The organism is Pseudonocardia sp. (assembly GCF_050250275.1).
In the GTDB taxonomy this organism is placed as follows: Bacteria; Actinomycetota; Actinomycetes; order Mycobacteriales; family Pseudonocardiaceae; genus Pseudonocardia.
On sequence record NZ_JBFWOY010000002.1, the window covers coordinates 1 to 57671 of the forward strand.

Consider the following 57671-nt stretch of genomic DNA (forward strand, 5'->3'; position numbering starts at 1 on the left):
GGTTCGGGACGGTGCGGTCGCTGCGCTCGGCGGTGCGGGTGGGTGCGCCGGGTGAGGATCGTGTCCCGACTCGCGCGGCCCCGGCGATGGGTGAGCACACCGATGCGGTGCTGCGCGGCCTCGGTTATGACGACGACCGGATCGCGGCGCTGCGCGCGGCCGGTGTGCTGGGGAAGGACTGAGATGGATTTCGGGCTCAACGATGAGCAGCGGCTGTTCCGGCAGACGTTGCGTGAGTTCGTGGACCGGGAGATCGTGCCGGTCGCGCGGGAGTGGGAACGCGAGGGCCGCTACCCGACGGAGATCGTCGCCGGGATGCGCGATCTGGGGCTGTTCGGGTTGGTCATCCCGGAGGAGTACGGCGGCCTGGGTGCGGACAACGTGAGCTTCGCGTTGACGTTCGAGGAGATCTCGCGGGGCTGGATGGGCGTCGCCGGCATTTTGGGCAGTCATTCGGTGTCGAGTTGGATGCTGGCCCATCACGGCACGGAGGAGCAGAAACGCCGCTACCTGCCGGAGCTGGCGACGGGGGAGCGGCGCACGGGGATCGCGCTGACCGAGCCCGGTGCGGGTACGGACCTGCAGGGCATCACGACCGTCGCCAAGAGAGACGGTGGCGGTGATGACGCGGACTACATCGTCAACGGCACCAAGATGTGGATCACGAACGCGCGTCATGCCGATCCGTTGCCGGTGCTGGTGAAGACCGACCCGGCGGCGTCGCCCGCGCACCGGGGGATGTCGATCCTGCTGGTGGAGGCCTCGTCGGAGGGTTTCGAGGTGACCGCGGACATCGGCAAGCTCGGTTACAAGGGCACCGAGTCGTGCGAGGTCGTGCTCACCGACGTGCGGGTCCCGGCGTCGCAGTTGCTGGGTGGGGTCGAGGGCCGCGGGCTGCAGCAGGCGCTGTCCGCGCTGGAGACCGGGCGGATCAACATCGCGGCCCGCAGTGTCGGGGTCGCGCAGCGGGCTTATGACGAGGCGTTGTCGTATGCGCGGGAGCGGACCGCGTTCGGCGGGCCGATCGGGGACTTCCAGGCGATCCAGCTGCGGCTGGCGGAGATGGCGGTGGCGCTGCAGTCGGCGCGGTTGATGACGTACTGGGCCGCGTCGCGGATGGATGAGGGTGTTCGGATGGACACCGAGTCGGGGATGGCGAAGATCGTGGCGTCGGAGGCGGCGCTGTCGTGCGCGATGGACGCGATGCGTATCCACGGCGGGTACGGCTACTCCACCGAGTTCGAGGTGGAGCGGCTCTACCGGGATGCCCCGTTGATGTCGATCGGTGAGGGCACCAACGACGTGCTGCGCACCGTCGTGGCGAAGTCGTTGCTGGCGGGCAAGGCAGTGATCTCATGAGCGGCGACCAGATGAGCGGTGACCACGTCATGCCGCGGATCGCCGTCGTCTTCTACTCCGCGACGGGCAACATCGCCGCGATGGCCGAGGCACTCGCCGCGGGCGCGACCGAGGAGGGCGCGCAGGTGCGGGTGCGGCCCGTCGTCGAACTGGCGCCCGCCGAGGCGATCGACCGCAACCCGCGCTGGCGGGCCTGGGTCGAGAACAACCCCTACGACGAGACCGCCACCCTCGCCGACCTCGAGTGGGCCGACGGCATCGCACTGGGCAGCCCCACCCGCTTCGGCGGGCCCGCGGGCCAGCTCAAGGAGTTCCTCGACACCACCGGCGGCCTGTGGATGCAGGGCAAACTCGTCGACAAGGTGGGGGCGGCGTTCACCAGCGCCTCGACCCGGCACGGCGGGCTGGAGTCGACGATCCTCGCGATGAACAACGTCTTCTACCACTGGGGATCGATCATCGTCGCGCTCGGCTACACCGACCCGCACCTGATGGAGTCGGGCAACCCCTACGGCGGCTCGTTCGTGTCCCGGAGGTCGGCCCCGCCCGACGACGACGCACTGCGCGCCTGCCGGCTCCAGGGCGCGCGCCTGGCCCGGATCACCCGGCAGCTCGTGCGGGAGGCACCGTGACGGCGAGCGACATCACCCCCCACACCGCATCCGAGCTCCTCACCGGCTACCGCGAGGGCGCGTTCTCCCCACCGGAGATCATCGCCCGCACGTTCGCACGCATCGCCGCCGTGAACCCGGTCATCAACGCCCACTGGCACACCGCCCCGGACACCGCCGCCGCCGCCGACGCTGCACGCTCGGCGGAGCGTTGGCGCGCCGGGACACCTCGTCCACTCGAGGGTGTTCCGATCGGGATCAAGGACGTCATCGACGTCGCCGGCCTGCCCTGCACGGGCGGCTCCCGCGTCTACCGCCACCGCCACGCGCGCACCGACGCCACGGTCGTGGCCCGGCTCCGCGCCGCGGGCGCGATCGTCGTCACCAAGGACGCCACGACCGAGTTCGGCATCGGCGGACCGCTCAACCCCGCCTTCGGGCCCACCCGCAACCCCTGGAACCCCGGGCACTGGACCGGTGGGTCCTCGTGCGGAGCCGCCGCAGGTCTCGCCGCCGGCACCATCCCCCTCGCCGTCGGGACCGATGCCGGCGGCTCGGTGCGGATGCCGGCCGCCTGGAGCGGCGTCGTCGGCCTGAAACCGACGATGGGCCGGGTCGGTCGCCACGGCGTGATGCCGTGTTCCTGGCACGCCGAGGTCGTCGGGCCGATGGCGCGCACCGTCGCGGACGCGTCCCGCCTCCTGGCCGTCATCTCCGGGTACGACCCGTCCGATCCGCGTACGGTCCCGATCGGATACGAGCCGACGACCCAGGTGGACGTCCGCTCGCTCCGTATCGGTGTTGCTCCGGACTGGTGGCGCCCGCTCGTCGACACCGCGACCGAGCGCGCGGTAGGGGAGGCGGTCGAGGCCTTCCGCGACGGCGGGGCGCAGATCGTTCCCGTGAGCGGCCTACCGCCCGCACGTGAGCTGCACGACCTCTCCTACGCGATCGTCTTCGCCGAAGCTGCCTGGATCCACGCGAGTCATGCCGATCACCACGACCGGATGGACCCCGTGGCAGTCCAGCGGTTGGACGCAGGCCGAGGGGTGACGGCTGCCGAGTACTTCGCGCTGCTCCAGCGACGCGCCGACGCCCAGCGCCGCACCTACGCCGCGCTGGAGGACGTGGACGTGCTGCTCACACCCACCACCGTCACCACCGCCCCGCGGCTGGACCAGCTGAACCTGACCGTGGACGACGAGACCGTGCCACTCCACCGCGGATACGCATTGCTGACCGCGCACGCCAACCTCACCGGGTTCCCGGCCCTCGCCGTGCCTGCAGGCCGCACGCCCACCGGTCTGCCGCTGTCAGTCCAGTTCACGGCGCGCCCGTGGAACGAGAACGCCTGCTGCCGAGCCGGGCGCGCATTCGAACTGCTCTCCGGACAGCCGCCGCTCATCCCCGACCCGACGCCGGTCCGGCACGGTCCGACCACGAACCACGACCGCGGGAACGACGCGTCGATCGCCGGCACCGCGTATCTCTCGGGCGACCTCGACCCAGGGGGCGTGGACCCGTTCCTCGGGCAACTGGCATCCGCTGAAAAGTGAATGTGGCGCGTCGAGAACCGTTCCCGGACCAGCTGTGAGGAGCTGTGATGCCGCACGTCGCGATCGATGACTTCACGATGTACTACGAGGTCATAGGCGAAGGTGAGCCCGTCGTGTGCCTCACCGGCTGGGGGACGGGCGCGGGCCACGGTTTCGCCGGTTACCCCAGCGAGTTGCTGGAGGAGTTCCAGCTCATCGTCTACGACCACCGGGGCATCGGGCGGTCTGTGGGCGGGCTGGGCCGAGAGCCCGGTACCCGGCTCTATGCCGACGATGTCTCGGCTCTCCTGACTGCTCTGGACGTTCCACGGGCGCACCTCTACGGGAGGGGCGGACTCGGTGGATGCATCGCCCAGCAGATCGCGATCCGTCATCCCGAGATCGTGACCAGTGCGATCCTCGGGCAGTCCTGGGCGAGTGCGGACCCGCTGCTGAAGAGCCAGTTCGACGCGCTCTACCAGCTACGCCTGAACTCGTTCGAGTCCTTCCAGAGTGCTTGTGCAGCCATGTGTCACCTGCCGGACTACTTTGCTGCGCATCACGAAGAGCTTCTCGGGCCGCAGGGAGCCTGGAGCGACATCCGCTACGCGACGGATGCCCACCTGGCATTGATCGACGCCTGCAGCGCTCACGACACCACCGCGGACCTTTCGGAAATATCGTGTCCGGTCCTGATCATTCAATCCGGCCCGCACGACTGGATCACAGGCCCGCGACTCGGCGCGGAAGTCAGCCGCCGCATCCCCGCGCACGAGATGCTCTATCTCCCGGACGCCCCACACGCAATAGCGACGCACCCGGAGTCGGCAGCGAAGATGAGGTCCGCAGTAACCGGATTCCTGCGGAGCGCGAAAACGGAGAAATGATGCCCCTCATGTGATCCGGAGGGCGCAGCTCGAAGGCCGGTGCGCACACGACTTCAGTCGAACCCTGAGGCACGGCTACGAACATCGAAGGTCGGGCTCTCCCGGGTGGCGGTCGGCCGGGAGCCGTTCCTGCTCGGCAGCCCCTCGGCCATCTGCCGGTCGAGGTCGCGGGCCACCAGGCGGGCTGTCTCGGGGCCGCGGCGTGGGGGAAGGGCGCGTCGAGTTGGGCTTCGGCTCGTGCAGTCTTCGCGTGGGCGGACTGCATGGCGTTCTCGACGTCCCGTGCGGACCGGTGGCCTGCCCTCGCTCAGCAGGTTGACCAACCCCTCGGGGCAGTACAGCTAGCTCAGCTGGGAGGTCGCCCAGACGTGCCCGGCGTCCCAGCCGCGGTTCGCCGCCGCCGGGTCGGTCGCGGCCACCCAGCCGGCGGCCAACGTCACCACCAGGGCGCCGACGGCGACGGCCGACGTCGCCCGGCGGTGATCGGAGGGACGCCGATCCTGCCCGTCCGAGTGATCGTCGGTGCGCCGCCTCCGCAAGTCCATGCGCCCAGAGTGTCCAGTCCGCCCGGCCGCGTCGCCCCTGACGAGCAGAACTCACTCGAAAGTGTCGGTCCGGGTGCTCACCGCGAGGGGCCGAACCGTTCCACCCGCACCCGGGTCGCCGGAACCGACAGCTCGGCGAGCAGGTCGGTCACCGCGTCACAGAACGGCGGCGACCCGCAGACGAAGACCGTGCGACCCTGCCCGTCACCGTCGAGCAGCGCGGCGAGGTCGGCGGCCCGCAGCCGCCCCGGCGCACGCCCGGAACCCGGCGGCGCCTCCCGCGTCCAGACGACCGTCGTCCCCGGACCGGGCAGCTCGTCGGCGAAGTACAGGTCCTCCGGCCGGCGCGCCGACACCAGCAACCGCACCAGCTCCGGACGCCCCAGCGCGCGCGCCCGGCGCACCATCGCCATCAGCGGCACCGTGCCCGAGCCACCCGCCACACCGACGACCGGCTCGTCACCCGACCACACGAACCACCGCCCGATCGGCCCCCGGACCTCCAGCGTGTCGCCCACGACGACCTCGTCGCACAGGAACTGCGAGACCTCCCCGCCGGGAAGCCGCTCGACGGTGAGCTCCACGAACCGCGACCCGCCCGGCGTCGACGACGGCGCGGACGCGATCGAGTAGGAGCGCTGCGCGGTGTAACCGTCGGGCGCGGTGAGCCGCAGCAACAGGTGCTGGCCCGCGAGGAACGCGAGCTCCCCGCCCAGGTCCAGCCGCAACGTCCGCGCCCGCGGCGTCTCCCAATGGTCCCCGACGACGGTCGCGACCTGCCAGCGTCCGGGCCTGCCGGTCGTCACGGGCACGGACGCCCCCGGCGCCGACATCAGTCGTCCCCCTGATAGCGCTGTTCACGCCACGGATCCCCGCGGTCGTGGTAGCCGTTGCGTTCCCAGAAGCCCTGCTCGTCCTCGGCCATGAGCCGCAGCCCCGACACCCACTTCGCGCTCTTCCAGAAGTACAGGTGCGGCACCAGCAGCCGCGCCGGGCCGCCGTGCTCGGGCGTCAGCTCCCGGCCCTGGGCCTCCCACACGACCCACGCCTTGCCGTAGCGGACGTCGGCCAGCGGCAGGTTCGTCGTGTACCCGGTGTGCGACACCGCCATCACGAACGCCGCCGCGGGATCCGGGACCGCTGCTTCCAGGAGCAGGTCCAGCGACACCCCGGTGAACGTCATGTCCAGCTTCGACCAGCTCGTCACACAGTGGATGTCGCCCTCGTACCGCGACGTCGGCAACGCCCGGATCTCGTCCCTCGTCCATGTCGTCTCGTTCCCGACGAGGCCCTCGACGGTGAACGTCCACCGGTCGGTCCGCAGCCGTGGCGTGGGCTCCGCGTTGAGGACGGGCCAGTCGTCGTGGGCGTCGTACTGCCCCGGTGGCAGCCGCGGGTCGCGGGCCGCATGACCGCGTCCGGTGAAACCTCTGGTCACATGCATGGTCACCTCGGCGGAGATCGGGAGACGGCGTCGACCCGCGATCCTGCACCCCCGATCATGTGCTGCCCAGAGCCACCGGTGTGACATACGGTGCGGAGGTGACCGACGACGTCCCAGCTCCCGCTCTCGACCCCCGGTTCCGGACCGTGCTCGACACGCTCGAGGCCAACGGCGCGCTGCCGCTGATCCGCGGCTCGGCCGTCGAGACCCGCGAGCACTACCGGGCGCTCTCGCTCGCCCGCCGCGGCGCCGACTACGTGCCGTTCCCCGTCGCCGATGTCGCCGACGACGAGATCGACGGCCCCGCCGGACCGATCCGCATCCGCGTGTACCGGCCCCTCGACGACCGCGGCGGCGTCGTCACCTACCTGCACGGCGGCGGCTGGGTCGTCGGCGACCTCGACACGCACGACCCGGTGTGCCGCAAGGTCGCCGGCGTGACCGGGTCCGTCGTCGTCGCGGTCGACTACCGGCTCGCGCCCGAACACCCCCATCCCGTCCCGCTCGGTGACGCCATGGCGGGCCTGCGCTGGACCCGCACCGCGTTCCCCGACCGGCCGCTCGCCGTCGCCGGCGACAGCGCCGGGGCGAGCCTCGCCGCCGGAGCTGCGCTCGTGGCCCGCGACGAGGGGATCCCGCTCGCCGCCCAGCTGCTCTGGTACCCCTCCACCGACCCCACGCAGAGCTCCCCGTCGGTACGCGAGAACGGCGAGGGCTACTTCCTCACCGCGTCGGACATGCGCTGGTTCTACGAGCAGTACCTGCCGGGCGGCTCCACCGACCCGCTCGTCGACCTGCAGCACGCCGACGTCTCGGGCGTCGCACCCGCGGTCGTGGCCACCGCCCAGTTCGACCCGCTGCGCGACGAGGGTGACGCCTACGCCGAGCGGCTGCGCGCCGCCGGGGTCACCGTCACCCACGTCCCCGGACCCGGCCTGATCCACGGCTACGCGGCGTTCATCGGGCTCGTCCCCGCCGCCGACACGGCCGGCGCCACCGCCCTCGGCGCCCTCGCCGACCTGCTGACGACGGCGCGGACGGGCTGAGCGCCGGTCAGCCGGGGGGCAGCGCGTCGCGCCAGGCGATCCAGTCGCGCAGCAGGCCCAGGTCGTAGCGGGGGCCGCCGACACCGATCGTGAACAGCGACACCCCCGCGGCGAGCATGGCGTCGGCGACCTCCTCCGGCGCCGACTGCACCCCCGCCGACCGGGCGATCGCCCCCGGGTCGCGCCCCACGTCCGCGCAGTGCTCGTCGAGTACCCGGCTCTTGTGCGCGATCGTCTCGGCGTCGCCGAAGCCGTGCCAGATGTCGGCGTGCTCGGCGGTGTAGCGCAACGTCTTCCGCTCCCCGCCGCCGCCGACGAGGATCGGGATCGTCCGCGTCGGCGGCGGGTTCAACCGTTCCCAGCGGGCCTGGATACGGGGCAGCGCGTCGGCCAGGGTCGCCAGCCGCGACCCGGGGGTGCCGAAGTCGTAGCCGTACTCGTCGTAGTCGCGGCGGAACCAGCCCGCCCCGATGCCCAGGATCAGCCGCCCCCCGCTGATGTGGTCGACGGTGCGGGCCATGTCGGCCAGCAACTCCGGGTTGCGGTACCCGGCGCACGACACCAACGCCCCGATCTCGACCCGCTCCGTCGCCTCCGCCCAGGCCCCCAGCATCGTCCAGCACTCGAAGTGCTTGCCGTCGGCGTCGCCGCGCAGCGGGAAGAAGTGATCCCAGTTGAAGACGACGTCGACACCCGCCTCCTCGGCCTCCGCGACGGCGTCGCGGATCCGGGCGTAGTCGGCGTGCTGGGGCTGGAGCTGGACCCCGATGCGCACCGGCGGGCGTGCGGCGCCGGCCGCGGCGCCCGCCACGTCCGGACCGGTCCGCGGCGTGGCCCGGGCCGCGCCACCTGCCCCGGCCACCGCCGCACCGGGGTGGAACCGCCGCGTCAGGAACCGGTCGAGCGCATTCGCCCCGAACGCCAGCCCGAGGAACAGCACCGCGATGACCAGGCAGTTGATCGCGACCCGGCCGTAGCCCAGCTCGCCCACGTCGACGAACGGGTACGGGTACCACGGCGGGTTCGGGCCCCAGTCCGTCACGGCCCCCCGCACCAGCGTGAAGGCCAGCCACAGGATCGGGTAGGCCGTGGACAGCAGGACCGTCGTCGTGTCGACCTGGCCGCGCGGCCCGAACACCAGCCAGCCCAGCACCGCCATGACCGGGACGACGACGTGCAGCAGCAGGTTCGTCAGCCACGCCGCCCCGGACAGGTCGAACAGCGGGGCGAGCACCAGGTTGTAGACGATGCCCGTCACCGCGATGCCGAGCACCGCGTCGAGGTGCAGCACGCGCAGCAGCCGCGGGTAGGGGCCCTGGCGCAGCGCGATCGCCGCGAACGTGATGCCGACGAGCAGGTTCGACAGGATCGTGAAGAACGCCAGCATGTTCGCCAGCCGCTCACCGGGCGTGTCGAACAGCGAGTACGGGTTGCCCCGGGCCGAGACGACCCCCTGCACGACGATCGCGACCAGCACCACGATCGCCGTCGCGGCGAACCACATGCGTCCGACGGCCGAGGTGCGGATCATGCCGGGCAAACTACTTGGCCTGCGCCGTCACGCACAGTTCCCGGCCCGGTGCGCCGGGTCCGGTGTGGGGCGGATCGCTGCGCCCGCCCCGTGCCGGGGGCCGGGGGGAATCGTCATGTCGGCGGAACGCCGGTGTCACGCCCCGGCAACACCGGTCACGTCCGATGGCGGGTGGAGGTGGAGCGTGCCGGACGAACCGGACGACGAGCCCGACGACGCCGGACCGGTCGTCGGACGCACCGGCGCGCGCTTCGGCGGGGCACCACGGCGGCGCAGGGAGGCCCGGTCCGCGCCGCGCGTCGTCGACCACGAGCCCACGACCGACGCCATCCCCGTCGCCGCCCCGGCACCCGCGCCGGACCTCCCCGCCGACCCGTCGATGCCGTCCGTGCGGCCCTATGTGCTGACCGGCGGCCGGACCCGGGCACGGGTCGACCTCGGGCTGGAGACGCTCGTCAGCACCCGGTCCGGCGCCGGCCGGGCGGTGCCCTCGCCCGCGCACCGGGCCGTCCTCGACCGCTGTGTCGTCGCCTGCTCCGTGGCCGAGGTCGCCGCCGCCCTCGGTGCCCCGCTCGGGGTGGCCCGCGTCCTGATCGGCGACATCGTCGTGTCCGGGGCGTTGCAGGTCCACGGCACCACGACCGCGGGGGCCCCGGACGAGGAGCTGTTCACCCGCGTCCTGGACGGCCTGCGCCGCCTCTGACGCGCCCGCACCGCTCACGTCCGGGCTGCGCCGTGAACGTCCGGGCTGCGCCGGGGGCTCGTCGGGCCGCGGCCGCCCGCCGTCGAGCGTGTCGTCAGCGCTGCCGGGTCGCGCTCTCGACACGGTGGGCGCGGTGCCCGCCACCGGATGTGTCGTCAGCGCGTTCAGGTCGCGCTCCTGACACGCCCGGGGTCAGCGCTCCGCCCGTCCCGGGGTGCGGACACCCGCTGCGTGTGGCACAACCAGCGGATGGACGACGATCTCCTCCCGCCGCCGCTGCCGGAGGTCCCGCCGCAGTACCGGACCGATGCCCGTGTCGCACTGCAGGCCGCCGCCCGCCGGTTCGCGATGCACCGCGTGCTCCCCGTCGCGAACGAGCTCGACCCGCGCAAGGGCGAGATCCCGCGGTCGCTGCTCGCCGAGATGGGGGAGCTGGGCTTCTTCGGCATCACGGTCGGCACCGAGTACGGCGGCCTCGGCCTGGGCGCCTACGAGTACTTCATGGTGGCCGAGGAGCTGGCTCGGGCGTGGATGAGCGTCGGCAGCATCATCGCCCGTGCCCAGGGCGCGGGGACCGGTGTCGGCGACGCCCAGCGCCGGGCGGAGCTGTTGGCGCGCAGCGCACGGGGGGAGTGGATCGGGGCGATCGCGCTGTCGGAGCCCGACGCCGGGTCCGACCTCGCGGCCGTCTCGACCCGCGCCGACCGCGACGGTGACGACTTCGTCCTGACCGGGCGCAAGCGCTGGATCGGCAACGCGAAGGCGGCGGACTTCATCCAGGTGCTCGTGCGCACCGCCGACCCGCAGCCGGGGGAGAAGCGGTCGGCCGGGCTCGCGACGCTGCTGGTGGAGAAGGAGCCGGGCACGTTCCCGGCGGGGCTGACGGGGTCGCCGATCGACAAGATCGGCTACCACGGGTTCGTCACCTGGGACCTGGAGTTCGACGGGCTGCGCGTCCCGGCGGCGAACGAGATCACCGCGGGCGGGTTCGCCGAGACGCAGAGGTGGCTGACGATCGCGCGCGTGCACACCGCCGCCCGGGCCGTGGGGCTGGCGCGCGCGGCGGTCGAGGACTGCATCGGGTACCTGCAGCAGCGCCGGCAGTTCGAGCGTCCGATCGGCGACTTCCAGGCCGTGCGGTTCACCCTCGCCCGGATGGCGGCGCGGGTGGAGCAGGCGCGGGCGTTCTACCAGCACGTGGCGCATCTGATCGATCTCGGCGAGCCGTGCGGGCGGGAGGCCGCGATGGTGAAGCTGCTGGCCACGGAGATGGCCGCGGAGGTCACCGGTGACGGTATCCAGCTGCACGGCGGCAACGGATACACCACCGAGCACCAGGTGGAGCGGCACTGGCGCGACGCCCGGCTGACGACGATCTTCGAGGGCACCAGCGAGATCCAGGCGAAGATGATCGCGGACCGGCTGTTGCCGCGCAGCGAGATCGGCTGACCCCACGCCGTGAACGAATGATTGACACGACGCGCGGCGGTGGCACTGGTGCTACCACATAACGCAAGGTACCTTGCGTTATGTGGTAGCACCTGCTCCGCCGTTGCTGCCGGTGTTCCGCAGCCGGCTCCAGGGCGACCTCCTCGCGGTCCTGCTCGTCGTGCCCGGCACCGAGCTGACCCTCACCGCGCTCGCCGCCCGCACCGGAGGATCGCTCGCCGCCGTCCAGCGTGAGGCGAGCCGCCTCGAGGAGGCGGGCATCCTGCGGTCGCGCCGCGTCGGCAACGCGCGCCTCGTCTCCGCCGATCCCGCGTCGCCCGCGACCGCGCCGCTCACCGAGCTCGTGACGCTGAGCTTCGGCCCGGTCCAGGTGCTGGCCGAGGAGTTCGCCGACCTCGACGACGTCGACCTCCTGGAGGTCTTCGGGTCGTGGGCGGCCCGGTACCGCGGGGAGCGCGGCGCACCGCCGGCCGACGTCGACGTGCTCGTCGTCGGCACCCCCGACCGCGACGCCGTGCACGACGCCGCGACGCGGGCCGAGGAGCGCATCGGCCTGCCGGTCAACGCGACCGTCGTCGCGCCCCGGCGCTGGGAGACCGGCGGCGACGGCTTCGTGACACGCGTGCGCGGGTCGGCGCGCGTGCCGGTCCCGCGCCGGTAGGTTCGCCCGGTGGACCGGCAGGGGCAGCGTGAGCTCGACGCGCTCCTGGCCGCCGGCCGCCTCGAACGCGTCCCCGCCGATCCCGACGCGGCCGCGAGAGCGGTCGCGTCGGCCCGCCGGCACCTGGAGTCGGCGCACGCCCTGGTCGACGACGACCCCGAGCTCGCCTACACCGCGCTCTACGACGCCATGCGCAAGGCCTGCGCGGCGCTGCTCGCGGCGCACGGCCTGCGGGCGACCAGCAGGGGCGGGCACCTGGCGGTGCAGCGGGCTGTCGTCGCCATGTATGCGCGGGCCGAGGCGTTGCGGCCCTTCGACAGGGTGCGGCGGCGCCGCAACGAGGTCGAGTACCTCGGGGGAGAGGTCCACCCCGACGACGTGGACGCCGACCTCCCGGCTGCCATCCGCGTCGTGGAGTTCGTGGCCGTGCGGCTGCGCCGCCCGGGCTGACGCCGCCGGGAACGAGCTCCGCCGGAACGAGCTCCGCCGGAACGAGCTCCGCCGGAACGAGCTCCGCCGGAACGAGCTCCGCCGGAACGAGCTCCGCTGGGGCCACCTCCGCCGGGGACCACCTCCGATTGCGCACTCCGACGACGAACGACATCCGTTGGCAACGAATCATTGACACGACCGCCGCACGATCCGCCGCGGGGACCGGCGCGGGGATGGCCTGCGGCCCGGTGACCCCGGCGCCGTCGTGCGTGGCGCGCGCGCGGCCGGCCGACGCGCGCGCCACGCTCGCGCGCCGGCCTCCTGGTGAACGTGCTGTGAGCGCGCCCGGGACGCGCTGATGACACGCTCGATGACGGTCACCAGGACTCCCGGGCACGCGGCGGGGGCCGCGGACTACTCGCCGGGGGAGAGGGCGGGCGGGTCCTTGGGCCGGCCGCCGCGGCGCATGTCGCCGGTCGTCGTGCGGCGGCCCGGGTCGATCAGGCGTTTCCACTTCGCGTGCGCGGCCTGCCGGCTCGACAGCTGGGCCTCGACGGCGTGGGCGACCTGGGCCCAGGTCATGCCGTCGGAGCGCAGGCCGCGGATGAGGTCGCGTTCGTAGTAGTCGGCGAGCCGGCGCATCTCCTGGACCAGCGCGTACCAGACGGCGATGCCGCTGTGCGGCAACGTGTCGTTCGCGGCGAGTTCCTTGAGCCGGTCGAGCTGCTCGACCAGGGACGGTTCACCGGAGTCGGGAAAGGGGCCGGCCTTGGCCAGCCAGCGCTGCGCTTCGTCGTACTTCACGCTGTAAACCATAGATTGACGCACCGCGACGACAAAGGAGCCACGCCGCACCGGCTGGGACCGTCGCCGACGGTCCCAGCCGACACGAACCGCTACGAGGGGAGGGCCCAGTCCGTCGCGTCGGAGACGCCGGTGACCCAGACGACGGCCTCGCCGGCCTCGTCGGACGCCGCGAGGTCGACCTCGGCTGTGATGGCCCAGTCGCGGTCGCCCGCGGGGTCGTCGAGGACCTGACGGACGCGCCAGCGCTCGGGCTCGACCTCGATCGACACCAGCTGGGGGCCGCGGGCGTCGGGACCGGTGCCGATGTCGTCGTGCAGGTCCCAGTACGGGTCGAACGCCTCCTGCCAGGCCGCGGCGTCCCAGCCGGCGTCCTTGTCGAGCTCGCCGAGCAGGTCCCAGCGCCGCAGGGCGGCCAGCTCGACGCGGCGGAACAGGGCGTTGCGCACCAGCACCCGGAACGCACGGACGTTGCGGGTGACGCCGGCCGGGCCCTGGTCGAGGGAGGGGGGAGTGGGTTCGTCGCCGGCCCCGGCGCCCGCGGCGAGGGCCTCCCACTCGTCGAGGAGGCTGGAGTCGACCTGGCGGACCAGCTCGCCGAGCCACTCGACGAGGTCGGTGAGCTCCTCGGTCTTGGCATCGTCGGGCACGGTCTGGCGCAGCGCGCGGTAGGCGTCGGCGAGGTAGCGCAGGACGAGACCCTCGGAGCGGGCGAGCTGGTAGTACCCGACGTACTCGACGAACGTCATCGACCGCTCGGACATGTCCCGCACGACGGACTTGGGGGAGAGCCGGGCGTCGGCGACCCAGGGGTGTCCGCGGCGGTAGGTCTCCAGCGCGGCGTCGAGGCTCTCCGCGAGCGGCTTGGGGTAGGTGACGTCCTCGAGCAGGGTCATGCGCTCCTCGTACTCGATGCCGTCGGCCTTCATCTTCTGCACGGCGTCACCGCGCGCCTTGTTCTCCTGCGCGTGCAGCACCTGGCGCGGGTCGTCGAGGGTGGCCTCGATGGTGGAGAGCACGTCGAGGGCGTAGGTCGGGCACTCCCGGTCGAGGAGCTCGACGGCGGCGAGGGCGAACGGGGACAACGGCTGGTTGAGCGCGAAGTCGAGCTGCAGGTCGCCGACGACGCGGACGCGGCGGCCCTCGGCGTCGGGCTCGGGGAGCTCCTCGACGACCCCGGAGTCGCGCAGCGCCCGGTAGATCGCGATGGCGCGCAGGATGTGGCGGCGCTGCCGGTCGCGGGGCTCGTGGTTGTCCTCCAGCAGGTGCCGCATCGCGGCGAAGGCGTCGCCGGGGCGGGAGATGACGTTGAGCAGCATCGAGTGGGTGACGACGAAGTGGCTCGTCAGCGCCTCGGGCTGGGCGGTCTGGAGGCGTTCGAACGACGTCGCGCTCCAGCCGACGAACCCCTCCGGCGGCTGTTTGCGGACGATCCGCTTGCGCTTCTTCAGGTCGTCGCCCGCGCGGGCGAGCAGCCGGGCGTTCTCCACCTCGTGGTCGGGCGCCTCGGCGACGACGGTGCCGACGGTGTCGTAGCCCGCCCGGCCCGCGCGCCCGGCGATCTGGTGGAACTCGCGCGCCTTGAGCCCCCGCACGCGCACGCCGTCGTACTTGGTGAGGGCGGTGAACAGCACCGTCCGGATGGGGACGTTGATGCCGACGCCGAGGGTGTCGGTGCCGCAGATGACCTTGAGCAGGCCGGCCTGGGCGAGGGTCTCGACGAGGCGGCGGTAGCGCGGCAGCATCCCGGCGTGGTGGACGCCGATGCCGTGGCGGACCAACCGGGACAGGGTCTTGCCGAACCCGGCGGTGAACCGGAACGCGCCGATCAGGTCGGCGATGGCGGCCTTGTCCTCCTTGGTGGAGACGTTGACGCTCATCAGCGACTGCGCCCGTTCGACGGCGGCCTGCTGGGTGAAGTGCACGACGTAGACGGGCGCCTCGTGCGTCGCGAGGAGCTCGTCGATCGTCTCGTGCAGCGGCGTGAGGACGTAGCGGTAGTGCAGCGGCACGGGCCGTTCCGCCGAGGTGATCACCGCGGTCTGGCGGCCGGTGCGGCGGGTGAGGTCGTCGCGGAAGAACGAGACGTCGCCGAGGGTGGCGCTCATCAGCAGGAACTGTGCCTGCGGCAGCTCGATCAGCGGGACCTGCCACGCCCAGCCGCGCGCCGGGTCGGCGTAGAAGTGGAACTCGTCCATGATCACCGAGCCGACGTCGGCGCCCCGGCCGCCGCGCAGCGCGATGTTGGCGAGGATCTCGGCGGTGCAGCAGATGATCGGCGCGGTCTCGTTGACCGCGGCGTCGCCGGTGAGCATGCCGACCTTGTCGGCGCCGAACACCGCGCACAGCGCGAAGAACTTCTCGCTGACCAGCGCCTTGATCGGCGCGGTGTAGAACGTCCGCTCGCCGCGGGCCAGCGCGACCGCGTGCGCGGCGATGGCGACGAGCGACTTCCCGGAGCCGGTGGGCGTGGACAGGATGACGTTCGCGCCGGTCGCGAGCTCCAGCAGCGCCTCCTCCTGCGCCGGGTAGAGCGACAGGCCCTGCTCCTCGAACGCCCACTCGGCGAAGGTCTCGACGAGGGCGTCGGGGTCGTCGGGGGAGGGCAGCCGGTCGGCGAGGGTGCTGGTCATGGTGGGTCGATCGTGCCCCGCCCACGGAGCGGGTGCGGCGCCGGGGTGTTCGGTGACCGGTGATGTGCGCCGAGCGGGTGAACGGCGTCGTCGACAGCCGGGGGCGGGAGCGGTCGTCGCAGGTCACGGCGATCCCGAGGGCGCGCAGGGGTGCGGGGCCGACCGTTCGGCGCTCCCGGGACGCCAGTTGATCTCCGTTCGTCCCGCCGTGGCGCCCGTACGGCCGACGGGCGGCGTCCGGGACAGGGCCCGCGAACTACGCTGAGCCACGTGATGGGCCGGGCGGACACGGGCGGGATGCCCGATCTGGTGCCGCCCATGCAGGCGGCCACCGGGGACCTGCCGACCGGCCCGGGTTGGGCCGTCGAGTTCGCGTGGGACGGGTTGCGCGCCGTCGCCTACGCGCGCCCCGGCCGCGTCCGGTTGCTCACCGCCCGGGACCGGTCGGTCACCTCGGCGTTCCCGGAGCTGCACGTGCTGGCGGGCAAGGCCCCACGGCGCGGGGTGATCCTCGACGGGACGGTCGTCGCACTCGACGACGCGGGGGTGCCGAGCAGGCGGCTGCTGATGCGCCGCACCGCCACCCAGCGGCCGAGCGCGACGCTGGTGGCCGACGTGCCGGTGGGCTTCTTCGTCAGCGACCTGCTGTGGCTCGACGGGGAGGCGACGACGGCGCTGCCCTACCGGCGGCGCCGCGAGCTGGTCGACGACCTCGGGCTGGCCGAGCAGCCGGTCGTGCTGTCGCCGTCGTGGCCCGCGAACGACGCCGGGCACGTGCTGGCCACGGCGCGGCGCTACGGGCTCGACGGCGTGTACGCCAAGCGGCTCGACTCCGCGTACCAGCCGGGGCGGCGGTCGCGGAACTGGTTGCGGGTGCCGTTGCGGCAGTCGCGCCAGGTCGTCGTCGGCGGGTGGACGCCCGCCTCGCCCGAGCGCCCCGACACCGTCGCCGCGTTGCTGCTGGGTGTGCCCGGCCCGGCCGGGCTGCGCTACGTCGGTCGCGTCGGTATCGGCGCGGGTGCCCCGCGCGCGGCGGTGACCGCGCTGCTGCCCGACCTCGGCACCGGCGAACCGGCCTTCGCGGGCGAGGTGCCCGCGGGCGTGGCCCGCGACGCCCGGTGGGCGGTGCCGCGGCTGGTCGGGCAGGTCGAGTTCACCGAGTGGACCGCCGGCGGCCGGCTCCGGCTGCCGGTGTGGCGGGGTCTCGTCGCGCCGGAGGACGTCGAGGACGGCCTGTGGGACGACGTGTTCGCCGACGACGGTCACTCGGACGACGGCCACTGGGACGACCGCCGCTGGGACGACGGGGTGGCGGTCGAGGGGCACCCGGTCGACCTCGACGGCCCCGGGGAGCCCCCGGCACCGGCCGCGGCCCCGCCTGCGCCTGCGCCCGCCGCGGAACCGCCGGCCGCCGCTGCCCCCCAGGTGCAGGCGCGCAGGTTGGAGCAGCACTTCGTCTACAACTCGCTGAACACGATCGCCTCGCTGGTGCGCACCGATCCGGGCCGGGCCCGGGAGCTGCTGCTCGGGTTCGCCGACCTGACCCGGGCGGCCGACCGCCCCACCGACGACACGATCACCCTGCGCGACGAGCTGGACTCGGTGCGGGCCTACCTGCAGCTCGAACAGGCCCGGTTCGGCAAACGGCTCACCGCCGCGGTGTCGTCGGCACCCGGGATCGACGACGTCGCGGTCACCCCGCTGGAGGTGCTCGCCCAGGTCAGGGCGGTGGTGCAGGAGGTCGTCGAGCCGCGGCCCGAGGGTGGGGCGGTCACCGTGGCGGCGGCCGCGGACGGCGAGCACTGCGTCGACACGATCACCGAGACCGCCACGGGCCGGACCTGGGCGGTCCGCCCGGCCGCAGCCACCCTCCGGTGACGGCCGGCGTTCACCGGGCCGTCGCGCGACCGTGATGATCGGGAGATACGGTTCCGGCCATGCTGGGTCTCCCGGACGCGACGCGCGCCTGCCTGTTCGATCTGGACGGGGTCCTCACCGACACCGCGAGCGTCCACGCCGCAGCGTGGAAGCAGATGTTCGACGACTTCCTGCGTGCTCGGGCGGAACGCACGGGCGAGCCGTTCCGGGCGTTCGACCTGTCGAGTGACTACGGGCCGTACGTGGACGGCCGGCCCCGGATGGAGGGCACGGCGGCGTTCCTGCGCTCCCGCGGTATCGAGCTGCCCCTGGGCGGCCCGGACGACGGCCCCTCCGCCGACACGGTCTGGGGCCTGTCGACGCGCAAGAACGACATGGTCCAGGAGAAGATCAGGACCAACGGCGTCGACGTCTACCCGGGCTCGCTCCGCTACCTGGAGGCGGTGCGCGCGGCCGGGCTGACCACCGCGGTGGTGTCGTCGTCGGCCAACGCCGAGCAGGTCCTGCAGGTCGCCGACCTGGCACGCTACGTCGACCACCGGGTCGACGGCGTCGTCGCCAAGCAGCGGTCGCTGCCCGGCAAGCCCGCGCCCGACACGTTCCTCGCCGCCGCGGCCGACCTCGGGGTCGGCGTCGGTGAGGCCGTCGTGTTCGAGGACGCGCTGGCCGGGGTGGAGGCGGGTCGCGCGGGCGGGTTCGTCGCCGTCGTCGGGGTGAACCGGCTCGACCAGGCCGCGGCGTTGCGCGAGCACGGCGCGACGGTCGTCGTCGACGACCTCGCGGAGCTTCTCGACGGGGCGTCCCGGTGACCGCCGCGGAGACCGGGCGGCCGTTCACCGTCGAGCCGTGGTGCGTGCGCGAGCCGGCGCTGCACCTGGAGGCGATGGGCCAGACCGAGTCGGTGTTCGCGCTGTCCAACGGCCACATCGGCATGCGCGGCAACCTCGACGAGGGCGAACCGCACGCCATCCCCGGCACGTACCTGAACTCGCTCTACGAGCGGCGGCCGCTGCCGTACGCGGAGGGCGGCTACGGCTACCCCGAGTCGGGCCAGACGATCATCAACGTCACCAACGGCAAGCTCATCCGGCTGCTGGTCGACGACGAGCCGTTCGACCTGCGCTACGGCACCCTCAACCGGCACGAGCGGGTGCTCGACCTGCAGGCGGGGACGCTCACCCGCGAGGTCGAGTGGGCCTCGCCCGCCGACCGCACGATCCGCGTGCGCAGCACCCGGCTGGTGTCGCTGACGCAGCGGGCCATCGCGGCGATCTGCTACGAGGTCGAGGCCGTCGACGCGCCGACGACGCTCGTCGTGCAGTCCGAGCTCGTGGCCAACGAGCAGCTCCCGCAGCGCGCCAACGGCGACCCCCGCGTCGACGCGGCGCTGGCCGAGCCGCTGGTGTCCGAGCAGCACCGCAGCGAGAGCGCCGGCGCGACACTGGTGCACCAGACCCGGCAGTCCGGGCTGCGCCTCGCCGCGGCGATGGACCACGAGGTGTACGGGCCGGAGTCGACGAAGACGTCGTCGGAGGCCACCGAGGACATCGGCCGCACCACGGTGATCGCCCGGCTCAAGCCGGGGGAGACGCTGCGGATCGTCAAGTACCTGTCCTACGGCTGGTCGTCGCGGCGGTCGTTGCCCGCGGTGCACGACCAGGTGCGCGCGGCGCTGGCCGCGGCCCGGTTCACCGGCTGGGACGGCCTGCTCGCCGAGCAGCGGGCCTACCTCGACGACTTCTGGGTCACCGCCGACGTCGAGATCGACGGCGACGCCGAGCTGCAGCAGGCGGTGCGGCTCGCGGTGTTCCACGTGCTGCAGGCCGGCGCCCGCGCCGAGCGGCGCGCCATCGGCGCGAAGGGCCTCACCGGCGACGGCTACGACGGCCACACGTTCTGGGACACCGAGACGTTCGCGCTGCCCGTGCTGTCGCACCTGGCGCCCGACGCGGCCGCCGACGCGCTGCGCTGGCGGCGCTCCATCCTGCCGCAGGCCATGGAGCGGGCCGAGCAGCTCGGGCTCGCCGGCGCGGCGTTCCCGTGGCGGACCATCCGCGGCCACGAGTGCTCCGGCTACTGGCCCGCCGGCACGGCCGCGTTCCACATCAACGCCGACATCGCCGACGCGGTGCGCCGCCACGTCGCCGCGACCGGTGACCTGGAGTTCGAGCGCGAGGTCGGCCTGGAGCTCCTGGTGCAGACGGCGCGGCTGTGGCGGTCGCTGGGCCACCACGACTCCGCCGGCCAGTTCCGCATCGACGGGGTGACCGGCCCCGACGAGTACACCGCGATCGTCGACAACAACGTGTACACGAACCTGATGGCGCAGCTGAACCTGCGCTACGCCGCCGACGTGGCCGCGCGCAACCCGCGTGCCGCGTCGCGGCTGGGCGTCAACGCCGAGGAGATGGCCAGCTGGCGCGACGCCGCCGCGTCCATGCGCATCCCCTTCGACGAGACCCTCGGCGTGCACCCCCAGTCCGAGGGGTTCACCGACCACCAGATGTGGGACTTCGAGAGCACCCCGGCGAAGAAGTACCCGCTGCTGCTGAACTATCCGTACTTCGACCTGTACCGCAAGCAGGTGATCAAGCAGGCCGACCTGGTGCTGGCCATGCAGCTGCAGCCCGACGCGTTCACGAGCGAGCAGATGGCCCGCAACTTCGCCTACTACGAGGCGATCACGGTGCGGGACTCGTCGCTGTCGGCGGCCACGCAGGCGGTCGTGGCGGCGTGGACGGGCCACCTCGACCTGGCCTACGACTACTTCGCCGAGGCCGCGCTCGTCGACCTCGGGGACCTCGCCGGCAACACCGACCACGGCATGCACATCGCGTCGATGGCCGGGACGTGGAACGCCGTCGCCTCCGGGTTCGGCGGCATGCGCACCGACCGCGACGGCATCTCGTTCGCGCCGCGCCTGCCGTCGTCGTTGCCGCGCATCTCGTTCGGGGTGCTGTGGCACGGCCGGTCGCTGCGGATCACGATCACCGCCGACGAGGTCGAGTACCGGCTGGTCAGCGGCCCGCCGATGCGGCTGCGACACCACGGTGAGCCGCTCGCCCTGGCCGATGCCCCGGTGGTGCGGGACATGCCGCCGGTGCCGGCGGTCGAGCCCGTCGAGCAGCCCCACGGCCGCGGCCCACGCCGCCGCCACCCCGGCTGAGCCCCCGGGCGGCGGCGCCGGCGGCCACGACCTGCCGCGGCCTCAGCCGCCGCCCAGCCGGCGGCGCAGCCCCGCCAGGGTGCGGGCCAGCAGCCGGGAGACGTGCATCTGTGAGATGCCGACCTCGTCGGCGATCTGGGTCTGCGTCATGCCCGCGAAGAACCGCAGCACGACGATCGTGCGTTCGCGGGAGGGGAGCTCGTCGAGCAGCGGGGCCAGGGTCTGGCGGTAGTCGACCTTCTCCAGCTCGGCGTCCGCGACGCCCAGGGTGTCACCGATCTGCGACTCCGACCCGGCCACGAGCTCGTCGAGCGAGGTGGACCGGTACACCTGGCGGGCCTCCAGCCCGGAGATCACGTCGTCGACCGGCAGGCCGAGGTGCTCGGCGATCTCGGTCGGGCGCGGCGCCCGGCCGAGGTTCTGCGACAGCAGGCCCACGGCGCCGTTGATGGTGCTCTGCAGCTCCTTGAGCCGCCGCGGCACCCGCATCGACCATGTCCGGTCGCGGAAGTGGCGGCGCACCTCCCCGGTGATCGTCGGTACGGCGTAGGAGAGGAAGTCGACGCCGCGCCCCGGGTCGAAGCGGTCGACGGCGTTGATGAGCCCGACGGTGCCGGCCTGTTCGAGGTCGTCGACGGGTTCGCCGCGGCCCGCGAACCGGCGCGCGATGTGCACGACGACGGGCAGGTGCCCGGTGACGAGCCGTTCCCGCAGCTCGGCATGGCGGGGGTCACCGTCGTCGAGGTCGGCGAGCTCGTCGAACAGGGGCGCGAGGTGGGCGTAGGCGTCGCGCGTACCGTCGTCCCCGGGTCCGTCGGGGTCCGGGGGGTCGGGGGGCGCCGGGTCAGCCACAGGGCCCCGGTCGGGGGCCACGGCGCGCCGGCAGGAAGCTGCGCACGCGCTGACCTACCCTCGGCGCCCGCCACGGTAAACCCGTGCGCTGGTACGTTGGACAGTCGCCCGGCCGGGTCGAGTCATGTCGGCGGGCGATCCGTCACGTCGCCCGCGAAGGTAGTCGCACTGGTGTCCAACAGCGTGTCCCACGACAGCGATCCCACCCCCGCGAACGATCCGGGGGTCCTCGACACCGATCCCGACTCGGCTGCTGCGGACCGTCCGGGTGTCCCGGACACCGATCCCGCCGCGGCGCTGGAGCACGAACGCGGTTACGTCGAGATGCTCTACCAGCGCCTCGACGCCCGCCGCGTGGAGACCGCGCGCCGGCTGCACGACGTGTTGCACGGCGAGACGGTCGGTACCCCGCAGGCGTTGACCGAGCGGGACGCGGCCGCCGCGATGTACACCGACCGGCTGGCCGCGCTGCGCGCCGCCGAACACGGGCTGGCGTTCGGCCGCCTCGACGCCGACTCCGGGGAGGTCCGCTACGTCGGGCGCCTCGGGCTGCTCGACGAGGACAACGAGTACGAGCCGCTGCTGATGGACTGGCGGGCCCCTGCGGCGCAGCCGTTCTACACGGCGACCGCGGCGTCGCCGGAGGGTATGCGGCGCCGCCGGCACCTGCGGACGCGGCGGCGCACGGTCGTCGCGATCGACGACGAGGTGCTGGACCTGGCCGATGCCGCGGCCCGCGGCAACCAGTCCGGGCTGACCAGCGAAGCGGCCCTGATGGCCGCGGTGACGCAGGCGCGGACCGGGCGGATGGGCGACATCGTCGCGACGATCCAGGCCGAGCAGGACCGCATCATCCGGTCCAAGCCGTCCGGGGTGCTGGTGGTGCAGGGTGGGCCCGGCACGGGTAAGACGGCGGTGGCGCTGCACCGTGCCGCGTACCTGCTCTACACCCACCGCGACCGGCTGGCCCGCCGCGGCGTGCTCGTCGTCGGCCCCAACCCGACGTTCCTGCGCTACATCGGGCAGGTCCTGCCGTCGCTGGGGGAGACGAGCGTCGTGCTGGCGACGGTCGCGCGGCTGTTCCCCGGGCTGCACGCGCGCCGGGTCGAGGGCCCCGAGGTCGCGGAGCTGAAGGGGGGCGTGGAGATGGCGGCGGTCGTGGCCGCCGCGGTGCGCGACCGTCAGCAGGTCCCGCGCAGGCCGATCCACCTCGTCGTGGAGCAGCAGCAGGTGCGCCTCGACCGCGACGTCGCCAACCAGGCGCGGACCCGGGCGCGGCGTTCCCGCAAGCCGCACAACGAGGCGAAGCGGATCTTCCGCACCGAGGCGATCCGGCTGCTGGCCCAGCAGGTGATGCAGAACCTGGGCGGGCGCGGCCTGCTGGGCCGGGCCGACCTGGAGGACATCCGCGAGGAGCTGGGGGAGAGCCCGCAGCTGCTGCGTGAGCTCGACGCGCTGTGGCCGACCCTGTCGGCCGAGCAGCTGCTCACCGATCTGTTCGCCGACCGGCGCCGGCTCAACTCGGTGGCGCGCAGGCTGTCGCAGGCCGACCGGGACCTGCTCCACCGGCCGGCCCCGGCCGCCGACGTGGAGCCCGACGACCGCTGGACCCCGGCCGACGTGCCGCTGCTCGACGAGGCCGCGGAGCTCCTCGGCGACGACGGGGCGGCCGCCGCCGCGGCCGCGGCGGCGGCGCTGCGGGAGGAGGTCGAGTACGCCCAGGGGGTGCTCGACGTCCTCGACCTGGAGGAGGAGCTGGATCCGGAGCTGTTGCGCGCCACCGACATCGTCGACGCCGACCGGCTCGCCGAGCGGCAGCAGGTGCGTCGCTACGACACGACGGCCGACCGGGCGGAGGCCGACCGTGAGTGGACCTACGGGCACGTGATCATCGACGAGGCGCAGGAGCTGTCGGCGATGGCGTGGCGGCTGGTGATGCGCCGGGTGCCGAGCCGGTCGATGACGATCGTCGGTGACATCGCCCAGACCGGTGACCGGTCGGGGGCGCGGTCGTGGGACGAGGTGCTGGGCCCGTTCGTCGCGAAGCGGTGGCGGTTGGAGCAGCTCACCGTCAACTACCGCACCCCCGCCGAGATCGCCGACATCGCCGACGACGTGCTCGCCGAGATCGAGCCGTCGCTGGCGCCGCCGCGGTCGGTGCGCAGCACCGGGGTGCCGCCGCGCGCGGTGCGGATCGCAGGGGGCTCGCTGGACGGGACCGACGGGGTGCTCGCCGGGCTCGTCGCCGAGGAGCGGGACGCGGTGGGGGAGGGACGCGTCGTGGTGCTCGCGCCGGTGGCGCGGGTGGCGGCGCTGCGGGCCGCGCTGACCCCCGGGGCGGACGCGGTGGACGACCCGGAGGCGGCCGACCTCGACGCGCCCGTGGTGGTCCTGACGATCAACGCCTCGAAGGGTCTGGAGTTCGACTCGGTGCTGCTCGTGGAGCCGGGTGAGGTCCTGGCGGAGTCCCCCCGGGGCGCGAACGACCTCTATGTGGCGCTGACCCGCGCCACGCAGCGGCTCACGGTCGCGCATGCGGGCGAGCTGCCCCGGATGCTCAAGCGCTTGCGGCAGCGCTGACCGCGCCGGGCGACGCCGACGTCAGACGGGGTCGGCGGCGAGCGTGTCCAGGATCTGCTCGCCGTAGCGGGCGAGCTTGGCCTCCCCGACCCCGTTGACCCGGCCCAGCTCGGCGAGCGTGGCCGGGGCGCCGGTGGCGATCTCGCGCAGCGTGGCGTCGTGGAAGATCACGTAGGCGGGGACACCCTGTTCCTTCGCCGCCGCGCCGCGCCACGCCCGCAGCCGCTCGAACAGCCCGGCGGCCTCGGCCGGGAGCGCGACCGTCGCCGCGGCCGACCTGCTGCGCGACGCCTTCGCCGGCCGTTCGGGGTCGCGGCGCAGGTGCACCTCGCGGTCGCCGCGCAGCACCTCGCCGCTGGCCTCGGTGAGCGACAGCGTCTGGTAGCTGCCGCCGACGGCGAGCAGCTCGCGGGCGAGGAGCTGGCGGATCACGGTGCGCCACTCGACGTCGCGCAGATCGGTGCCGACGCCGAACACCGACAGCTCGTCGTGCCGGTGCTGGGTGATCTTCGGGGTCTGCTTCCCGACGAGGATGTCGACGATCTGCCCGGCGCCGAAGCTCTGGTTGCGTTCCTTCTTGAGCCGCCACACGGTCGAGAGGACCTTCTGGGCGGCGACGGTGCCGTCCCAGGTCTGCGGCGGGGTCAGGCAGGTGTCGCAGTTGCCGCACGGTTGCCCGGCCTGGCCGAAGTAGGCCAGGAGGTTGACCCGGCGGCACTCGACGGTCTCGCACAGCGCGAGCATCGCGTCGAGGTGCTGGGCGAGCCGGCGGCGGTGCGCGAGGTCGCCCTCGGAGTCGTCGATCATCTTGCGCTGCTGGACGACGTCGCCCAGCCCGTAGGCCAGCCATGCCGTCGAGGGCAGGCCGTCGCGGCCCGCTCGGCCGGTCTCCTGGTAGTAGCCCTCGACGGACTTGGGCAGGTCGAGGTGGGCGACGAAGCGCACGTCGGGCTTGTCGATGCCCATGCCGAACGCGATGGTGGCGACCATGACGATGCCGTCCTCGCGCAGGAAGCGGGACTGGTTGGCGGCACGGACCGGCGCCTCCAGCCCCGCGTGGTAGGGCAGCGCGGTGATGCCCTGCGCGGTGAGGAACTCGGCGACCTGCTCGACCTTGCGCCGCGACAGGCAGTAGACGATCCCGGCGTCGCCGGGGTGCTCGGCGCGCAGCAGGTCGACCAGCTGGCGGCGTTCCTCGGCCTTGGGCACGATGCGGTACTGGATGTTGGGCCGGTCGAAGCTGGCGACGAAGTGCTTGGCGGCGGTGAGGTCGAGCCGCTCGGCGATCTCGTCATGCGTGGCGCGGGTCGCGGTGGCGGTGAGCGCGATGCGGGGGACGTCGGGCCAGCGCTGGTGCAGCTCGGAGAGCATCAGGTAGTCGGGGCGGAAGTCGTGTCCCCACTGGGACACACAGTGCGCCTCGTCGATGGCGAACAGGGCGACGGTGCCGCGTTCGAGCAGGTCGACCGTCGATCCCACCCGCAGTCGTTCCGGGGCCAGGTAGAGCAGGTCGAGCTCGCCCGCGAGGAAGGCCCGTTCGGTGTCGCGGCGCTCCCCGGGGCCCTGGGTGGAGTTGAGGAACCCGGCGCGCACGCCCAGCGCGCGCAGCGCGTCGACCTGGTCCTGCATGAGCGCGATCAACGGCGAGATCACGACGCCGGTGCCGTCCCGGACGAGCGCGGGAATCTGGTAGCACAGCGACTTGCCGCCGCCGGTCGGCATGAGCACCAGTGCGTCGCCGCCGCCGGACACGTGCTCGACGATCTCGCGCTGGTCGCCGCGGAAGTCGTCGTAGCCGAAGACCTGGTGCAGCACCTGGGCGGGGTCGCGGGGAGCCATGCCGCGATCCTAGGAGTCCCCGGCGCGGCCGGGCCCGGCCCGCCTGCAACCGGTCGCGCCCGTGATCACGGACTTCCGGTGTCGTCCCGGTCACCGTTGGCTGCGCCGGTACGGTCCCGGCGGTGTATCAACGACACGGCAATCGTTGACGGTGAGAGGACGGGTTCGTGGGCCTGAAGATCGGCTACAAGGCGTCGGCGGAACAGTTCGGGCCGCGGGACCTGGTCGAGTACGCCGTCCGGGCGGAGGAGGTCGGCCTCGACAGTGTCTGGACCTCCGATCACTTCCTGCCGTGGCGGCACAACGGCGGGCACGCCCCGTTCGCGCTGACCTGGATGGCGGCGGTGGGGGAGCGGACGCAGCGCGTGCAGATCGGCACCAGCGTGCTCACCCCGACGTTCCGCTACAACCCGGCCGTGATCGCGCAGGCGTTCGCGTCGATGGCGCTGATGTTCGACGGCCGTGTCGCGCTCGGCGTCGGCACGGGGGAGGCGCTCAACGAGATCGCCGTGTCCGGGCGTGAGTGGCCGGAGTTCAAGGAGCGCTTCGCCCGGCTCCGTGAGGCCGTCCGGCTGATCCGTGCACTGTGGACGGAGGACTCGGTCTCGGTGGAGGGCGACTACTACACGCTGGTCGACGCGCAGATCTACGACCGCCCCGAGACCCCCGTGCCCGTCTACATCGCGGCGGGCGGGCCCGTCGTCGCCAAGTACGCGGGCCGCGCGGGCGACGGGTTCATCTGCACCTCCGGCAAGGGCATGGACCTCTACACCGAGAAGCTGATCCCGGCCGTGCAGGAGGGAGCGGCCGCCGCGGAACGCGACGCCGACGGCATCGACCGCATGATCGAGATCAAGATGTCCTACGACCGCGACGCCGACCATGCGCTGGAGAACTGCCGGTTCTGGGCGCCGCTGTCGCTCACCCCCGAGCAGAAGCACAGCGTCGACTCCGCCTCGGAGATGGAACGCCTCGCCGACGAACTGCCCATCGAGCAGGTCGCGAAGCGCTGGATCGTCGCCTCGACCCCCGACGAGGCGCTGGAGCAGATCCGGCCCTACGTCGACGCCGGGCTCGACCACCTGGTGTTCCACGGTCCCGGCCGCGACCAGGAACGGTTCCTGTCGCAGTTCGCGCAGGACATCCTGCCGCGGCTGCGCGAGCTGGGCTGACGGCCCCGGACCCGCAGGCCCACGCGCGTTCGGCGCCGCCCGGCGTGACGTTCACCCTGCCGGGCGACGCCGACGTTTGGCGATGTCACATCCTGGCCACCCCGGACGAACAACACTGCGTGGATCGGGCTACGGACACGACGCTGTCTGCCGTACGCGGTGCCGACGTGACGGGGCCCCCGGGTCCCGGGGAGGTACGCGAACCGGTGGGGGGCACGGTGGACGGGCAGGAACGGGACGTCCCGCGGTGGACCCTCGCCGATCCCGACTCCCCGGCGACCGGGCTGACCCTCGAGGTACCCGCCGACGCCACGCGGCTCGCGCCGATGCGGCGTGCCGTCGTCGCCTGGGCCCGCGCCCTGGACCTGTCCGAGGAGACCGTGGCCGACCTGCAGCTCGCCGTGGGCGAGGCCGCGGCCAACAGTGTCGAGCACGCCTACCCCGCCGGCGCGGCGGGCCTCGTCGAGCTCGCCCTGCAGCTGCGGCGGCGTCGTGGCCGCCGCCTCGTCATGGTGCGGGTGCGCGACCACGGCCGCTGGCGCAGCCCACCGGCCGATCCCGGCTACCGCGGCCGCGGCCTCGCGATGATCCGTGCGGTGGCACACGACGTCGCGATCGACCCGGGACCGCGCGGCACCGAGGTCACCTTCTCGGTGCCCGCCTGAGGGCACGCCCGCCCGGCACCGCTGGGCGATCCGGGTGATACGTCACCGGGCGGGTGTTCGGTTGGCGCCCGGTGGGGTAGACCCCGAAGCGATGCCGCACGATCCGCTTCCCCCACCGCCGTCCGGCCGGTCGCCCCGCGACCCGGTCGAGGACGCCGACGACGGTCCCACCCCGCAGCAGCGTGCCCGTACCGTGCGCATCTGGGTCTCGACGGCCGTGCTGGTCGTCCTCGTCGTCGGCGCCGGGCTGGTGTTCGCGCGCGGGTTCGCCTTCTTCGGTGTCGTGCTCGTCGTCCTCGCGGTGTTCGCCGCGGTCGACCTGGCGTGGGTGCTGCGCCGCACCATCCGTTCACGCTGACGCGCGGGCCCGACCCTCTGGCACCTCGCCGCCACGACGGTGGCCCGGGAGCACCGCCCGACGACGGCGCAGCGCACACGACGAACGCCCCCGGCCGGGTGCGGCCGAGGGCGTTCGGGCAGACGTGGGGCGTGGGGTCAGCGACCCGACGGGATGGAGCCACCCGCGACGAGCCGGCGCGAGCCCGGGGTGCGCACGGCCCGCAGGCCCGGCAGGGCAACGGCGGACCGCGGTGCCGTCGGCCGGAAGCCACGCAGCACCGGCCACGCCGGCGACGGCGGGAACAGCACGTCGAGACCCGACCCGACGGGACCGCCGAGGCTGGAGCGCAGCAGCTCCTGGTAGTCGTCGTACTCGGCGACCGCGGCGGCCAGGTCGCCCTGGGCGAGGTAGGCCTCGATGAGGGCGCGGCGGGCGTTCTCGCGGCTCGGCGCGGCCTCGACGGCGGTGCGCGCCAGCGCGACGGCCTGCTCGTGGTCACCCGCGGCGCTGCGGCGCACGCTCAGGTCCTCCAGCGCGTTGAGCCGCAGCTGGCGGAAACGCTCGCGCTCGACCGCGATCCACGGCGCCGTCCACGACGGCAGCACGTCGGCCCGCAGGAGCGTGGTGTCGGCGACCTCGTGGGCGGCGACCTCGGGGATGAGCCGGACCAGGGCCATCGCCTCGTCGAGGTCGACCGCCACCAGCGAGTCGAGGACCACGGTGCCCGCGAGGGTGTCGACGACGAGGAGCCCGGGTACGTCGACGTCGGCGAGCGCCTCGTCGAGCAGCCGCAGCGCCGCGTCCGACTCGACGCCCGCCCACAGGTCGGCGGCCAGCGTGGCCAGCGGCTGCGGACGGCGGTGCACCGCGAGGTACGCGACGAGGCGGCGGGAATCGACACCCAGCGCGACTGCCACCCCGTCGTGAGTCAGGGTGAACGATCCCAGCACAGAGACCTGGAGTCCGGGTCCTGGCGTGGAAGATCGGCGCTGATCGTCAGACATGTCTGTCCCCGTGAAGAATGTCGAGTTTTTGTCAACCCATGGCAGGCCCAGCGGGCGCCCGGCGCGGAACCGAGTGTTCTCCCACGCAGCGGACTTGCCAAGGGGCTTCTGGCAGTCGTTTCGTCACAGTTCCGGATGGTCACCGCCGGCCGGCACCGGGACGCATAACGATGTTAGCTCACGGTGCGGCGTGCATCCGCACGTGGGTGCCCGAATGATCCCGCCACACGTGCAGCACGTCACAGAGCTGCCGCGCGATCCACACGCCGCGGCCCCGGGGATCGGCCGGGTGCGGGGCGCGCAGGCCGGGCAGCGGCTCGGTGAGCGCCTCACCGGTGTCGTCGATCTCGGCGACGAGCCCGTCACCGGCGATCCACAGCGCGATCCGCGCCTCACCCGACCCGTGTTCCACCGCGTTGGTGGCGATCTCGTTGACCGCGAGCACCACGTCCTCGGACCGCGCCGTGTCGAACGCCGTCGCCGCCGCCAGGTCGGCCACCGCGGCCCGGACCTCGTGCAGCTGCCACGCCGAGAACACCATGTCGAGATCGGGCGCGCCGAGCAGCACCGGCGGCGCCGCGGGCATCCCCGCCAGCACGTCGCGCGGCGGCCGGTGGTCGGCGTTCACGTGCAGCCGTCCGCGCTCGAACAGCAACGGATGGTTCGCGATCGCACCGTCGAGGATCTCCGAGTGCAACGGCATGTCGGGATAGAAGCAGAACAGGCTGACCGGCAGGTCGGACAGGGCGACGTTGACCGCCGCGTCGAGCTCGGTCCAGTAGCGGCCGTCGATGCCGTCGAGCGCGCTGTCGTGCTCGGACACGGCGAGGACCGCGCCGGCCTGCGAGGTCAGCTCCCGCAGCTCACGGGCCAGCCGGGCCGCGGTGGTCTGCCCGGAGCTGCGTGCCGGGATGCCCGTGCCGAGCGTGACGACGCGGGCCGTGCCCGCCGCGTCACGCAGCCGGGCCTCGGTCTCGGGGCGCACCGAGAGCGCGACGGCCTCGCCGCGCCCGGCCGCGTCGGCCACGACGGGCGCCACCTGCTCGACCAGGTCGGCCGACGACGAGTACACCGCGCACGCGTGCTGGAGCCGGACCGGCGCCGCGGTCCGGGTGGTCTCGACCCTCACCGGGCCTCCCGCAGGTCCGTGAAGCCGTCGCCGTGCCCGGTCGTGCGGTTCGCGCCACCGGCCGGGCCGGCGCCGCCCGCCCCCGTGTCGCGCCCGGTCCCGGGAACCGGCCCCGGTCCCGCCCACGTCCCGTCGGTGGCGATCTGGAACTCGTGCACCGTGAGCTGCGCCGCGAACGGTGCGCCGCAACGGTCGAGCACCCGCAGCACACCCGGCCGGACGTCGACGAGCACCAGGCGGTGCGTGTCGGGGAAACCCTCGGCCGCGTGCACGAGGCTCACGGCGGTCGCGACGTCGATGAAACGCAGCGACGCGAGGTTCAGCTCGATGTCGGTGGGCGCGGAGTGTGAGCGCAGCGCGTCGTCGAGGGTGGTCTCGAGCAGCCGGGCGATGGCGGGCCGGTTGCTGTGGTCCACCTCGCCGGCCAGTCGCGCGCTGGTGGGCCCGGTGCGGACGACGCGCAGCAGCCCGTCGTCGTAGGCCGTCGGCACGCTGAGCTCCTTCCGGTGGGCGTCGCGCATCCGCTCGATCTGGTCGTCGGAGTAGCGGCGCCGGTCGTAGAGGCACAACGCGGTGATCCCGCGGTCGCGGACCAGCCCGTCGAGCTCGCGGTCGTACTCGGCGAAGGTGGCCGGCCACTGCCGGTCGACGCCGTAGTTCATCTGACCGGTCATCCGGAAGCCGGCGTAACCGGCGGCCGCGGAGTCGTCGATGTGCTCGAGCACCATCGCCCGCGCCTCGTGCAGCGCGGTGTGGAAGATCGCGCGCGTCGCCTCGGCGGGCACGATCGCGAGCTGCCCGGTGCGCAGCGGGCGCTCGAACGCGACGTGGTCGTCGGCCAGCCGGCTCAGGACGCCCTCGACGGTGCCGTCGTCGAAGTAGAGGACCCGCTCGTGGCGGTCGAGCCCGTCGGCCACGAAGTCGGCCGAGACCTCCCAGAGCTGTTCCTCGCTGAGCGGGACCGCGCACACATGATCGCCGGGCGACACGTCTCGCGTCGATCTCGTCATCTGCACCCAACCGGAAGCCCTCGGTGACCGTCGTCCACTGTATGGCGGACTACCCGCTGGTCACCGCCGTCGAACGGACTACGGCGCGCCGAATCGGCACATCGGGGCGTCGAACGGGCCGTGTCCGGCGGGTCGGCGGTCACCACCCGGTCGGGTGGACCCGTCGGGCATCCGCCGGACGCACGAGCCGCAGCGGCGAACGGTGCAACGACATACCGCCGTTCAGCGCACGACGGGCGGCACCATCGCCTCGACGAGGTGCGGGCCGGGTTCGGCGGCCGCGGCGCGCAGGGCCCCGGCCAGCTCCTCGGCGGTACGGGCCCGCCGGGCGGGCACGCCCATGCCCTCGGCGATGCGGACGAAGTCGAGGGTCGGGTCGTCGAGGTCGAGCAGCCGGCGCGCGGCCGCGCCGGACCCGTCCCCGGCGAACTCGGCACCCACCTGGGCGAGCTCGGCGCGCAGCACCGCGTAGGCGGCGTTGTTGTAGACGACCGTCGTGACGTCCAGGCCCTCGCGGGCGTGGGTCCACAGCGCGGAGATCGTGTACATCGACGCGCCGTCGGCGGCCAGGCACCACACGGGCCGGTCCGGGCAGGCGACCGCCGCTCCGGCCGCGGCCGGCATCCCGTAGCCGATCGCGCCGCCGGGCAGCGTCAGCCAGTCGTGCCGGGGCCCGCCGGCGGTCGCCTGGCCGAGCCCGACCCCGGACGTGTTCGCCTCGTCGACGACGACCGCGCCCTCGGGCAGCAGCGCCCCGATCACCGCCGATGCCGACGCCCCGGTCAGCTCACCGGTCGGCAGCCCGGGGCGCCCCGACGGCCCGGCCGGGGCCACGGTGCCGGGCGCGACCAGGTCGGCCAGCGCCTGCAGCGCCGTCGCGGCCGGGCCGTACTTCTCCGCGACGGTGACGACGTCGCAGCCGTCGGGCAGCAGGTCGCCCGACCGGCCGGGGTAGCCGAAGAACGCGACCGGGCTGCGGGCGCCCGCGAGGACGACGTGCGCGGCGCCGTCGAGCTGGCGCCGCGCGGCCGCCGCGACATAGCTGAGGCGGGGCACCGCGGGCAGCCCGCCGCCGCGTTCGGACCGCGACGGGAACGTCTCGGCGAGCAGGGTGGCGCCGGTGGCGGCGGCGATCCGGGCGGCGGCGCGGGCGCCGTCGGCCAGCGCGCCGTCGCTGCCGACCAGCAGCACGCACGGCCGCCCGCTGGTCAGCGCCGCGGCCGCCGCCTCGAGCGCGTCGGCGTCGAGTGCGCCCCGCCCGACGGCCGGGAGGGCCTCGACGGTGGCCGGTGCCGCCCCGTCGTCCCACGACGCGTCCGCGGGCAGGATCAGCGTGGCGATCCCGGCGGGCGGACCCAGCGCGGCGGCGACGGCGGCCGCGGTGTCGGGTCCCACGTCGACGGCGGTCGCGCTGCGCCGCACCCAGCGGGACACCGTCCATGCGACGGCGTCGATGTCGGAGTCCAGCGGGGCGTCGTGGACCTTGTGCGCGGTCGAGTGGTCGCCGACGACGGTGACGAGCGGGGTGCCCGCACGGCGGGCGTTGTGCAGGTTGGCCAGCCCGTTGCCCAGCCCCGGTCCCAGGTGCAGCAGTACCGACGCGGGGCGGCCGGTCATCCGCCCGTAGCCGTCGGCGGCACCGGTGGCGACACCTTCGAACAGCGTCAGCACCGGGCGCATCGCCGGCACCCCGTCCAGTGCGGCGACGAAGTGCATCTCCGAGGTGCCGGGGTTGGCGAAGCAGACGTCCACACCGGCGCCGACGAGTGTGTGCAGCAACGCGTGCGCGCCCCTCACCGGAGCATCCCCGGCACGGGGCGGGCGTGGGTGTGGGTGTGGGTGTGGCGCAGCGTCGACGCGTCCATCCCGACATCGTGCCGCTCCGGTCGGACGGCCCGCAGCCCGCCCGGGCGGGCGCGACGTAGGCTCCCGGCGTGGCCGACCCCTCCTCCGCGGACCGGGTGCTCACCGTCCCCAACGCGCTGAGCGTGCTGCGCCTGCTCGGAGTCCCGCTGTTCCTGTGGCTGCTGCTCGGTCCCCGCGCCGACGGCTGGGCCATCGTGGTGCTCGCCGTCGGTGGCCTCACCGACTGGCTCGACGGGAAGCTCGCCCGGCTGCTGAACCAGTACTCGCGCCTCGGGGCCCTGCTCGACCCGGCGGTCGACCGGCTCTACATCCTCGCCGCCCTCGTCGCGCTCGGGGTCCGCGAGGTCGTGCCGTGGTGGGCGGTGATCGTGCTGGTGGCGCGCGACCTCGTGCTGGGGGTGTGCCTGCCGGTCCTGCGCCGCCGCGGGTACGGCCCGTTCGTCGTCACCTACCTGGGCAAGGCCGCGACGTTCCAGCTCCTCTACGCCTTCCCGCTGCTGCTGCTCGGCCAGGGGGACAACTGGTTCGCGGACCTGGCCCGGCCGTTCGGCTACGCGTTCGCGGGCTGGGGGGTGGCGCTGTACCTGTGGACGGGGCTGCTGTACCTGGGCCAGTTCGTGGCGGCGCTGCGCGCACCCGTGCAGGCCCCGGCGGCGCAGGCCGGGGACGTGCCCGGCGGCGTGCGGAACCCGGGTCCGGCCGGACCCGCCTGAGGTCTACGCTCGTCCACGAGCCGAACCGCCACCGGCGGCGCCGCCGGACCCCGGTCAGGCCCGGCCGTGGTCGGTCCGGCACGGTAGGTTCCCCGCGACGCGGACCACCTCGGTCTGCGTCCCGCACCACGCAGGAGGAGAGCCCGAGGTGACCACGAACGACGGCCCCGGTGTCCCGCCGGAGCGCGCACCGGAGACGACCTCGGTCTTCCGTGCCGACTTCCTCGCCGATGTCGAGCAGCCGGTGGCCGACCAGCCGGTCTCCGGCCTCGACGCGCTGCCCCCGGGGTCGGCGTTGCTGGTGGTCAAGCGCGGGCCGAACGCGGGATCACGGTTCCTGCTCGACCGCCCGACGACGAGTGCGGGCCGCCACCCCGACAGCGACATCTTCCTCGACGACGTGACCGTCTCCCGGCGGCACGCGGAGTTCCGCCGCGACGGCGAGTTCGTGGTGGTCGACGTGGGCAGCCTCAACGGCACCTACGTCAACCGTGAGCCGGTCGACACGGCGGTGCTGGCCGACGGCGACGAGGTCCAGATCGGCAAGTTCCGCTTGATCTTCCTCACCGGTTCGCAGGACACGGCTCGCGGCTGACCGCGTTCGACGACGTGCCCGACGGGGGTGGCGGCCACGGTGGCCGCCACCCCCGTCGCACGTCGGGGCAGGTCACCCGCGACACGCCCGGACGTCGGCGGTGTGGCGGTGCACCCGGACGGCGGTGGCGTCCGGGTCGGTGACGGGCCACGGAATCGCCGTGGCGACGCGACCGGACCGGTCGCGGTGCGCGGATGGCCCGTCCGGAGGCGCGCGTGGGCGAGGCGGCCCGTGTAGCGTCATCATGGTCAGACGCCGCACGGTTCGACGGACGACGGAACCGGTTCCCCCGGCCCGGTCCGGCAACGGGCGGAGTGCCGACGCACGACGGTGAGGAGGCGACGTATGAGCGAGATGCGCGTCGTGGGAGTCAGGGTCGAACTTCCCGCCAATCAGCCCATCCTCCTGCTGCGGGAGACGAGCGGCGACCGCTATCTGCCGATCTGGATCGGGTCCGTCGAGGCCACGGCCATCGCGCTGGAGCAGCAGGGTGTCAAGCCCGCGCGCCCGCTCACCCACGATCTGCTCAAGGACGTGATCGGTGCGCTGGGCAGGCGGCTCGAGCAGGTGCGGATCACCGACCTGCAGGAGGGCACCTTCTACGCCGAGCTGATCTTCGACGGTGGGGTGAAGGTGTCGGCGCGGCCGAGCGACTCGGTGGCGTTGGCGTTGCGCATCGGGGTGCCGATCCATGCCGACGAGAGCGTGCTCTCCGAGGCCGGTCTGGTCATCCCGGACGAGCAGGAGGACGAGGTCGAGAAGTTCCGCGAGTTCCTCGACTCCGTCTCGCCCGAGGACTTCCGGGGCGCGCAACCCGGGTGACGGCCAGGTCACGATCGGGCCGACACGCCCATGATCGGGTGACACGGTCGGCGCGGCGCGTTGACCCGGCGCAAGGACTTGCTTACGGTCAGCATCGTTCGTTTGGGTGAGGGACGGGTACGCGGTCGCCGCGACCCGAGGGAAGGAGAGCCGTGGACGCGTCGCCGCCCGACGCGCCCGAGCAGGGCGAACTCTTCCCCGATCCGCTCGTCGGCGAGGGCCTCGACGGGATGCCCGACCAGCTGGTCGGCTTCCGTGGCCCCACCGCGTGCCAGGTCGTCGGCATCACCTACCGACAGCTCGACTACTGGGCCCGCACCGGGCTCGTCGTCCCGTCGATCCGCGGTGCGGCCGGTTCCGGCAGCCAGCGCCTCTACTCCTTCAAGGACGTCCTCGTCCTCAAGGTCGTGAAGCGCCTGCTCGACGCCGGTGTCTCGCTGCAGAACATCCGCGTCGCCGTGGAGCACCTGCGCCGCCGCGGCATCCGCGACCTCGCCGGCATCACGTTGTTCAGCGACGGCACGACCGTCTACGAGTGCTCCTCGGCCGAAGAGGTCGTCGACCTGCTCCAGGGCGGGCAAGGAGTGTTCGGCATCGCCGTGTCGGGTGCGATGCGCGAGATCAGCGGCTCGATCAAGGACTTCCCGGTCGAGCGCGCCGACGGCGGCACCGTCGACGACTCGCCGGAGGACGAGCTGTCACGTCGCCGGGCACGCCGCGCCATCAGCTGACGCTCCGTACGCTCAGAGGCGCTCGGCGAGCGCCACCAACCGCGCCCGCAGCGGCGCGGCGCGCTCGGCGAAGCCCGCCTGCAGCCGGGCGTACTCGGCCCGGCCCGCCGGGGTCTCGATCCGGACCGGCTCGTAGCCGTGCGCGGCCAGGTCGTAGGGACTCGCGCGCATGTCCAGCTCGCGGACGTCGGCGGCCAGCTCGAAACAGTCGGCCAGCAGCTCCGACGGGCAGCCCGGCGCGAGCTTGTACGCCCACTTGTAGAGATCCATCGTGGCGTGCAGGCACCCGGGCTGCTCGAGCGCGACCTGGGTCTGCCGGGTCGGGGTGAGGGCGTTGCGGGGGCGGGCGGCGTCGGTGAAGAAGCGGTACGCGTCGTAGTGGGTGCAGTGCACGGGCAGCGACTCGACGACGGCGTCGGTGCCGTCGGGGCCCAGCCGCAGCGGCACGGCGTCGTGGCGCGGGGCAGCGGTGCGGTAGACCATCGCCCACTCGTGCAGCCCGAAACAGCCCAACCGGGCGGGCCGCGCCGCCGTCGCCGCGAGCAGGCCGGCGACGAACGCGGCCGTACCGGCCAGCCGGGGCAGCGTCGCCGGGTCGAGCACGACACCGTCAGCGGTCTCGACGTAGCCGGGACGGCCCACGAACTCCGCGGCGTCGCGCAGCACCACACCGGGACCCGGATCCCACCGCTCCAGCTGCGCGGGCCGCAGCGAGTAGTAGGTGAACAGGAAGTCGAGCACCGGGTGGGCCTCGCCGCGGCGGCGCCGCTCGCGGTGCGGGACCGTCCAGCGCGACATGCGCTCGCGGTGCGCCGCCGCCCGCTCCCGCCACCGCGGGCCGTCGAGCACCTGCATCGGCGCGTGGGACGGCGCGGCGGGCGGGGCGGTCACCCGGCGACGGTACCTGCCGCCGCGGCGGTACCCGGGCGGCGGACCCAGCGGTTGCCGGGGCCGGCGTCGTCGATGCCGTAGGACAGGACGCGCAGCGCGCGGATGCGGATCACCCCCGGCGCAGCTCCCGGGAACGCGCCCTCGGGCACCACGTCGGGAAGCACCTCGGCGGTGCCGCGGATCTCCAGCGCGCGCGGGTTCCACCCGCCCCCGGAGCCGACGTCGTCCACGACGAGCGCGGCCCGGCCGTCGCGGGCCACGTTGCGCCACTTCTGGGTCGACGGGTTGCGCATGCCCGCCACGTCGACGGTGCCGGCGACCGGGTCGACGACGAACGCGACCGGCCGGACCTGTGGGGCGCCGTCGGGACCGACCGTGGCGAGCCGGCCGAGCGGCTGGTCACGCAGGTAGGCGAGCTCGGCGTCGGTGAACACGGGAGTCATGGCGGGCAGCGTGCTCCCTGAACCCGGGTCGAGGTCAACCACCCGCGCGCGGGGTGTGCGTCGCGTCGCGCACCGTCCCGACGTAGGCCTCCAGCAGGTCCTCCATCGCCACCACACCCACCGTGCGGCCCGTCGTGGTGACCGCGCGGGCCAGATGGGCGCGGGCGCTGCGCAGCGCGGCGAGCGCCTCGTCGAGCCGGGCGTCGGCCGGCACCTCGGGCAGCCCGCGCACCCGGGAGGCCGGCACCACCGCCTCGGGGTCGTCGACGACGTCGAGGATGTCCTTGACGTGCAGGTACCCGACGAGGCGATGGTCGTCGCCGCGCAGCGGGAACCGGGAGAAGCCGGTCTCCTCCACCGCGGCCGCGACCTCCCCGACGGTCGGCGTCGGCGACAACGTCACCAGGTCGGCCAGTGGGACGACGACGTCGTCGACCGTGGCCTCCGTGGAACGGAGCGTGCGGGACAGCCGGCTGGACTCCTCGTCGTCGAGCAGCCCCTCCCGGCGGGAGTCGGAGATCATCTCGGCGATCTCGCCCCGGGTGAACGCCGACTCCAGCTCGTCGCGCGGCTCGACCCGCAGCAGCCGCAGCACGGCGTTGGCCATCCAGTTGAACACCGACACGAACGGGCTCGCGATCCGCGTCCACACCAGGAACGGCGGCACCAGCAGCGCCGCGGTGCGTTCCGGCCCGGCGATCGCGATGTTCTTGGGCACCATCTCGCCGAGCACCATGTGCGCGACCACAACGATCACCAGCGAGAGCGCGAACGCGATCGGGTGCAGCAGCCCCTCGGGCAGCCCCAGCAGCTGGAAGGGACGTTCGATGAGGTGCGCGACGGCCGGCTCGCCGAGGCGGCCCAGCAGCAGCGACGCGATCGTGATGCCCAGCTGGGAGGCCGCGAGCATCCGCGACAGGTCGGCGGAGGCGGCCAGCACGGTGCGGGCGGCGGCGTCACCGCCCTGCGCCATGGCCTCCAGCCGGTCGCGGCGGGCCGAGATCAGCGCGAACTCGGCGCCGACGAAGAACGCGTTGGCCAGCAGCAGCGCGACGGCCGCCAGCAGGGCGAGGAGGTCACCGCCCATCGGAGGCCTCCTCGGCGGTGGGGCGGCGGGCCAGGCGCAGCTCGGCGACGCGGTGCCGGTCGCGGCGCATCACCGTCAGCCGCCAGTCGTCGACGGTCAGGTCGTCGCCCACGTCGGGGATGCGGCCCAGGCGCAACAGGACGAGCCCGGCGAGGGTCTCGTAGTCGCCCTCGGGCATCCGGAACCCGGTGGCGTCGGCCACCTCGTCGGCGCGCAGCAGCCCTGACACCACCCATGAGTCGCGGCCCAGCGGGCGCACGGTGGGCTGTTCGGCGCGGTCGTGCTCGTCGCGGACGTCGCCGACGATCTCCTCGACCAGGTCCTCCAGCGTCACGATCCCGGCGGTGCCGCCGTACTCGTCGACGACGACGGCCATCTGCAGCCCGGAGTCGCGCAGCCGGGTCAGCAGCGCGTCGCCGTCGAGGGACTCCGGCACCGTCGGCGCCACCTGCACGAGCTCACGCACCGGGGTGCGCGGCCGGTCGGCGGCGGGCACCGCGAAGGCCTGCTTGACGTGGACCAGCCCGAGGACGGCGTCGGGGTCGCCGTCGTGGACGGGGAAGCGGGAGAACCCGGAGGTGCGGGAGAGCAGGACGAGGTCGGCGACGGTGTCGTCGGCGTCGAGGGACTCCATCCGCACCCGGGGGGTCATCAGATCCTCGGCGACACGGTCGGTGAACCGCAGCGAGCGGTCCATCAGGGTGGCGGTGCCCTCGTCGAGGGTGCCGTGCGCGGCCGACGCCCGTACGAGCGAGCTGAGCTCGTGCGGGGCGCGCGCCGAGCGCAGCTCCTCGGCAGGTTCGACCCCGAGCTTGCGCACGACACCGTTGGCGCCCCGGTTGAGCCCGACGATCAGCCACCGGAACGCGGCGGAGAACCCGGCCTGCAGCCACACGACGGCGCGCGCGGTGGCCAGCGGGCGGGCGATCGCGATGTTCTTGGGCACCAGCTCCCCGAAGACCATCGACAGCGCCGTGGCGAGGACCAGCGACAACGCCGTCGCGAGGCCCGCGGCCCAGCCGTCGGACATCCCGGTCGCCGACAGGCCCGGGCGGATCAGCTCGGCGATCGCGGGCTCGGCGATGTAGCCGGTGGCCAGCGTCGTCACCGTGATCAGCAGCTGCGCGCCGGAGAGCTGGAACGACAGCCCGCGGTGGGCGCTGCGGAGGACCAGCGCGCGCCGGTCGCCCACGCTCGCGACGTGGGCCTCGACCTGGCTGCGCTCCAGCGCGGTGAGCGAGAACTCGGACGCGACCGCGACCGCGGTGCCGAACGTCAGCGCCAGTACCGCGACGAGGCCGAGCACCGAGAACAGGACGGTCACCGTGGCGCGTCCCGGCCGGGGCGTTCGGGGGAGGGGGGCACTGCTGCTCCTGGACGTTCGTCGGCGGGCCTCACGCCGGCATCGGCGCCCCGGCTACGGCCGGTCCGGTGCGGCGGACCGAGTGTAGGGCGTGGCGGCCGGTCCGGCCGGGCCACCGCGGCGTCGTGCCCGGTCCGGCCGGGCCACCGCGGGGTCGTGTCCGGCCCCCGCCGGGTCAGGGCGGGGTCGTGTCCCGCCCCCGACGGGTCAGGCGACGGTCACGACGGCGTCGTCGAGCCCGCGGACCGTGGCCAGGCGCACGGCTTCCGCGTCGAGGGCGCCACGTTCGGCCCTCGTCGGCCGCCGGAACGCGGTCACCGCGAGCTCGAGGGCGCGTTTCTGCCGGGTCCGCCACACCCCGAGCGGCTCGGTGCCGGCGAGCACCAGGCCGGGGTTGCCCAGCGGCCGCCACACCTGCTTGCGGTGCGTCCCGTCGGGGACGAGCAGCTCCCGGTCGCGTGCGGACAGCAGCGGATCCGACGGTCCCAGCAGCCGCAGCACGGGCACGTCGACGGGGCCGGCGCGCAGCGCGTCGACGTCCTCGGCGAGGGCCAGCCCGGGCCGGCCGCCCACCGACACGGCGACCGTGCCGCCGGCCGGGTCGTCGGTGACGACCGTGCGGGGCGCGCCGAGGAAGGCGGCGACGTCGGCGAGCGAGCCACCGGCGAACAGCCGCAGGTGGGCCCGCTGCAGCGCCTCGGTCGGCCCGGCCCGCTCGGGGGCACCCGGCCAGCCGGGGATCGCCTCGAACGTGAGGGGCCTGCTGCCCGGGACCAGCCGGGCCCCACCGGCCAGCGCCGTCAGGCGCAACAGCTGCTCCCCGACGTGGTGCACCCCGCAGGGCGAGCAGAACGGCGACAGCTCCTCCCGGACCCGGCCCGTCACCGCGGCGCTGAGCTGGGACTTCGTGACCGGTCCCTGCTCGGCGAGCACCGCGGCGACGGCGTCGGCGACCTCGCGGTGGACTTCGCGGCCGGTCACCCCGGCCCGCACGAGGCGCGCGCGCTGCCAGGCCAGTCGCGACAGCGCGTCGGCGTCGCCGCGGGGCCACCCGGCCGCAGCGATCGCGGGCAGGTCGGCGCTGCGGTGCAGGTGCGGCGCGCCGCGCCACGACCAGACCAGCGTGAGCGCGCCGCCGGCGGTGACGTCGGCGCCCAGCGGCGCGGCCAGCCGGGCCGACAGCGCCGCTCGCAGCGCTCCCGGCGGGGTGTCCTGCACCCCAGGTCGCACACGGCGAGGTCGGTGACGCCGGTGGCGGCCCGGTCGGTGAGCCCGTGCGCGGCGATGCGGTGGGCGAGGACGGCCCGCGGGTCGAGCTCGACGGTCATCGGCCCATCGTGCCCCGCACCCCCGACATCCACCGGACGCCCCGACGTCACCTCCCGGTGCGACCCATCTCACGACCCCCGCGGGAGGTCGCGGAGTCTAGGTTTGACGACCATGTCGACCTGTTCGTGCCGGCGGTGGCCGACGGCGGCGCCGCGGTGACCCGCTCTGCCGAGGTCCACGACGGCGTCGGGTCGTCGCCGTTCATCGACTTCGACCGCGCGACCTGGGCGCGGCTGGGCGCGGCGACCCCGCTGCCCCTGACGGCCCACGAGCTCGAGCAGGTCCGCAGCCTCGGCGACTTCGTCGACCTCGACGAGGTCCGCCAGGTGTACCTGCCGCTGTCGCGGCTGCTGACCCTGCACGTCCAGGAGGGTGGGCGGCTCTACCGGGCCTACCGCAACTTCCTCGGCGGCACGACGGCCCGCACCCCGTTCGTGATCGGGATCGCCGGGTCGGTGTCGGTGGGCAAGTCCACGACGGCCCGGCTGCTGCGCCTGCTGCTCGCGCGCTGGCCGCAGCACCCCCGCGTCGAGCTCATCACCACCGACGGATTCCTGTACCCCAACGCCGAGCTCGAACGCCGCGACCTGATGCAGCGCAAAGGGTTCCCCGAGTCCTACGACCGGCGCGCGCTGCTGCGGTTCATCACCGAGATCAAGGCCGGCCGTCCGCAGGTCCACGCCCCCGTCTACTCGCACCTCGTCTACGACATCGTCGAGGGCGAACAGACGGTCGTGCACAAACCTGACATCCTCATCGTCGAGGGCCTCAACGTGCTGCAGCCCGCGCAGCCGAGCCTGACCACCGGTGGGGCGCTCGCGGTCAGTGACTTCATCGACTTCTCCGTCTACGTCGACGCCGCCACCGAGGACATCCGGCAGTGGTACGTCAACCGCTTCCTGCGGCTGCGGGAGACGGCGTTCCGCGACCCCGCCTCCTACTTCCGCCGCTACGCCGCCCTCGACGAGCCCGCCGCCGTCGAACGCGCGCAGTCGATCTGGGCGCAGATCAACGGACCCAACCTGGAGGAGAACATCCTGCCGACGCGGGGCCGGGCGAGCCTGGTGCTGCGCAAGGGCCACAACCATGCCGTCACCGGGATCCGGCTCCGCAAGGTCTGAGCGCCCGGCAGGTGGGTCCCCGCACGTCAGGGCAGCCGCCGTCGTCGGTAGTGGACGGTGCTGGCACCATGAGCGGATGCGAGGCGGTGCCGACGTGGCGGGCCCGGAGGTGGCGGGCGGCATGGACGAGTCAGGTGGGACGCGTGCGGCGCACGAGGTATCGGCCGGCGATCTGTCCGGCGAGTCCCCGACACCGCTGGCCGCCCGGCTCGGGCTTGTCGTCGGCCGGCTGAACCGGCGCATCCGCATCGACGGCCGGGAGTCGGTCCCGCCGCTTCAGCTGTCGACGCTGGTGACCGTCGAGCAGCACGGCCCGCTGCGCCTGTCCGACCTGGCCCGCCGTGAGGCCGTCACCGCACCGACGATGAGCCGGGTCCTCACTGCCCTCGACGAGCAGGGTCTCGTGGTGCGCACCGTCGACCCCGACGACGCTCGCGGCGTGCTGATCACGCTGTCGGACAAGGGTGCCGGGGTGCTGTCGGAGGTGCGCAACCATCGCGCCGCGCTTTTGGCCCGGCGGCTGCGCCGGCTCGACCCGGCCCACGTCGCCGCGTTGACCGCGGCGCTGCCCGCGCTCGAGGCGCTGCTGGTCGACGACACCGGGAGCGGAGCGGTCTGAGACCGCTCCCGCGGCCGGTTCCGGCTGTCGCTAGCCGTCGACGACGACGGTCAGGTCCGGGTGGTCGAACGACAGCAGCCCGGCGATCCGCGCCGACTCCGGCAGCGGGTCCGGGTAGGTCCACGCGGCGTCGGTGAGCAGGCGTCCGTCGGGCAGCCGCACCCCGCGGTAGGAGGCCTCGCCCTTGTACGGGCAGCGGGTGCGGGTGGGGCTCGGTTCCAGGGGCACCGCCACGTCCTGCTCGCCCAGGTACCAGCGCCACGGCAGCCCGGTCTCGCACAGCAGGGTCGCGCCGCGGCTCTCGGCGACGACGACGTCGCCGCAGCGGACCTGCACGTGGCGGCTCGTCGGCCGGATGTCCACGCGCGTGTACGGGTCGGTGAGGTGGGCGTACACCTGCTCGTCCTCGTCGAACCAGGCATCGCAGGCCGTCCAGTAGAGGGCGGCGCGCCCGGCCAGCCACGGCGCCGCGGGCCGCGGCCGCGGGTAGGACCAGACGGCGTTCTCGGCGACCCGGTCGCCGACCCGCAGCGAGTGGTAGGCGGCGTCGCCCTTGAACGGGCAGAACGTCGTGTGCTCCGACTCGACGAGCACGTCGGCGTCGAGGTCGGCGAACGGCACGTACAGCACGGGCAGCAGCGCGGTCTCGTGCAGCAGCAGCCCGTCGCGGGTGTCGAGGACGGTGCGCCCGGCGAACTCCGCCCGCACCCGCCGTTCGAAGGGGTGCGCGAGGAGCTTGTGCGGCGGCCCGTCGATCGCGTAGTTGACGGTGTCGGGCGCGGTCGGCGACAGCGGTCCGTAGGTGCGGGTGAGGCCCACGCGAGGCTCCTTCGGGGAGGGGAGCCCCCAGCCTGCACCGCCCGCCCCCGGCCCGCCCGCCGGCTCTCACCCGGTCCGCCCGACACGAGCACGACCACCGGGCCGACACGAGCACGACCGCGGTCCGCCCGACACGAGACACGAGCGCGACCACCGGGGCGACCGCCGCGCCGATCCCCGGGCCGGTCGTCGCAGGCAGACCGGCCACTGACGGGTAGTGCCGCCCGGTCCGCCGCGTGCGGTGCGCCGCCCCCGGCCCGGCGCCTGACATAGTGGACGGGACGGACCGGGGGAGGGCAGGGAGCCGTGGACACGCTGGCCGCGCTTCTGGCCGGGTTGCTCAACAACCTGCGCAGCATCGGCCCCGACGTGTGCCCGGGCCCCTGGGCGTGGGCCACGACCGTCCTCGGCGTCGCCGTCGGGCTGCTGCCCACCGTCGGCACCGTCGGTGTCGCGCTCCTGCGCAAGCGCGTCGGGTCCCGCTACAACGCCGCCCAGGGCGGGGCGCTCGCGCTCATCGGCGTCGTCACCTGCGGGCTGCTGCCGTTGCTCGCGTTCTCCGCGGTCGGGCAGGTGTTCTCGGCCGCGGCCGCGGGCGGCACCGTCCCGGGGCTCACCACGGCCCAGGTCCGCAACCTCGGCACCCAGGTGTGTGTGGCCGGTCCGCAGTCGCAGTACCTCGGTGCCGGGTCGGTCGGCGACGCGTTCGACCCGTCCGCCCCCGTCGGGCTTGGGCTCGCGGTACTGCTGCTCGTCGTCGTCCCCATCGTGGCGACACTGTTCGTGCTGGCCCAGATCCGGCTCGCGCTGCGCCGCGGGCCCGCGTGGCCCTCCCGGTTCTTCTGGCTCCCGTTCCTCGCCCTCGCGCTGGTCACCGTCGGCGCCCCCGCCGGGTCGTCGGAACACCTGTGGATCGGGGTGGTCTTCGGGACGTTCGTCGGCATCGTGCTCACCGCCATGGTCGGGGCGCCCCGGCCGGAGGTCGTGGCCCGGTCGCTGAACCCCGGACCCGCCGCCGACCGGCGCGCCGCGTCGTCACGCGGCGGCCCACCCGTCCCCGCGCAGCGCCACGACCCGGCGCCCCAGTCCCGACCGGTGCCACCGCCGGTCCGTCCGCCGACGACGCCGACCCGGGTCCCGCCGCCGCGCACCCTGGTCGCCCCCGCCCCCACCGGTGGTGCGCCGGTGCCACCCCCGGCGTTCCCGGCCGCCGCGGTGCAGCGGCGCGTGCGCGGCAACCGGTTCGCGCCCATCCGGCGCATCGGCGCCGGCGGGTTCGGCCGGGTCGTCCTGGCCCACGACGCCAAGCTCGGCACGACCGTCGCCCTCAAGGCCGCCCACGCGCCCGACGCCGAGACCGAGGAGCGCATCCGCCGCGAGGCGGCCGCGCTCGCCGCGGTGCGCCACCCCAACTGCGTGCGCATTCTCGACCTCGTCCATGCCCGCAGCGACCCGGGCCTGGCCGGGCTCGACGGCATGGTCATCGTCATGGAGTACGTGCAGGGCTCCTCGCTCGGCGAGCTGGTGCAGCAGCGGGGCCCGCTCGACGACGCCGCCGCCGCACGCGTCTGGTCCGGCGTGGCGGGGGCGCTGCACGCCGCGCACACCCGCGGAGTCCTGCACCGCGACGTCAAGCCGGGCAACGTCATCGTCGACCCGGCGGGTGTCGCCCACCTCATCGACTTCGGCATCGCCCGGCGCACCGGCGACGCCACCCTGACCATGGCCGGCTACGTCCTCGGCACGCCCGACTACCTCGCGCCGGAGGTCGCCGGCGGCAAGAAGGCCAGCCCGGCGTCGGACTGCTGGCAGCTCGCCGCCACGGTCTCCTACGCCCTCGCCGGGTTCCCGCCACGCGGCGGGCATCCCGATGCGGTGTCGGGGCTGCGTGCGGCCGCGGCCGGGGCGAAGCTCAGCCACCTCCCGCGGCGCAGCGCGCACCTGTCGCTGCTCAAGTCTGCGATGCGCAACGAGCCCGCCAAGCGTCCCGACCTGCCGACGATCCAGCGTGGCCTCGACGAGTGGCTGCGCCGCCACGGCGGCAGCACCACCGGCGCGGTCACGGCCGGGACCGGGCGCCGCTGACCCCGCCGTTCCCGGCGCGGGCTCAGAAGGCGTCGACGGCCAGCACGACCGCCAGCCCGATGCCTGCCAGCCCGATCGCGATGCGCAGCACCGTCGCCGGGATGCGCCGGGCGAGTGCCGGCCCCACCCACGACCCCACCAGGACCCCGGCCGCCATCGGCGCCACCGCGGCCCAGCGGACGTCGCCCAGGAACGCGAACGCGATCGCCGCGGTGCCGTTGGCGAGGCCCAGCAGGACGTTCTTGAGACCGTTGGCCCGCAGCAGCGACAGGGGCAGCCCGACGAGCAGCAGGGCGAGGATCAGCACGCCCGCCGCGGCGCCGAAGTAGCCGCCGTAGACGCCGACGAGGCCGAGCCCGGCGAGCATCAGCAGCCGCGCGCGCCGCGACGGTCCCTCGGCTGTCCGGGTGGCGGCGGCGCGGATCCGTGGCTGCAGCAGCAACACCACCGACGCACCGCCGACGAGGAACGGGACGACCTTCTCGAACCCGCCGGGCGGTGTGAGGAACAGCAGTGCTGCGCCGAGCGCGCCGCCGCCGATGACGACCGGGGCCATCGTGCGCACCTGGTGCCCCTGGCCCGCCAGCTCGGGACGCGACCCGGCCACCGACCCGATCGAGCTCGCCATGAGCGCCACCGTGTTGGTCATGTTCGCGGTGGTGGGCGGCAGCCCGACGGCGAGCAACGCGGGGTAGGAGAACAGGGACGCGAGCCCGGCCATCGACCCGGACAGTCCCGCCCCGAACCCGGCGACGAGCAACAGCAGCAGGGCGCCGGCACTCACGGGCCGACAGTAATCCGGCTGGTCCTGCCGCGCCGCGGCCGGTCGAACGATCATGAACTACGATGATCGGCCGAACCGTTCGACGTCCTGGAGCAACCTTTCGTCGCGTCGGACGTCATTTGTCGGGGAAGACGATCAGACGGGGGAACCTCGAAATGCGTATGCGCGACAAACGGATCGCGACACTCCTGGCAGCCTGCGCGGCCGCGGCCGTGCTCGCGGGCTGTTCCGGGGGCTCCGACGAGGTCAACGGCGGCACACCCGCGGCGCCGACGGCGGCCCCGGGGAGCACCGCACCCGCCACCACGCCCGCGGACTCGGCAGCCGGCACCGGGAACCAGGCCGGTGGTGGCGGCACGACCGGCGTGCCGCGCTGTACGTCGGCGGAGCTGTCGCTGAGCCTCGGACAGGGCGACGCCGGGGCCGGCTCGGTCTACCGGCCGCTCGTGTTCACGAACAAGGGCACCCGCACGTGCGAGCTGACGGGCTTCCCGGGCGTGTCCTACGTGGCGGGCGACGACGGGCACCAGGTCGGCCCGGCCGCGGTGATGAACGGGCCCCACGGCCCGGAGATCTCGATGGCGCCGGGGCGGTCGTCACAGGCGCAGGTGCAGTTCGTGCAGGTCGCGAACTTCGACGCGGCCGTCTGCAAGCCCACTCCGGTGCGTGGCCTGCGGGTCTACCCGCCGGGGGAGACCGCGTCGATCTTCGTCCCGATGGACGGTGCCACCGGATGCGCGGGCACGCCGCCGGGACAGCAGCTGTCGGTGCAGACGATGACCGCCGCCTGACCGCACCACGTCACCGCCGGGCTCGGTGCCACGCCGGTCCGGTCCGACCGGGGCGTCCCGGCGGCGAGCCCGGCGGCGGGTCACAGATGAGTTCCGGGGCCGCCCATCGTCCTAGGTGGTGACGACTGCGAAGGTGAGGAGCACCGCGATGACCGACGATGTGCGCACGACGTTCGTGCTGGTTCCCGGCGCGGGTGGGGAAGCGTGGTTCTGGCACCTGCTGGTGCCGCAGCTGCGCGCTCTCGGCCACGACACGGTGACCGTGGACCTCCCCGCCGGCGACGAGCACGCGGGCCTCGACGAGTACGCCGAGGTCGTCCGGGCCGCGCTGCCGCCGGCGGGTGGGCGCACCGTCGTCGTCGGGCAGTCGATGGGCGGGCTCACCGCCGCGCTCGTGGCCTCGCGCGCACCCGTCGACCTGCTGGTGCTGCTCAACGCGATGGTGCCGCGGCCGGGGGAGACCCCGCGCGAGTGGTGGGTGAACACCGGCTTCGAGCAGGCCCGCGCGGCCGAGGCCGCCCGGCACGGTGACGATCCCGGTGACGTCATGGCGGCGTTCTTCCACGACGTCCCGGACGCGGTGCGGGTCGAGGCGGAGCAGCGCGGCGAGCCCGACCAGGCGATGACACCGTTCGCGAAGCCGTGGCCGCTCGACGAGTGGCCGGACGTGCCGACGCGGTTCCTGCAGGGCCGCGACGACCGGTTCTTCCCGCTGGCGTTCCAGCGGGCCCAGGTCGCCGACAGGCTCGGCATCGAGGTCGACGAGATGGCGGGGGGTCATCTCGTCGCACTGAGCCGCCCCGCCGAGCTCGCCGCCCGCCTGGACGCCTACGCCACCGAGCTCACGGGCACGGCGCCGGCCGCCGCAACCCGGTCCTGACCTGCGCGCGCCGGACCGGCCGGCGGGGGAGGAGGTGCGACCGCCGCCGTCGCGCACCGCGCGACCGCTACGGCCGGACCAGGCCGTTGCGGTAGGCGAACGCGACCGCCTGCGCGCGGTCCCGGGCCCCGATCTTCGCCAGCAGATGGTTCATGTGGCTCTTCACCGTGCCCTCGCTCACGACGAGCCGAGCCCCGATCTCGCTGTTGGACAGACCCTCCGCGACGAGGACCAGCACCTCCAGCTCGCGCGCCGTCAGCCCGGCAGGCCGATCGTCGCGCGCCACCGGCGCCGGGGGAGCGGCCGCCAGCGCGTCGACCACGTGGTGCTGCACCGCCGGGTCGATCGCCGCCCGGTCCTCCAGCACCCGGACCAGCGCATCCCGGATCTCGGGGCCGCCCGCGTCCTTCGTCAGGTAGCCGCGCGCGCCGGCGCGCAGCGCGTCCACGACGGACCGGTCGTCGGAGTACGTCGTGAGCACGACGACCCGCACCACCGGGCGACGGTCACGCAGCAGCCGGGTGGCCTCGACTCCGTCGCAGCGCGGCATCCGCAGGTCCATCAGGACCACGTCGGGGTCCAGGGCCTCGGCCAGCGCCACCGCCTCGGCGCCGTCGGACGCCGTACCGACGACCTCCACGTCGGCCAGCAGGCCCAACACCATCGACAGCCCCTCACGGACGACACGCTGGTCGTCGGCCACGAGCACACGGATCGAACCGCTCATGCCGGCAGCTCCAGGACGACGCGGAACCCGTCGCCGGTCGCGCCGGCCGCCAACGTCCCGCCCAGCAGCTCCGCCCGCTCCCGCATCCCGGTGAGGCCGTAGCCACCCGTCCCCGGCTCGGGCGGTGCGTCGCCGATGTCGCGCACCGTCAGCCGGGTGACGCCGACGTCGTGGGCCAGGGTGACCTCGACCCGCTGCGCGCGCGCGTGCCGCACCACGTTGGTCAACGCCTCCTGCGCCACCCGGTACACCGCGAGCCGCTGCTGCGTACCCAGCTCGCGCGGGACCCCGGTGACGGTCAGGCTGCAGGGGATGCCGTGGTCGCGGACGAACCCGTCGACGAGCGCGCCGAGCCGCTCCGGGCCCGGCAGGTCGTCGTCGCGCAACGTGCCGATCGCCCGGCGTGCCTCCTCCAGACCGCTGCGGCACAGGTGGTGCGCCCGGTCGACGACCGCGGGCAGCCGCGGGTCGGTCGGGTCGTCCGCCGCGAGCATGCGCGCGCCCTCCAGCTGCAGCATCAGCCCCGACAACGAGTGCGCCAGCACGTCGTGCATCTCCCTGGCCAGCCGCTGCCGCTCCGCCAGCGCCGTCGCCCGGGCCCGCGCGTCCTCACGCTCACGCAGCTCGGCCAACAGCCGCTCGGCCTCCCGGTTCGCCTCCGACAACCGGTGGGCCAGGAAGATCATCCCGTACACCGCGGCGAGCGCGCCCAGCACCGCGATCGTCCCGAAGTCACCGCCGGTGACCGCCTCGAACACCTCGAGCCCGACGAACACCACCACCAGCAGGGGCACCGCCACCGGACCCGGCAGCAACCGTGCCACGCACAGCGCCCCCAGCAGCACCCCCGCCGCACCGGGGCCGTCGGGCTGCACCGCCATCAGCGCGACCGACGCCGCGACGATCAGCCCCACCCACCCGATGTGCGCCCGGCCCAGGCCCGACGCCGTCGCATTGCGTCCCAGGACGGCCACCACGAACACCGCGGTCCCGACCGACACCACCAGCGACCGGCCCGAGACCCCGAGCCCGGGGGCGGCGAGCCAGGCCGCGACGACGAAGAGCACCAACAGCACGGGCGCGAGCCGCGCGAGCCACCGGATCACCGACTCCTGGCCGCCCCGCACCGACCGGAGCCGGGCCAGCACGGGTGCGGCGGCGTCCTCGGAGCTCACCCCGCCGACCCTACGACCGACACAGCGCCCCGGCATCGCACCGAGGGTGGAGATCCGTCCTCCGCCCAGGGGTGCAGCCGCGGCGGCGCGGAGATCGGCCCTGGCGCCGATGTGCCGGCGGGGCGTGCCGGCGCAGGCTCGTCGTCATGGACATGCCGAAGGGGGACGCCGTGGACAGGCCCGTCATCGGTACCGGGAACACCGCCCGCACCTGGCGCGCCGTCGTCGGTCTGGCGCTCGCCTACCTCACGGTCAGCGTCGTCGCCCTCGCCGTCACCGCGCTGCTGCGCGACGACCCCGCGGTCGCCACCACCGCCGCCTGGGTCCGCGAGGTCGTCGTCGCCCTCAGCGCGTGCGTGACCGTGGCGCTCGCCCGCCGCTCCGCCGCCGGGTCGCCACGCGCACTCCTGCGGCTGCGCCTCGTCACCGCGATCATGGTGGTCGCGATCGTCGTCGTCATCTCCGTGCCCGGGGTGTTCCCGGTGTGGCTGCGCGCGGAGCAGGCCGTCTGCGGCGTCCTGCTGCTGGGCATCGTCCTGCTCGTCAACGGGCCGACATTGCGCCGAGCCGTCCGGCGCTGAGGGTGGCGGTGCGCGCCGATGTGCGGTACTCCGGGAGCCTGCACCACTCACCGGGAGGGCGCCCCGTGGTCAACGAGATCATCGCCCACATCCGCAGGTCGGTCGCGGTCGGCGTCGACGGCTCACCGGCCTCGCTGCAGGCCACCCACTGGGCCGCCGGCGAAGCGGTCCGCCGCGGCGGGCCGCTGCGCCTCGTCGCCGCGGCCCTCTCACCGATGCTGCAGCCCCTCGGCGTCGAACAGGTCGCCCCCGCCCGCACCCGCGACGCCCTCGCGGGCGCGGCCGCCGAAGCCCTGGCCGAGGCCGCCCTGGTCGCCGCGCAGGCCGCGCCCGGCCTGGAGGTCGTCCGCGAGCTGCGCGGCGGGTCGGCCCCGCTCGTGCTGATGGCCGAGTCGGAATGGGCCGGCGTGCTCGTCGTCGGGACGCGGGGGAGAGGCCGGGTGAGCGCCTTCCTCTCCGGGTCGATGGTGGTCACCGTCACCGCGATCGCCATGTCCCCGGTCGTCGTCGTCCGCGGCGACCTCGACACGGCCGGCCTGCCCGGCGCGCCCGTCGTCGTCGCCGCCGACGGGTCCGCCGCAGGCAACGCGGCCCGCCGCTTCGCCGTCGACGCCGCCGCGGCCCGCGCGGCACCGCTCGTCGTCGTCCACTCCGGGACGGCGCACGTGCCACCCGACGAGACGGTGGGGGTCGGTCCCGCCGAGCACGTCGCCCGGGCCGAGGACGCCCGCCAGGTGCTGCCGGAGCTCTCGCACGGGGCGGCGCTCGTCGTCGTGGGGGTCGGGGCGCACGGTCGCCGCCTCGACGGGCCCGCCGCACCCGTCGTCCGCGAACTGCTGCGGACCTCGGCCTGCCCGGTCGCCGTGGTCCGGCACCTGGCCTCGCGCTGACGGGCACACCCTCCCGGCGCCGCAACGCCGAGCGGCGATGGTCACCGCAACCGCATCCGACCCGTGGAGGAACCCCGCCGTCGACATCGACCATCGCGGGTCGGCCGACGGTCCCCGGACCGGTGCTGCGGTTGCTGCGCTCGGGCGCGCCCGCGTCCTCGACCCGGGGCTGCGTGCATTCCTCGACCTCGTCGATCCCGTCGACCTCGTCGGAGCGCGCGCGGGGAACCCGCCCGAGACACCGGGTGCGGAATCCTCCGGCGCTGTCTCGTCGGCCCAGACGGGCGCGTTGCGGGGGCTGCCGATCGCGGTGAAAGGCCCCCGCGGCATGCGGGCGGCCCAGACCCGGCTCCTGGTGGCGGCCGGTGCGGTGCCGATCGGCACGACGTCGGTGCCGCACGGGCCCGGGCACCAGACCTGGGGCCGCACCGACCGCGGGCCCACCCGCAACCCCTGGGCGCCCGACCGTACCCCCGGCGGCTCGTCCGCCGGCTCGGCCGCAGCGGTGGCCGCCGGCATCGTCGACCTCGCCACCGGCAGCGACGGAGCCGGGTCGGTCCGGATCCCTGCCGCCTGGTGCAGTGTCTACGGCCCCGCGAGTTATTTACGTTCATTTGTTCAAATGTTAGGTTCCCCCCGTCGTGGTGAACGGGAAGCCGGTGGGAGTCCGGCACGGCCTTCGCCACTGTGTTCGGGACAGCTCCGTCCACGCCGCACCCCGGCGCGGCAGCCACCGGGTCCTACCCGGGAAGGCGGACGGCGCCGCGGCGCCCCGGTGGCACCGTGCCCGTGAGCCAGGAGACCGACCACGACGCTCGACCCGGTCGTCCATCGAAGTGCTGGAGGCTTTTCCGTGCGCACCTCCGTCCGCCCGCGCCGACGACTCGCGCTCCTCGCGCTCGTCACGTCCGCGACGATTCTCGCGGCCTGCTCGACCACGGGTGGCCCCACGACCACCGGGTCCGCCCCGACGACGCTGACCCTCACGACGGGGTTCGCCATCGACGACCTCGACCCGCTGGAGAACGCGTTCTGGGGTCCCGAGTTCGGCTACGTCGAGCTGCTGATGCGACCAGAGCGTGGCGGCGCCCCGTCGCCGTGGGTCCTGCGCACCCTCACCAACCCGAGCCCGCTGACCTGGGTGCTCACGCTCAACGACAACGTCGCGTTCCAGAACGGCCGCCGCCTCGACGGGGCCGCACTCGCGGAGCTGATCACCTACCAGCTGGCGCGCAACGAGGAGTTCGGCGCGGCGTTGCCCGGCGCGACGGCCGCCGCGACCGGACCGTCGGAGGTTACCCTCACCACCTCCCGGCCGGCCCCGAACGTGCCGTTCCTGCTGGCCGACGAGGCGATGCTCCCGGTCTACGACGCCGCCGCCTACCAGCGCTTCAAGGACTCCGGGGCGGCGACCGCCGACCTGCTCGAGGCCGGGCTCTACACCGGCGCCTACCGGGTCGACTCCCTGGACTCGACCGCCGCACGGCTCTCGGCCTGGCCGCAGTACTGGGGCGGACCGCCGCCGCTGTCGTCGGTGACGGTGAAGTTCGTGCCGGAGGCCTCGGCCCGGATCCAGGCCGTGCAGGCCGGTGAGGCCGACATCGCGCTCTACCCGCCGACGGCCACCGCGCTGACGCTGTCGGGCCGCTCCGACGCGTTCTACGTGACCGGCGACTCGACCGGGCCGACGTTCATGTTGGAGTTCAACCAGCGCAGCGCCCCGTTCGACGACCCGCTGGTGCGCCGCGCGGTCTACGCCGCGATCGACTACGACGAGCTGGCCGACGACGTCATGAACGGGCTCTACTCGCCGGCCATCGGCCTCTACGCCGACTCCCGCCCCTGGGCGGAGAAGACCCAGACGTTCGACCCGGCCGTGACCGCAGCGTTGCTCGACCAGGCCGGCTTCACCCGCACCGGTGACGGCCCACGCACCCGCGACAACGCACCGCTGACCTTCGACATGCTCACCTACCCGCAGCAGCCCGACTCCGGGGCGCTCGCCCTCGCGGTGCAGGCGCAGCTCGCCCGCCAGGGTGTGGGGGTGACGATCACGCAGGTCCCCGACATCACCGAGGCCGTGGAGAAGCCCACCGGCTGGCAGGCGGCGATCCGCGGCAACGGCTTCATCTCCTTCGGCGGCGACTACGTCACTCCGCTGCTCAACTACGTGCGCACCGGCGGCCCGGACAACGTCACCGGGGTCTCCGACCCGGCGCTCGACGCCCTGATCGACCAGGTCGCGGTGACCCTCGACCCGGCCGCCCGCGACGACCTGCTGCGCCGGATCCAGACCGTCGTCGGTGACCAGGGCTACCTGGGCTACCTCGGTGAGCGCAAGGGCGCGGTCGTGGCGGGGCCGGCCTGGCGCACCTACCCGGTGCCGATCGCGAACCTCTGGGTCGGACCGCAGACCGCGCCCACCGGCTGACGTGCTGCGCGTCCTCGCGCGCCGGTCCGGCCAGGCGGTGCTGACCCTGGCGGGCGCAGGCGTACTGATCTTCGCGATGCTCGCCGTCACCCCTGGCGATCCCGCGCGACGCGTCCTGCTGGCCCGTGGGGTGCAGCAGCCCAGCGCGGTCGCCGTCGCGGCGGTGCGTGGCGAGCTGCATCTCGACGACCCGCTCCTCGTGCGGTTCGGGCGCTGGGCCGGTGGCGCCCTCACCGGTGACCTCGGGATCTCGTGGCGGAGCGGGCGGCCGGTCGTCGACGACTTCGTGACGCTGCTGCCGGCGACGCTGCGGCTGACCGTGGCCGCCCTCGGCATCGCGATCGTGCTGGCGATGCTGCTCGCCGCGCTGGCCGCGGCCGCCCCGGGCCGGTGGCCGGACACCGTTGCCCGGGTCGTGGGGCTGGCGATGATCGCCGTCCCGACGTTCGTGATCGGGGTGGTCGTCCTCGATGTGCTCGTGGTGCGCTGGGGATACGGGCGGGTGATCGCCGACGGGACCTGGGCGACGGTGTTCCTGCCCGCGCTCGTGCTCGCCCTGGCCAGCGCGACGACCTGGTCGCGGGTGCTGCGCACCGCCCTGCTGGAGGCACGGTCGGCGCCGCATCTGCGGGTCAGCACCGCGCGCGGGGCGGGCCCGTGGCGGCGGCTGTGGGCCCACGAGCTGCCCAACGCCGCACCCCCGTTCCTCACGATGGTCGGGCTCGGCGCGGGCTTCCTGCTCGGTGGGGCGCCGATCGTCGAGTCGGTGTTCACCTGGCCCGGCATCGGGCGCTTCACCGTCGAGGCCATCGACGCCCGTGACATGCCCGTCGTCGTGGGGTTCACCCTGGTCGCGGTCCTGGCGTTCGTCCTGACCAGCCTGGTCACCGACCTGATCGCCACGCTCGTCGACCCACGGCTGCGGACGCCGACGTGATCGGCGCCGGGATACTCGTACCGCCCGCCCGCGGCACGCTCGACGGGGCCACCCCGCCCGCCGCGGTGTGGCGGCGGTTGCTGGCCCGCCCTGCGGCCGTCGCAGGTCTGGGCATCGCGACGCTGCTCGCCGTCGTCGCCGTGGTGGGGCCGTGGTTGCTGCCCGACCCGAACCTCACCGACTACACCGCCCAGCTCACCGCGCCGTCGGCAACCCATTGGCTGGGCACCGACCAGGCCGGCCGCGACCTGCTGGCCCGCAGCGTCGCCGGGGCCGGGACCTCACTGGGCGCGGCATTGCTGGTGATGGCGCTCGCGGCAGGGGTCGGCCTGGTCGTCGGCACCCTCGCCGGGGTTCTCGGCGGAGTCGTCGACACGGTCGCGGTCCGGCTCACCGACGTACTGCTCGGCCTGCCCTCCCTGGTCCTCACCCTGGCCGTCGTCGCGATGCTCGGGCCCGGGTTCGCCAACCTCGTCCTCGCCATGTCGCTCACCTCGTGGGCCCCGTTCGCCCGGCTGGCCCGCAGTGTCGCCCGCGGCTGCGCCGCGCGCCCGGACGTCGTCGCCGCCCGGATGGCCGGGATCAGCCGCAGCCGCGCCGCGGTCACCCATGTGCTGCCCGCCGCCGGGGTGCAGGTACTGGTCGCGGCCACGATCGGACTCGGCGAGACCGTCCTCGCGCTGGGTGGACTGTCGTTCCTCGGCCTCGGCGCGCAGCCGCCGACCGCGGAGTGGGGCAGCATGCTCGCCGACGGTCGCGAGACCTTCGCCTACGCCCCCTGGCAGCTCGCCGGCCCGTGCGCCGGGATCGTGCTCGCCGTCGCCGCGGCGTCGCTGATCGGTGACGCCCTGCGCGACGTCCTCGACCCCGCCCGACCGACGTGAGCCCGTCACCGCAGGCCCCGCCCCTCGAGATCGCCGACCTCACCGTGGTCTACCCGAACGGGCTGCGTGCCCTCGACAGCGTCTGCCTGCGTCTCGACGCCGACGAGCGCGCCGCCGTGGTCGGCCGCTCCGGCAGCGGCAAGACCAGCCTGGTCCGCGCCGTCCTCGGGCTCCTGCCGCCCGGGACCCGCACGTCCGGGACGATCCGGGTCGCCGGGCGCGACGTCCTCGGCCTGCCCGAACGAGAGCTGCGGGCGTTGCGCGGCAAAGTGATCGGTTACGTTCCGCAGGACCCCTTCGCCGCGTGCGACCCGCTGCGCACCGTCGGCCACCACATCGACGAGACCTGGCGGGCCCACCGGGAGCGCCCCCCGGCCGGTGCCGCCACCGCAGCGCTGACCGCCACCGGCATCGACGACGCCGGCGCCCGGCTGCGCCAGCATCCGCACCAGTGGTCGGGCGGGATGCTCCAACGCGCCACCCTCGTCGCCGCGACCGCGCACACCCCGACACTGACCCTTGCCGACGAGCCCACCAGCGCGCTCGACGCCCACCTCGCCGACGAGGTCCTCGACGCGATCACAGCCGCCTGCGGCGCGCTCCTGCTGATCAGCCACGATCTCTCGCTCGTCGCCCGGCACGCCGACACCCTGGTCGTCCTCGACAGCGGCCGCGTGGTCGAACACGGCGCCGCCGCACAGGTACTCACCCGCCCCGACTCCGACCGGACCCGCCACCTGCTCGCCGCCGCCACGGTGCCCGCCCGCGCCCACCGACCGAACCGGGGCGCCCCGGTCGCGGAGGCATCCGACGTGTCCCGCCGCTACCGGCTGCCCGGCGGCACGGTCACCGCCGTCGACGGGGCCACACTCACCGTGCGCACGGGCGAGATCGTCGGTGTCACCGGCCCGTCCGGGTCGGGGAAGTCGACGCTCGCCCGGATCGTCGCCGGCATGGAACACCCCGACACCGGCACCGTGCGCCTCGACGGCCGCGACACCTCGGCGCCAGGCCCGCGGCGCCCCGGCCTGGTCATGCCGGTCTTCCAGGACCCGGTCTCGTCGCTGGACCACCGCTGGCCGCTGTGGCGCACCCTCACCGAGCCCGGCCGGGCCCGCGGCGAACGGCCCTCCCGGGCCCGTGCCCAGGCACTCGCCGCGGACGCGCTCGACCGGGTCGGGCTCGGCGACATCGACCCACGCCGGCTACCCGGCACCCTGTCCGTGGGCCAGGCCCAGCGCGTCGCGATCGCCCGCGCGCTGGCCGCCCGGCCCCGGCTGCTCGTCGCCGACGAACCGACCGCCAGCCTCGACGTCACCACCGCCACCGAGATCACCACGCTGCTGCGCACGGTCGCCGACGCCGGAACCGCCGTCCTCGTCGTCAGCCACGACGTGCCGCGGCTGCACAGCTACGCCGACCGGGTGCTCGTCATGAGCCGCGGCCGCCTCGACGACACCGGGTACGGAGCCGGACCGTGACCGGGCAGGTCGGGTGTCGGCGTGTGGTGTGGTTCGGCGTCCCGGGCGCCGCGGTGTCCCGGCGCCGTGGGGCGGGTCAGGCCCGCGACCACGGCCGGAGCTTGGCGGGGTTGCGGACCGCCCAGATGCGCGTGACGCGGCCGTCCACGACGTCGAAGGCGTAGACCGTGAGGGTCACCCCGTCCTTGCGGGCGATCAGGCCGGGCAGCCCGTTGACCGTCCGTTCCAGCAGGGTGACGCCGGGGGCCACGCGGGCGATCTCGACGTAGGCGCGGGCCACCTGCTCCGCGCCGCGGATCGGCTCCAGGTGCGCGAGCGCGACGCCGCCGCCGTCGGCCACGGCCACCGCGT

52 protein-coding genes, 4 pseudogenes and 1 riboswitch (1 of these 57 running past the window's edge) are annotated in these 57671 nt (G+C 74.2%); of the genes and pseudogenes, 33 read left to right on the forward strand and 23 right to left on the reverse strand.

Features of this window, described 5'->3' with window-relative positions; all coding sequences use genetic code 11:
* The 5 genes and pseudogenes from AB7F12_RS02080 to AB7F12_RS02100 all read left to right on the forward strand — a co-directional run.
* A pseudogene (locus tag AB7F12_RS02080) lies at positions 1-182 on the forward strand (CoA transferase); the annotation flags it as partial.
* A gap of 1 nt (position 183) precedes the next feature.
* Positions 184-1359 carry an acyl-CoA dehydrogenase family protein gene (locus AB7F12_RS02085; protein WP_428517112.1) on the forward strand — a complete coding sequence of 392 codons (1176 nt, stop codon included), beginning with the start codon at positions 184-186 and terminating at the stop codon, positions 1357-1359.
* Entirely contained in the window at positions 1356-1991 is a 636-nt protein-coding gene (wrbA, locus tag AB7F12_RS02090; protein ID WP_428502530.1) for an NAD(P)H:quinone oxidoreductase, read from the forward strand. Before AB7F12_RS02085 ends, wrbA begins: the two co-directional genes overlap by 4 nt.
* Entirely contained in the window at positions 1988-3526 is a 1539-nt protein-coding gene (locus AB7F12_RS02095) for an amidase (RefSeq protein ID WP_428502531.1), read from the forward strand. Before wrbA ends, AB7F12_RS02095 begins: the two co-directional genes overlap by 4 nt.
* Before the next feature lie 47 nt (positions 3527-3573).
* Positions 3574-4392 carry an alpha/beta fold hydrolase gene (locus tag AB7F12_RS02100; RefSeq protein WP_428502533.1) on the forward strand — a complete coding sequence of 273 codons (819 nt, stop codon included), beginning with the start codon at positions 3574-3576 and terminating at the stop codon, positions 4390-4392.
* Positions 4393-4733: 341 nt separating this feature from the next.
* Here AB7F12_RS02100 and AB7F12_RS02105 read toward each other — a convergent pair whose 3' ends face one another.
* From AB7F12_RS02105 to AB7F12_RS02115, 3 genes are all read right to left on the reverse strand, one after another.
* The gene (locus AB7F12_RS02105) at positions 4734-4937 is read right to left on the reverse strand and encodes a hypothetical protein (RefSeq protein ID WP_428502534.1); all 204 of its coding nucleotides are present in this window, start codon (positions 4935-4937) and stop codon (positions 4734-4736) included.
* 77 nt (positions 4938-5014) lie between these two features.
* Positions 5015-5749: an FAD-binding oxidoreductase gene (locus AB7F12_RS02110; protein ID WP_428517110.1), complete on the reverse strand. Its 735-nt coding sequence runs from the start codon at positions 5747-5749 to the stop codon at positions 5015-5017.
* Positions 5750-5769: 20 nt separating this feature from the next.
* Positions 5770-6381: a sulfite oxidase-like oxidoreductase gene (locus AB7F12_RS02115; protein WP_428502536.1), complete on the reverse strand. Its 612-nt coding sequence runs from the start codon at positions 6379-6381 to the stop codon at positions 5770-5772.
* A 98-nt stretch (positions 6382-6479) separates the two neighbouring features.
* Here AB7F12_RS02115 and AB7F12_RS02120 point away from each other — a divergent pair, with 98 nt between their 5' ends.
* Complete coding sequence (locus AB7F12_RS02120; protein ID WP_428502537.1) at positions 6480-7427, forward strand: alpha/beta hydrolase; 948 nt, start codon at positions 6480-6482, stop codon at positions 7425-7427.
* A gap of 7 nt (positions 7428-7434) precedes the next feature.
* Here AB7F12_RS02120 and AB7F12_RS02125 read toward each other — a convergent pair whose 3' ends face one another.
* Both AB7F12_RS02125 and AB7F12_RS02130 read right to left on the reverse strand, forming a co-directional pair.
* On the reverse strand, positions 7435-8238 hold the full coding sequence (locus AB7F12_RS02125; protein ID WP_428502538.1) for an LLM class F420-dependent oxidoreductase: 804 nt from the start codon (positions 8236-8238) through the stop codon (positions 7435-7437).
* A gap of 96 nt (positions 8239-8334) precedes the next feature.
* A pseudogene (locus AB7F12_RS02130) lies at positions 8335-8958 on the reverse strand (Pr6Pr family membrane protein); the annotation flags it as partial.
* A gap of 184 nt (positions 8959-9142) precedes the next feature.
* Between AB7F12_RS02130 and AB7F12_RS02135 the strand changes: the two are divergent.
* From AB7F12_RS02135 to AB7F12_RS02150, 4 genes are all read left to right on the forward strand, one after another.
* Entirely contained in the window at positions 9143-9661 is a 519-nt protein-coding gene (locus AB7F12_RS02135; protein ID WP_428502798.1) for a DUF742 domain-containing protein, read from the forward strand.
* A 249-nt stretch (positions 9662-9910) separates the two neighbouring features.
* Positions 9911-11110: an acyl-CoA dehydrogenase family protein gene (locus AB7F12_RS02140; RefSeq protein ID WP_428502797.1), complete on the forward strand. Its 1200-nt coding sequence runs from the start codon at positions 9911-9913 to the stop codon at positions 11108-11110.
* An 82-nt stretch (positions 11111-11192) separates the two neighbouring features.
* On the forward strand, positions 11193-11771 hold the full coding sequence (locus AB7F12_RS02145) for an ArsR family transcriptional regulator (protein WP_428502796.1): 579 nt from the start codon (positions 11193-11195) through the stop codon (positions 11769-11771).
* 9 nt (positions 11772-11780) lie between these two features.
* Positions 11781-12221: a hypothetical protein gene (locus tag AB7F12_RS02150; protein ID WP_428502795.1), complete on the forward strand. Its 441-nt coding sequence runs from the start codon at positions 11781-11783 to the stop codon at positions 12219-12221.
* A 396-nt stretch (positions 12222-12617) separates the two neighbouring features.
* On the opposite strand, the gene AB7F12_RS02155 is transcribed toward AB7F12_RS02150, so the two are convergent.
* Both AB7F12_RS02155 and AB7F12_RS02160 read right to left on the reverse strand, forming a co-directional pair.
* Positions 12618-13007: a hypothetical protein gene (locus AB7F12_RS02155; RefSeq protein ID WP_428502509.1), complete on the reverse strand. Its 390-nt coding sequence runs from the start codon at positions 13005-13007 to the stop codon at positions 12618-12620.
* Positions 13008-13099: 92 nt separating this feature from the next.
* Positions 13100-15640, reverse strand: coding sequence for a DEAD/DEAH box helicase (locus AB7F12_RS02160; RefSeq protein WP_428502508.1), 2541 nt, complete (start codon positions 15638-15640; stop codon positions 13100-13102).
* A 273-nt stretch (positions 15641-15913) separates the two neighbouring features.
* On the opposite strand from AB7F12_RS02160, the gene AB7F12_RS02165 reads away from it, so the two are divergent.
* The 3 genes from AB7F12_RS02165 to AB7F12_RS02175 are packed head-to-tail and all read left to right on the forward strand — an operon-like array spanning position 15914 to position 20684.
* Positions 15914-17518, forward strand: a complete 1605-nt coding sequence (locus AB7F12_RS02165) for a histidine kinase (RefSeq protein ID WP_428517860.1) — start codon at positions 15914-15916, stop codon at positions 17516-17518.
* 59 nt (positions 17519-17577) lie between these two features.
* Complete coding sequence (locus tag AB7F12_RS02170; protein WP_428502507.1) at positions 17578-18327, forward strand: beta-phosphoglucomutase family hydrolase; 750 nt, start codon at positions 17578-17580, stop codon at positions 18325-18327.
* Positions 18324-20684 (forward strand): glycoside hydrolase family 65 protein, encoded by a 2361-nt coding sequence (locus tag AB7F12_RS02175; RefSeq protein ID WP_428517108.1) that lies wholly within the window; start codon positions 18324-18326, stop codon positions 20682-20684. Before AB7F12_RS02170 ends, AB7F12_RS02175 begins: the two co-directional genes overlap by 4 nt.
* A gap of 42 nt (positions 20685-20726) precedes the next feature.
* On the opposite strand, the gene AB7F12_RS02180 is transcribed toward AB7F12_RS02175, so the two are convergent.
* Entirely contained in the window at positions 20727-21536 is an 810-nt protein-coding gene (locus tag AB7F12_RS02180; RefSeq protein ID WP_428500061.1) for a SigB/SigF/SigG family RNA polymerase sigma factor, read from the reverse strand.
* 324 nt (positions 21537-21860) lie between these two features.
* Between AB7F12_RS02180 and AB7F12_RS02185 the strand changes: the two genes are divergently transcribed.
* Positions 21861-24116: a HelD family protein gene (locus AB7F12_RS02185; protein ID WP_428500088.1), complete on the forward strand. Its 2256-nt coding sequence runs from the start codon at positions 21861-21863 to the stop codon at positions 24114-24116.
* 21 nt (positions 24117-24137) lie between these two features.
* Here AB7F12_RS02185 and recQ read toward each other — a convergent pair whose 3' ends face one another.
* A complete protein-coding gene (gene recQ / locus AB7F12_RS02190; RefSeq protein ID WP_428500062.1) occupies positions 24138-25955 on the reverse strand; it encodes a DNA helicase RecQ in 1818 nt (605 codons plus the stop codon).
* A gap of 167 nt (positions 25956-26122) precedes the next feature.
* Between recQ and fgd the strand changes: the two genes are divergently transcribed.
* The 3 genes from fgd to AB7F12_RS02205 all read left to right on the forward strand — a co-directional run bounded on the left by fgd (position 26123) and on the right by AB7F12_RS02205 (position 28150).
* On the forward strand, positions 26123-27127 hold the full coding sequence (gene fgd / locus AB7F12_RS02195) for a glucose-6-phosphate dehydrogenase (coenzyme-F420) (protein WP_428500063.1): 1005 nt from the start codon (positions 26123-26125) through the stop codon (positions 27125-27127).
* 206 nt (positions 27128-27333) lie between these two features.
* Positions 27334-27792 (forward strand): ATP-binding protein, encoded by a 459-nt coding sequence (locus AB7F12_RS02200; protein WP_428500064.1) that lies wholly within the window; start codon positions 27334-27336, stop codon positions 27790-27792.
* Positions 27793-27883: 91 nt separating this feature from the next.
* The gene (locus tag AB7F12_RS02205; protein ID WP_428500065.1) at positions 27884-28150 is read left to right on the forward strand and encodes a hypothetical protein; all 267 of its coding nucleotides are present in this window, start codon (positions 27884-27886) and stop codon (positions 28148-28150) included.
* A 137-nt stretch (positions 28151-28287) separates the two neighbouring features.
* On the opposite strand, the gene AB7F12_RS02210 is transcribed toward AB7F12_RS02205, so the two are convergent.
* From AB7F12_RS02210 to AB7F12_RS02225, 4 genes are all read right to left on the reverse strand, one after another.
* Complete coding sequence (locus tag AB7F12_RS02210; protein WP_428500066.1) at positions 28288-29049, reverse strand: AfsR/SARP family transcriptional regulator; 762 nt, start codon at positions 29047-29049, stop codon at positions 28288-28290.
* Positions 29050-29314: 265 nt separating this feature from the next.
* Positions 29315-30265: an ATP-binding protein gene (locus tag AB7F12_RS02215; protein ID WP_428500067.1), complete on the reverse strand. Its 951-nt coding sequence runs from the start codon at positions 30263-30265 to the stop codon at positions 29315-29317.
* Complete coding sequence (locus AB7F12_RS02220; protein ID WP_428500068.1) at positions 30262-31275, reverse strand: MEDS domain-containing protein; 1014 nt, start codon at positions 31273-31275, stop codon at positions 30262-30264. The genes AB7F12_RS02215 and AB7F12_RS02220 overlap by 4 nt, the downstream gene beginning before the upstream one ends.
* A 222-nt stretch (positions 31276-31497) precedes the next feature.
* Complete coding sequence (locus AB7F12_RS02225; RefSeq protein WP_428500069.1) at positions 31498-33072, reverse strand: acetolactate synthase large subunit; 1575 nt, start codon at positions 33070-33072, stop codon at positions 31498-31500.
* A gap of 137 nt (positions 33073-33209) precedes the next feature.
* On the opposite strand from AB7F12_RS02225, the gene AB7F12_RS02230 reads away from it, so the two are divergent.
* The 4 genes from AB7F12_RS02230 (at position 33210) to AB7F12_RS02245 (ending at position 36002) form a co-directional block, all read left to right on the forward strand.
* Positions 33210-33854, forward strand: a complete 645-nt coding sequence (locus tag AB7F12_RS02230; RefSeq protein ID WP_428500070.1) for a CDP-alcohol phosphatidyltransferase family protein — start codon at positions 33210-33212, stop codon at positions 33852-33854.
* A gap of 148 nt (positions 33855-34002) precedes the next feature.
* Positions 34003-34449, forward strand: a complete 447-nt coding sequence (garA, locus tag AB7F12_RS02235) for a glycogen accumulation regulator GarA (RefSeq protein WP_428500071.1) — start codon at positions 34003-34005, stop codon at positions 34447-34449.
* Positions 34450-34794: 345 nt separating this feature from the next.
* Complete coding sequence (locus tag AB7F12_RS02240; RefSeq protein ID WP_098959223.1) at positions 34795-35271, forward strand: bifunctional nuclease family protein; 477 nt, start codon at positions 34795-34797, stop codon at positions 35269-35271.
* Positions 35272-35423: 152 nt separating this feature from the next.
* Entirely contained in the window at positions 35424-36002 is a 579-nt protein-coding gene (locus tag AB7F12_RS02245; protein ID WP_098959221.1) for a MerR family transcriptional regulator, read from the forward strand.
* Positions 36003-36014: 12 nt separating this feature from the next.
* Here AB7F12_RS02245 and AB7F12_RS02250 read toward each other — a convergent pair whose 3' ends face one another.
* The 5 genes from AB7F12_RS02250 to AB7F12_RS02270 all read right to left on the reverse strand — a co-directional run bounded on the left by AB7F12_RS02250 (position 36015) and on the right by AB7F12_RS02270 (position 41004).
* On the reverse strand, positions 36015-36857 hold the full coding sequence (locus tag AB7F12_RS02250; protein ID WP_428500089.1) for a 3-methyladenine DNA glycosylase: 843 nt from the start codon (positions 36855-36857) through the stop codon (positions 36015-36017).
* A 32-nt stretch (positions 36858-36889) separates the two neighbouring features.
* A complete protein-coding gene (locus AB7F12_RS02255; protein ID WP_428500072.1) occupies positions 36890-37336 on the reverse strand; it encodes a PPOX class F420-dependent oxidoreductase in 447 nt (148 codons plus the stop codon).
* A gap of 34 nt (positions 37337-37370) precedes the next feature.
* The gene (locus AB7F12_RS02260) at positions 37371-38423 is read right to left on the reverse strand and encodes a hemolysin family protein (RefSeq protein ID WP_428500073.1); all 1053 of its coding nucleotides are present in this window, start codon (positions 38421-38423) and stop codon (positions 37371-37373) included.
* The gene (locus tag AB7F12_RS02265) at positions 38413-39747 is read right to left on the reverse strand and encodes a hemolysin family protein (RefSeq protein WP_428500074.1); all 1335 of its coding nucleotides are present in this window, start codon (positions 39745-39747) and stop codon (positions 38413-38415) included. Before AB7F12_RS02265 ends, AB7F12_RS02260 begins: the two co-directional genes overlap by 11 nt.
* A 246-nt stretch (positions 39748-39993) precedes the next feature.
* Positions 39994-41004 (reverse strand): DNA glycosylase AlkZ-like family protein, encoded by a 1011-nt coding sequence (locus AB7F12_RS02270; protein ID WP_428500075.1) that lies wholly within the window; start codon positions 41002-41004, stop codon positions 39994-39996.
* A 266-nt stretch (positions 41005-41270) separates the two neighbouring features.
* Between AB7F12_RS02270 and coaA the strand changes: the two genes are divergently transcribed.
* Both coaA and AB7F12_RS02280 read left to right on the forward strand, forming a co-directional pair.
* Positions 41271-42236, forward strand: coding sequence for a type I pantothenate kinase (gene coaA, locus AB7F12_RS02275; protein WP_428500090.1), 966 nt, complete (start codon positions 41271-41273; stop codon positions 42234-42236).
* A gap of 76 nt (positions 42237-42312) precedes the next feature.
* A complete protein-coding gene (locus AB7F12_RS02280) occupies positions 42313-42855 on the forward strand; it encodes a MarR family winged helix-turn-helix transcriptional regulator (RefSeq protein WP_428500076.1) in 543 nt (180 codons plus the stop codon).
* A gap of 30 nt (positions 42856-42885) precedes the next feature.
* On the opposite strand, the gene AB7F12_RS02285 is transcribed toward AB7F12_RS02280, so the two are convergent.
* Positions 42886-43674 (reverse strand): DUF427 domain-containing protein, encoded by a 789-nt coding sequence (locus tag AB7F12_RS02285; RefSeq protein ID WP_428500077.1) that lies wholly within the window; start codon positions 43672-43674, stop codon positions 42886-42888.
* A 306-nt stretch (positions 43675-43980) separates the two neighbouring features.
* Here AB7F12_RS02285 and AB7F12_RS02290 point away from each other — a divergent pair, with 306 nt between their 5' ends.
* Positions 43981-45759: a serine/threonine-protein kinase gene (locus tag AB7F12_RS02290; protein ID WP_428500078.1), complete on the forward strand. Its 1779-nt coding sequence runs from the start codon at positions 43981-43983 to the stop codon at positions 45757-45759.
* Positions 45760-45781: 22 nt separating this feature from the next.
* On the opposite strand, the gene AB7F12_RS02295 is transcribed toward AB7F12_RS02290, so the two are convergent.
* Positions 45782-46543: a sulfite exporter TauE/SafE family protein gene (locus AB7F12_RS02295; protein ID WP_428500079.1), complete on the reverse strand. Its 762-nt coding sequence runs from the start codon at positions 46541-46543 to the stop codon at positions 45782-45784.
* A gap of 155 nt (positions 46544-46698) precedes the next feature.
* Here AB7F12_RS02295 and AB7F12_RS02300 point away from each other — a divergent pair, with 155 nt between their 5' ends.
* On the forward strand, positions 46699-47334 hold the full coding sequence (locus tag AB7F12_RS02300; RefSeq protein ID WP_428517852.1) for a DUF4232 domain-containing protein: 636 nt from the start codon (positions 46699-46701) through the stop codon (positions 47332-47334).
* A 148-nt stretch (positions 47335-47482) separates the two neighbouring features.
* Entirely contained in the window at positions 47483-48214 is a 732-nt protein-coding gene (locus tag AB7F12_RS02305) for an alpha/beta fold hydrolase (RefSeq protein ID WP_428500081.1), read from the forward strand.
* A 67-nt stretch (positions 48215-48281) separates the two neighbouring features.
* On the opposite strand, the gene AB7F12_RS02310 is transcribed toward AB7F12_RS02305, so the two are convergent.
* Both AB7F12_RS02310 and AB7F12_RS02315 read right to left on the reverse strand, forming a co-directional pair.
* Positions 48282-48941, reverse strand: a complete 660-nt coding sequence (locus tag AB7F12_RS02310) for a response regulator (protein ID WP_428500082.1) — start codon at positions 48939-48941, stop codon at positions 48282-48284.
* Positions 48938-50116, reverse strand: coding sequence for a sensor histidine kinase (locus tag AB7F12_RS02315; protein WP_428500083.1), 1179 nt, complete (start codon positions 50114-50116; stop codon positions 48938-48940). Before AB7F12_RS02315 ends, AB7F12_RS02310 begins: the two co-directional genes overlap by 4 nt.
* Positions 50117-50262: 146 nt before the next feature.
* Here AB7F12_RS02315 and AB7F12_RS02320 point away from each other — a divergent pair, with 146 nt between their 5' ends.
* The 7 genes and pseudogenes from AB7F12_RS02320 (at position 50263) to AB7F12_RS02350 (ending at position 57320) form a co-directional block, all read left to right on the forward strand.
* Positions 50263-50697, forward strand: coding sequence for a hypothetical protein (locus AB7F12_RS02320; RefSeq protein WP_428500085.1), 435 nt, complete (start codon positions 50263-50265; stop codon positions 50695-50697).
* Between the two features lie 65 nt (positions 50698-50762).
* Positions 50763-51587: a universal stress protein gene (locus AB7F12_RS02325; RefSeq protein WP_428500086.1), complete on the forward strand. Its 825-nt coding sequence runs from the start codon at positions 50763-50765 to the stop codon at positions 51585-51587.
* 328 nt (positions 51588-51915) lie between these two features.
* Positions 51916-52167: pseudogene (locus tag AB7F12_RS02330) on the forward strand (amidase family protein); the annotation flags it as partial.
* A gap of 30 nt (positions 52168-52197) precedes the next feature.
* A riboswitch (cobalamin riboswitch) is annotated at positions 52198-52413 on the forward strand.
* A gap of 27 nt (positions 52414-52440) precedes the next feature.
* Positions 52441-54018 carry an ABC transporter substrate-binding protein gene (locus tag AB7F12_RS02335; protein WP_428516289.1) on the forward strand — a complete coding sequence of 526 codons (1578 nt, stop codon included), beginning with the start codon at positions 52441-52443 and terminating at the stop codon, positions 54016-54018.
* Position 54019: 1 nt separating this feature from the next.
* Entirely contained in the window at positions 54020-54955 is a 936-nt protein-coding gene (locus AB7F12_RS02340; RefSeq protein WP_428501247.1) for an ABC transporter permease, read from the forward strand.
* Positions 54952-55839, forward strand: coding sequence for an ABC transporter permease (locus AB7F12_RS02345; RefSeq protein ID WP_428501246.1), 888 nt, complete (start codon positions 54952-54954; stop codon positions 55837-55839). The genes AB7F12_RS02340 and AB7F12_RS02345 overlap by 4 nt, the downstream gene beginning before the upstream one ends.
* Positions 55836-57320 (forward strand): ABC transporter ATP-binding protein, encoded by a 1485-nt coding sequence (locus AB7F12_RS02350; protein ID WP_428516287.1) that lies wholly within the window; start codon positions 55836-55838, stop codon positions 57318-57320. The genes AB7F12_RS02345 and AB7F12_RS02350 overlap by 4 nt, the downstream gene beginning before the upstream one ends.
* Before the next feature lie 76 nt (positions 57321-57396).
* Here AB7F12_RS02350 and sigJ read toward each other — a convergent pair.
* Positions 57397-57671: pseudogene (gene sigJ / locus AB7F12_RS02355) on the reverse strand (RNA polymerase sigma factor SigJ); it runs 614 nt beyond the window's last position.

Bases quoted from the DNA above. Each gene is read 5' to 3' on its own strand.
- AB7F12_RS02165 (WP_428517860.1), top strand. From the start codon at position 15,914: ATGGGCCGGGCGGACACGGGCGGGATGCCCGATCTGGTGCCGCCCATG.
- AB7F12_RS02115 (WP_428502536.1), bottom strand. From the start codon at position 6,381: ATGCATGTGACCAGAGGTTTCACCGGACGCGGTCATGCGGCCCGCGAC.
- AB7F12_RS02085 (WP_428517112.1), top strand. From the start codon at position 184: ATGGATTTCGGGCTCAACGATGAGCAGCGGCTGTTCCGGCAGACGTTG.
- AB7F12_RS02255 (WP_428500072.1), bottom strand. From the start codon at position 37,336: ATGACTCCCGTGTTCACCGACGCCGAGCTCGCCTACCTGCGTGACCAG.
- AB7F12_RS02320 (WP_428500085.1), top strand. From the start codon at position 50,263: ATGGACATGCCGAAGGGGGACGCCGTGGACAGGCCCGTCATCGGTACC.
- AB7F12_RS02140 (WP_428502797.1), top strand. From the start codon at position 9,911: ATGGACGACGATCTCCTCCCGCCGCCGCTGCCGGAGGTCCCGCCGCAG.
- AB7F12_RS02170 (WP_428502507.1), top strand. From the start codon at position 17,578: ATGCTGGGTCTCCCGGACGCGACGCGCGCCTGCCTGTTCGATCTGGAC.
- AB7F12_RS02280 (WP_428500076.1), top strand. From the start codon at position 42,313: ATGCGAGGCGGTGCCGACGTGGCGGGCCCGGAGGTGGCGGGCGGCATG.
- wrbA (WP_428502530.1), top strand. From the start codon at position 1,356: ATGAGCGGCGACCAGATGAGCGGTGACCACGTCATGCCGCGGATCGCC.
- AB7F12_RS02185 (WP_428500088.1), top strand. From the start codon at position 21,861: ATGCTCTACCAGCGCCTCGACGCCCGCCGCGTGGAGACCGCGCGCCGG.
- AB7F12_RS02105 (WP_428502534.1), bottom strand. From the start codon at position 4,937: ATGGACTTGCGGAGGCGGCGCACCGACGATCACTCGGACGGGCAGGAT.
- AB7F12_RS02310 (WP_428500082.1), bottom strand. From the start codon at position 48,941: ATGAGCGGTTCGATCCGTGTGCTCGTGGCCGACGACCAGCGTGTCGTC.
- AB7F12_RS02250 (WP_428500089.1), bottom strand. From the start codon at position 36,857: ATGCAGGTGCTCGACGGCCCGCGGTGGCGGGAGCGGGCGGCGGCGCAC.
- AB7F12_RS02160 (WP_428502508.1), bottom strand. From the start codon at position 15,640: ATGACCAGCACCCTCGCCGACCGGCTGCCCTCCCCCGACGACCCCGAC.
- AB7F12_RS02220 (WP_428500068.1), bottom strand. From the start codon at position 31,275: ATGACGAGATCGACGCGAGACGTGTCGCCCGGCGATCATGTGTGCGCG.
- AB7F12_RS02260 (WP_428500073.1), bottom strand. From the start codon at position 38,423: ATGGGCGGTGACCTCCTCGCCCTGCTGGCGGCCGTCGCGCTGCTGCTG.
- recQ (WP_428500062.1), bottom strand. From the start codon at position 25,955: ATGGCTCCCCGCGACCCCGCCCAGGTGCTGCACCAGGTCTTCGGCTAC.
- AB7F12_RS02305 (WP_428500081.1), top strand. From the start codon at position 47,483: ATGACCGACGATGTGCGCACGACGTTCGTGCTGGTTCCCGGCGCGGGT.
- AB7F12_RS02205 (WP_428500065.1), top strand. From the start codon at position 27,884: ATGCCGCACGATCCGCTTCCCCCACCGCCGTCCGGCCGGTCGCCCCGC.
- AB7F12_RS02240 (WP_098959223.1), top strand. From the start codon at position 34,795: ATGAGCGAGATGCGCGTCGTGGGAGTCAGGGTCGAACTTCCCGCCAAT.
- AB7F12_RS02300 (WP_428517852.1), top strand. From the start codon at position 46,699: ATGCGTATGCGCGACAAACGGATCGCGACACTCCTGGCAGCCTGCGCG.
- AB7F12_RS02100 (WP_428502533.1), top strand. From the start codon at position 3,574: ATGCCGCACGTCGCGATCGATGACTTCACGATGTACTACGAGGTCATA.